This is a genomic window from Paucibacter sp. DJ2R-2, assembly GCF_025717675.1.
Lineage (GTDB): Bacteria > Pseudomonadota > Gammaproteobacteria > Burkholderiales > Burkholderiaceae_C > Paucibacter_A.
Map to the genome: position 1 here is coordinate 739,904 of NZ_JAJIRT010000001.1, position 57,671 is coordinate 797,574.

Here is a 57,671-nt window from a genome sequence, read left to right on the forward strand (position 1 = left end):
AGATCCCCCCATGACCGGCGTCCTGCCTGCAAACCCCTCTCCCCGCGACGAGCGCGAGCTGGCCGAGCTGCCCGCTTCGGAGCGCGTGCGCTACCGACTGGTCGGCGCAGGCTGCCGCCACCACGCCAATGACAATATCGCCGACTTCATCAAGGACGGTGAGCTCGACGAGATCCAGGCCGAAGTGCAGGCCAAGCTGCAAGAGGTGCTGCGCGCCCTGGTGATCGACACCGACAGCGACCACAACACCCAGGACACCGCCAAACGCGTGGCCAAGATGTTTGTGCGCGAGGTCTTCAAGGGCCGCTATGTGCCCATGCCGCCGGTCACCGAGTTCCCCAACTTCACCCGGCTCAACGAGCTGATGATTGTGGGCCCCATCACCGTGCGCAGCGCCTGCTCGCACCACCTCTGCCCCATCATGGGCCGGGTCTGGATCGGCCTGCTGCCCAACGAGCACTCCAACCTGATCGGCCTGTCCAAGTACACCCGCATCTGCGACTGGATCATGAGCCGCCCGCAAATCCAGGAAGAGGCCGTCACCATGCTGGCCAACGAATTGCAGGAACGCGTGCAACCCGACGGCCTGGCCATCGTCATGGAGGCCGACCACTTCTGCATGCATTGGCGCGGCGTCAAGGACACGGAAACCAAGATGACCAACAGCGTCATGCGCGGCGCTTTCCTCAAGGACCCGAATCTGCGCCGCGAGTTTCTCTCGCTGCTGAGCAAGAAGTAAGTCCAAGAACAGACCTCAGCCCCAACGGAGCCCACCCCATGCTAGTTCGCCTTCTCTACGCCAGCCGCGCCCACATTCCCATGGGCGAGGCTGAGCTCAGCACCATCCTGAAGCAGTCGCGCGAGCACAACCCGGCCGAGGGCATCACTGGCCTGCTCTGCTACAGCGATGGCATCTTCATGCAAGTGCTGGAGGGTGGCCGTGACGCGATCAACGCACGCTACAAGCGCATCGTCGGCGACACCCGCCACCACGATGTGATCCTGCTCAGCTATGAAGAAGTGGGCGAACGCGTGTTCGCTGGCTGGTCCATGGGCCAGGTCAATTTGCAGCGCCTCAACCCGGGCCTGGTACTCAAGTACTCCGAAACCGCCAAGCTCGACCCCTACAGCATGAGCGGCAACTCGCTCATGGCCCTGTTCCACGAACTGGTCAGCTCGGGCGCCATCGTCTGCAGCTGAGGCTGCATTTGGCACGGAGCCCTCGTTCGCTGAGATTTGAATACGAGCGCAGAGTGCGCGGAGGACCGCAGAGGTCGCGGAGAAGAAAGCAGGATTTCTAGTCTCAGCGTCCTCTGCGGTCCTCTGTGAGCTCTGCGTGCTGAAATCTCCTTGCAAACGGCAGTTCAGTGCCGTTTTCGGTCAGCACCTTCCCATTCGCCCTCAGAGTGAGCGCGCCTCCCGAAAACCGTAGAAGCTGGCCAGCACTCGGGTCGGGAACTGGATGATGGCTTCGTTGTAGGCGCCCACAGCTTGGTTGAAAACCTGGCGGGTGAAGGAGCGTTGCCGCTCGATCATCTTGAGCTCATCCACCTGGGCAAACAGCTCCGGGTGCTCACGTAAATCGGCATGGTGTTCGAGCATGGACATCAGCCGCGTCAGCGCCGCCGCATGCACCGCGCTGGCCACGCCCAAGCTGGCCACAGGATCACCGGCATAAGGCCGAGCACGCACGGCCTGCAGCGCCACCTGCACCTCCTGCTGCGCGGCATCCAGGGCATCAAAGGTCGCCTGCTCGCTGGGCAGCAAGGGTCGCAGCACGGCCAGCAGGTTGGCGCACACCGCGGCGCGCGCGCTCAGATGGGTATCCAGTTGGGCGAAAGCCGCGGCAATCGCGTTGCGCAAACTCATGACGCGGTTGTAGGCGCCGATGGCCCAGAACAACAGCACAGCCGCCAGACCCCAACCGGCCCAGCCCCAGTCCCAACCGCCTTCGCTCGGGCCCATGTTCAGGCCTCCACGCGGCCAGCCTGGAACTCCTCGAAGCCGCGCGCACGCAGCTCGCAGGCCGGGCAGCTGCCGCAGCCATAGCCCCAGGCGTGGCGCTGGCTGCGCTCACCCAGATAGCAGGTGTGGGTGTGCTCGATAACCAAGTCATTCAGGGCCCTGCCGCCGAGCTGCTCGGTCAAGGCCCAGGTCTGGGCCTTGGTGATGAACATCAGCGGGGTTTCCAGCGTCATCGGCGCATCCAGACCCAGGCTCAGCGCCACCTGCAAAGCCTTCAGCGTGTTGTCTCGGCAGTCGGGGTAGCCCGAGTAATCGGTCTCGCACATGCCGCCCACCAACACCGAGGCGCCGCGTCGGTAAGCCAGCGTAGCGGCGAAAGTCAGAAACAGCAGATTGCGGCCCGGCACAAAGGTGTTGGGCAGGCCATTGGCCTGCATCTCGATGGCGCGGTGCTCGGTCAGCGCCGTGCTGGAGATCTGGCCCAGCAGGCTCAAGTCCAGCACATGGTCCTCACCCAGCTTGGCCGCCCAGTATGGGAAGGCGGCGGCCAGTTCACGGCGCACGGTCTGGCGGCATTCCAGCTCGACGCGGTGGCGCTGGCCATAGTCGAAGCCCAGGGTTTCGACCTCGGCATAGCGTTCCAAGGCCCAAGCCAGGCAGGCGGTGGAATCCTGGCCGCCCGAGAACAGGACCAGGGCTTTGCGTTGGGTATTGGCTTGGGGAGAGGTGTTCATGCGTTCCAACTCTGACAGGGCCGCGCAGTCGCGGCAGACGATGCCCGCCAGTGTGCCAGGGTCGCCCGACCTGGGTTCGACGCCGCGGACTGCGCCAAGGCGCTAAGCTCGCATTTGCACGCACTCGAGGATTGCCGATCATGAAACACAAGCTCCCGAACTTCTGCCTCTGTCTTCTGCTGCCGGGCTTGGCCGTGGCGCAGCTGCCGAACGCCCCGATCAGCCAGGTGCTGGTCTACCCCGGCGGCGCCACGGTACAGCGCACGGCCACTGTGGCCACCGGTGCGCGCGAACTCGTGGTCCGCTGCCTGCCGGCTCGCTTCGAGGCCGACTCGCTGCAGGTGCAGGCCGATGCTGGCATCCAGATTGGCGAGATCAGCATTCAGACCTTGGATCGTGTCCGTGCCCCGGAGTGCAATAGCAGCCCGCTGGACCAACGCATCCGCGAGCTGGAGGATCAGCGCGCCGCACTGCAGGCCGAGAACGAAGCGCAAGACCTGGCCCTCGGCTTCCTCAAGAACTATGGCGGCAACGAGAGTGCCGGCAAGCCGACTGCGCCCATCGCCTCGACCGTGGACGCGCTTCGCCGCAGCGGCCAGGACGCGCTGCAACGCAAGCACCAGCTTTCCCGCCGCCTGCAAGACATCGACGAGAAGCTCACACCGCTGCAAGCCGAACGTGACCGCCTGATCCAAGCCAACCCGCAGCTGCGCAGCGTGCGCATCAACCTGGCCGCGACTCGCACTGGCGAGCTGCGCCTGAGCTACCGCCTGAATCAAGCAGGCTGGAGCCCCATCTACCGCGCCCACCTCGACACGCAGACCCAGCAGCTGCGCTTAGAGCGCCTGGCGCAAGTGGCCCAGACCAGTGGCGAGGACTGGAACGGCGTGGCACTGCGTCTGAGCACCAGCACGCCTCGCGGTCAGAGCGGTCTGCCTTCGCCCTACCCCTGGACCCTGGACATCCTGCCACCCATCTCCGCACGCGAAGTTCAGGTCACGGGGTCGCGCATGGCCGCGCCGGCAATGGCCGCAGCGGCGCCCGCGCCAGCCTTTAAGTCGGACGCCGGTGCCTTTGAGGCGATCGCCCTGCCCAACTTCGACATCAGCGCTCAGCAAGGCGAGTACAGCGCCGAGTTCGAAGTGCCCGGCCGCGTCAGCGTCAACAGCGACGGTCAGCGCGTCAGCTTCGCGCTCGGCAGCGAAAAGATGGCCGCCCAGGTCTTCGCCCGCGTGCAGCCACAGCAGGACCGCCAGGCCTATCTGCTGGCCGAGCTGAGCCGCCCCAGCGGCAGCTGGCCGGTCGGCGCGCTGCAACTCTTCCGCGACGGGGCCTTCATCGGCAACAGCCAGCTGCAACTGGGCAGCGAGGAGAAACTCGAGCTCTTCTTCGGCCGCGACGAGTTACTGCGCGTGGCAGTGGAGCCGCCGCTGAAGGACGGCGCCGAACGCGGTTTCATCGGCAGTCGCAACGAGCAAAACATCCGCCGCGCTTATGTGATCGAGAACCTGCATCGCCAGCCCGTCCTGCTGCAGCTGATCGAGCCCTCGCCGGTGGCCCAGCATGAGGACATCAAGGTGCAGACCCAGTTCAGCCCACAGCCCAGCCAGCTGCGTTGGAAACAACTGCCCGGCGTGATCGCCTGGCAACTGCCGCTCGCAGCCGGCCAGAGCCAGCGCTTCACGGCCGAATACCTGATCAGCGCACCCAAGGATGCGCGCGTCAGCGGCTTGCGTTGACGCGACTCAGAACCAGCCCCCCAGATCCGGCCGGATCTCGGGCGCATGGGCGGCGCCACGCCGCAGGGCCATATGCAGCGCCGCACGGGCCTGCCGAATGGCGGCGGTTTCTCCGGCTGGAGCTTCAAGCTGCGCCTGCATGAGCGCCTGCAGCGCATCGAATGGATGTCCCGCCGGCATCTCGGGTGGCCGGGCCTGCTGGGCGGCGGCCAGCGCCGCAGCGGCGTCGGGCGCACCCATCATCACCAGGGTCAGGGCCAGATCCAGCCGGGCCTGCCAGAGCGGCGGCACCTGGCGATCCGGGCTGGTTTCCAGCAAGGCCACACGGCGCTCCAGCAGGCGGCGGCTTCCTGCCAGATCGCCACGGGCGCGCAGCAGCGCGCCCTCGACCTGCGCGACGCGACTCTCCAACCACAGATCGCGCTCCAGATGCAGGTCGGCATCGCCGCGCAGGCGGCTGATGGCGTCGGCCGCCAGAACCAAGTCACCCAGCACCAGGCTGCTGCGCGCCAGGGCCAGCCAGGCTTCGGCCCGGCTCACGCCCATCTGCGCCCGGGTCGACTCAATCTCTTCCAGCAACTCAAAAGCCTCGCTGCGCAAGCTCGCCGCCGGCGCCGCGCCCGCCTGTGCGCGAGCCAGCAAGAGCGAGGCCTTGGCGGCCGTCCGGGCATTGAAGGGCGCGCCATTGCCCAGGGTGTTGAAAGCCTGGCGGGCCGCCAGGGCCTGGGCATACTCGGCGCGGTCGCTGTGATAACGGGCAATCTCCGGGTACATGAAAGCACGCATGGAGTTGCCGCGGCCATGCAGACGGTCCATCTCCTCGCCCAGCGCTTGGGCACGCGCCTGGGCACCCTCGTACTTCCCTGCGCGGATATCCATGGTCAGGATGTTGCGACGGATGGCCAAGGCATGACGTAAGTTTTCCTTGGGCGGGTTCTGCAGCGCCGGCTCGGTCAGGCGCAGCTGCTCCCTGGCCTCGCCGATGCGCCCCTCGCCGGCCAGGCGCACCGCCTCGACCATGTGATGGAAGGTTCGGTAGAAATGACCCTCGGGGTAGAGCAGGCGCACCAGCTCGCCTGCTTGATCCAAGGCCGCTTTCGCCTCGGCCAGGCGACCGGTTTTCATATAGCCATTGGCCAGCGCATAGTGGATCTCGCGCATGCGGTCGGACTTGGGGCCATGCAGGCGCGCCACGCGCTCGCGCAGCGGCTCCAGCTCGGCGACCACGAGGTCGTGCGGCCCGGTGGGCACGTAAATCTGCGCCAGCTTGATGTGCGCGTCCACCGTGCGCTCATCATCCTCACCGTAGAGCTGGGCGGTCAGAGCCACCCATTCGCGGGCCAGGGGCGCGGCCAGATCGTAGCGATCCAGCGAGGCGTAAGTCTGGGCCAGCACCGAGAGCAGACGCGCCTTGGTCGTGGGCTCGTCCTGGAACTTGCCGGCCAGCTCGCTGCGACTCTTTTCCAGCAAGGCCATCACCGTGGGTGCCTGGCCGCCGTGAACATCGGGGCTGGCACTGGCCAGCAACTCGGTCAGGTAAAGCGTCACCTGGTCGGATTCCCGGGCCGCCGCTTGCGCCCGGCGCCATTGGTCCAGGCTCACGCCCAGACCCAACAGCACCGCAAGAGCCAGGCCGCCAGACAAGGACGCCGCCAGGGCGTTGCGGCGCAGCCAAAGCCGAATCCGGTGGCGCCAATCCTCGCGGCGTGCGCTGACCGGCCGGTGGCGCAGCCAGCGCGACAGGTCCTCGATCAAGGCACCGACAGCCGGGTAGCGATCCTCGGGCAGCTTGCGCAAGGCCTTGGCGACGATGGCCTCCAAGTCGCCCCGGGCACGCTCGGCATCGAGCGGCCGGGCGCCGACCGGTGCATCCGCATCCGGGGCCTGGGCCAGCAAGGCCCCCAGGCGCGGCGCGTCCTGGTGCAGCAGCGCATATTCAATCGCCGTGCGGCTGCTGCCGGCGCTGTAGAAGGGCAAGCGCCCTGAGATCATCTCGAACAGCAGCACGCCGAGCGAAAACACATCGGCCGCCACGCCGACCGGCGCACCACTGAGCTGCTCGGGCGAGGCATAGGACAAGGTCAGGCCACGGCCGCTGACGCGGGTCAGATGGCCCGGGTCTTCTTCATCGAGCAAGCCAGCGATGCCGAAATCCAGCACCTTGACTTCACCCTCCTTGCTGACCATCACATTCGAGGGCTTGAGGTCGCGATGCACCACCAGCTGGGCATGGGCATGCTCGACCGCCTGCGCCACCCGAATCAGTAGCGCCACCCGCGAAGCCAGCGTGGGGCACTCGGCCCGCACATGCTCGCCCAGATTGTGGCCAGCCACATACTCCAGCACCAGATAGGGCACACCGTCCGCGATGCCGGCATCGAGCAGACGCGCAATGCCGGGGTGCTTGAGCCGGGCCAGCACCGCCCGCTCGCGCGCAAAGCGCTGCGACAACGGCGCCTGCTGCAGATCGCTGCGCAGCAGCTTGACCACGACCTCCTGCTCATACAAGCCATCGGCACGGCAGGCCAACCAGACCTGGCCCATGCCGCCCTCGCCGATCTTGCGCAGCAGCTGCCAGGCCCCCATGCGCTGGCCGCTGAGCGAGGGCGCTTCCATGATTTCATCCAGCGCTGGCACCGCGCTGACGGGCAGAGCCATGGAGGCGGCGGGGAACTGGGTCTCCGCCTGCTGCATCAAGCACTGCGCCAGCTCTGCGGCCAGGCCCTCATCGCGCGCCGACAAGGCGGCCAGCCAGGGGCCACGCGCGGCTTCAGGCAGGCCTTGAGCCTGGCGCAGCAGCTCGTTCAGCTCGGTCTGGCGGGCGCTTTCGCCCATGTTCAGCGGCGGACTTCGCCCTGCCCCAGCACCACCCATTTGAGCGAGCTCAGGCCTTCCAGGCCGACCGGGCCGCGGGCATGGAGCTTGTCGGTGGAGATGCCGATCTCGGCGCCCAGACCGTACTCGAAGCCGTCGGCAAAGCGTGTGCTGGCATTGACCATGACGCTGGCCGAATCGACTTCGCGCAGAAAGCGCATGGCATGGGCGTGATTGCTGGTCAGGATGGCGTCGGTGTGATGCGAGCCGTATCGGTTGATGTGTTCGATGGCCTCATCGAGGCTGTCCACCACCTTGATGCTGAGGATGGGCGCCAGATACTCCTCGCTCCAATCGGCCTCGGTCGCCGGCTTGATCACGGCGCCAGGGATGGGGCCCAGCAAGGCCAGGCTGCGCGAGCAGCCACGCATCTCCACGCCCTTCTCGGCCAGCAAGGCGCCGATATGGGGCAGGAAGTCCGCGGCGCTCTCGGCATGGACCAGCAGGGATTCGGTGGCATTGCAGGGGCTGTACTTCTGGGTCTTGGCGTTCATGACCACGGTCAGGGCCAGGTCGAAGTCCACCTCGGCATCGACATAGCAATGGCAGTTGCCATCGAGGTGTTTGATGACGGGCACCTTGGACTCGGCGCTGATGCGTTCGATCAAGCCCTTGCCTCCGCGCGGGATGATCACGTCGACATGCTCTGGCGCCGTGATCAACAGGCCCACCGCAGCGCGGTCGGTGCTGGCGATCAGCTGCACACCCTCGGCCGGCAGGCCGGCTTCGCGCAGCGCTGCCGCCACCAGCTCGACCAGGGCCAGATTGGAATGAATCGCCTCGGAACCGCCGCGCAGGATGCAGGCATTGCCGCTCTTGATGGCCAGGGAGGCGGCCTCGATAGTGACGTTGGGCCGGCTCTCGTAAATCATGCCGAACACACCCAGGGGCACGCGCATCTGGCCGACGCTGATGCCGCTGGGGCGGCGTTTGAGGCCGCTGATCTCGCCGACCGGGTCGGGCATGGCGGCAATCTGCTCGCAGCCCTGGGCCACGGTTTCGACCACATCGGGGCTCAGCTTCAGGCGGTCCAGCATGGGGCCATCGAGGCCGGCCGCGGCGGCTGCCTTCAAATCACGGGCGTTGGCGGCGGCCAAGGCCGGCCCAGCATGGCGCAGGCGCCGGGCCAGGCTCAGCAAGGCCTGGTTTTTGGCGGCAGTGGAGGCCGCAGCCATCAGGCGCGAAGCCTGACGGGCAGCCTGGCCCACGGTGTTCATATAGGCGGGCAGATCCTTGGCGGCCAAGGCGGCCAGAGGGGAAACGGTGGGTGTCGAGCTCATCCGCTCATTCTCCGCGATGTGTTCGCAAGCCCCACGAAGGCGGCCTTCGACAGCCCCCCATGCCATTGCTCACGGGTTGAGAAATCGCCAGACGCACAAGGGTTGCACCCGATTGCCTAGGGCTTGAGATCGCCGCTCGTTTGACGCCACCGTTCATCCCGCTGACCTGCAGATGGTCGCTCCGATCTGGAAGTTCATCGCGGCGCGCTGTCGCTTCAGCGGCGGAATTTCTACAGTGACCCCATCGACTTTCCACCCCGTGCCGGAGTCGGCACACAGCGCAGCAAAAGGCCCACACCATGAAGCACTTCAACACCGCACGCACCCTCACCGCCGCCAGCCTGCTGGCACTCGCCGCCTTCGGCGCGCAGGCCGCCGTGCCGAGCAACGAAGAGAATGGCCCGGTCCGCCAGGTCTGCCCTCAGATCGACAGCAAGATGCAGCAAGCCCTGGACCGCGGCGTTCAGAAGCTCAACAACGGCACCCTGGCCCGCGTCGAATTCACCGTCAAGGGCGACAAGATCAGCCAGGTGCGCCAGCAGAATGTCCCGACCGAGATGCGCCGCCAGGTGTACCAAGCCATGCGCGAACTCAAATGCCAGAGCAATGGCGAACAAGCGCTGGCCTTCAATCTCAATTTGCTGCCGAACTGAGCCACGGCAAATCCAAGACGCTGAGCTAATGAATTAGCCTGGCGCCTTGATCAAAACACTAGAACTGGACATGGGCGGTCGAACCGCCATCGACATACCAGTTGGCGCCGGCCACAAAGCTGGCCGCCGGGCTGGAGACAAAGCAGGCCACCCGGGCGATTTCGTCCGGGCGGGCCAGCCGCTGCAGCGGGTTGCGTTGCAGCACCCGCGCATAGAGCTCGGGCTCCTGCTCCTGGACACGACCCCAGAGGCCACCTGCCACCCAGGTGTCTCCCGGCGAGACCGTGTTGACACGCACCTCCGGCAGAACGCGTGCCGATAGCGATTTCATGTAGTGCGCCAGGGCCGCCTTGGCGGCGCCATACGCCGCGGAGTTCGGTGCCGCCAGCGACCCGGCCTTGGACCCGATATAGGTGAGGGCGCCATGCTTGGAACGACGCAGCAGCGGCAGGGCGGCTTCGGCACAGCGCACGGTCGCACGCAGATCCACGTCCAGCGCTTGCGACCAGTCGCTCGACAGGGCGCTGACATTGAGCACCAGGATGTCCAGCGTGCCCAATTCTTCCAGCCAGGCCTCAAAGGCCCCGGGCTGGCAGACATCGAGTGCTCGGGCCTGCAGCGTGCCGGGCAGACCGGCCGATTGCAGCTCGGCCAGACAGGCCTGCAAACGCTCCGGCTGGCGGGCACAGAAGGCCACCTCGCAGCCCTCGGCCGCGAGGGCACGCACGATGGCGGCGCCAATACCTGCCGATCCACCGGTCACCACGGCCCTCAAGCCTTTCAGTCCCAGATCCATGCGCACTCCCCAGCTTCAAATGCCGCGGCATGCGGCCTGCTGGCGCCATTCTGTGCCAGGTCGCAAGCCCGCCGGTACGCGCAGCGCACCAAGCCGCTTGCGCGGTTCGCAGCACTCAACTACATTTGTAGTACGACACCTGTAGTAGAGACCAAGTCCATGTCCGAAGACAAAAACGAACTGAGCCTGAGCGAGCTGCAGCTGAGCCTGATGCGCGTGCTCTGGCAGCGCGGCCAGGCCAGCACGGCCGAGGTGGCCGAAGCCTTGCGCGCCGAAGGCCGGCCCCTGGCCCACACCACCGTGGCCACCTTGCTGCAGCGCCTGGAAAAACGCGGCCTGCTGGCCTGCGATCGCGATGCCCGCGCTTTGGTCTACCGCCCCTGCGTGTCCGAACCCGAGGTGCAGAAGTCCATGGTCAGCGGCCTGCTGTCCAGCCTGTTCGCTGGCAAGGCCAGCGCCCTGCTCAGCCATCTGCTGAAAGCCGGCGACATCGCCGACGAGGACATGGCACAAATGCGCCGCCTACTGGCCAAGGGCAGCCCGGCCAAGAACAGCAAGGATGGCGGCCATGACTGAGCTCCTCAGCTTCAACGGCCCCCTGCTGCTGAGTATCCTCAGCAGCGGCCTGCTCAACTACCTGCTGCACAGCAGCCTGCTGCTGTCCGGTGCCTGGCTGATCGAGCGCAGCGCCCACCTGCGGCCGCGCCTGGCCGCGCATCGCGAAACGCTGTGGCGCCTGGCTTTTTTCGGCCCGGTGCTGACGGCCGGCCTGGCCACGCTGCTGAGTTGGAGTCCGGCGCCGACTCCGCCGGAGGCCGCGCCGTCTGCGCTTGCGAGCACACAGATCGAAGACCGAGCCCTCCTTGCTCCGCGCGAGGTGCCGTCTGCCACACCGGTACGTGAACTCGCGCCCACCGCAAACCCGGTGATTCACGTGCAGAAGCCGCCGCAAGCACCACGCCAGCGACTGCAACTGGCCCCCGAAGCCAGCGCCGCCGTGGCTGCCCTGGCGGCGGCCTGGGCGCTGTTGGCCGGGCTGGGCCTGCTGGCCACCGGCCTGGCCTGGTGGCGGCTGCGTGTGCAGGCTCGCCGTCTGCCGCGCCTGGACGATGCCGATCTGCACGGCTGCCTGCAGACGCTGGCCCGGTCCGCTGGCCTGCCGACCCCGCCTCTGCGGCTCAGCCGCGCTGAGTGGTCCAGCCCACTGATCGCACCGGGCGGCGCCATCTGCCTGCCCGCCTGGGCCCTGCAGCTGCCTCATGCCCAACGCGAGGCCGTGCTGGCCCATGAACTGGCGCATTTGCGTCGGCGCGACCCTGCCTGGCGCCTGGCCGCCCAGTTGCTGAACCAGCTGGCCTGGCTGCAGCCCCTGAACCGCCTGGCCCTGAGCCGGCTCGATGCCCTGGCCGAACAAGCCTGCGACGCCTGGGCCACCGCCCGACCCAGCGATGCCGCCCGGGAGCAGGCGCGCCGCGCCCTGGCGGAAAGCCTGTATCGCTGTGCCCAAGAGCTGCAGCAGGCAGCGCGCCCGGCGCGGCGCCTGCAGCTGCTGAGCCGGATGGCGGCCACCGGCCGCTCGCCCCTGCTGGCCCGCATCGAAGCATTGATGAAACCTGCCCCCACCCCGCAAGGAGACCCAATCATGAGCCCCAACCCTGAGCCCTCCACCGCCCTGCCCCCACCCGAACTCTGGCGCAAGCGCCTGCTGGTCGGCGGCCTGACGCTGTGCGTCCTGGCCCTGCCCTTGCTGGGTGTGGGCCACAGCCAGCCCCTGGACTTGAGCCGCCTGCAGCACCTGGGCGAGCAATTCGAACTGCATCTGGGCGTGGGCTCGGCGTCCAGCATCCGCATCCGCAACAGCAGCGCCTCGCAGAGTCTGGACATCCGCCTCAGCGGCCAGATGCGCTTCAACGCCGACCAGACCGAGCTCGAAAGCCTCAGCAAGGGCCGACTGGTGATCGACGAGCAGCGCAGCGGCTGGCACCGGCGCGCGATCTACGAACCCGGCGAGAACGGCGGGGCACCGCGCCTGAGCTACAGCCTGGACGGCAAGGAGCAGGCGCCGGACGCCGAAGGCCAGGCCTGGCTACGCGAACGCATGGCCCTGGCCGGCGAGAGCCTGGAAGGCAGCGACAAGCGCGTCCAGAACCTGCTGGCGCAAGGCGGGGTGGCACGCGTGCTGGCCGACATCCAGGCGCCGAACATCGAAGATCATCGCCGCCGCAGCCGCGTCCAGGCCCTGCTCAAGCAAGGCCCGCAGAGCGAGAGCACCTTGCAAGCCCTGATCCGTGTCAATGAAGGCATGGACTCGGATTTCGAACGTCGCCAGCTGCTGCAAAGCCTGATCGAGAAGCAGACCTTGAGCCCGGCCCTGCAAGCCCAGTTGCTGCAAAGCCTGCACAACTTGAGCTCGGACTTCGAGCGCCGCCAGGTGCTAGAGACCCTGTCCGCCACGCTCAGCGCGGAGCCTGCCACGCTGCAGGCCTGGCTGCAGGCGGTGGACGGCATGGACTCGGACTTTGAAAAGCGCAGCGCCATCGTCGACATCGTCGAGCGGCAGTCGCCCGCGAGCGGCCTGCCCACCTTGGCTGCAGCCCTGCAGGCCAGCCTCGGCCTGAGTTCCGACTTCGAGCACCGCAGCGCCCTGGAGGCCGTGGCCCAGAAGCTGCCGCGTCAGACTGCGCTGGACGCGCCGGCCGAGGCGGCGCTCAAAGCCTACAGCGAATCGGCCCGCCGCATCGGCAGCGACTTCGAACGCCGCATGGCCTTGAGCGCCCTGCTGGAAGCCGGCGTGCACCAGAAGGCCGCGCTGCTGGGCGTACTCGATGCGACACGCAGCATCGACTCCGATTTCGACCGGGCTGAATTGCTCAGCGCCTTGGCCGCGCACCTGCCGGCCGATGCCGAGCTGGTGGCCAGTTATCGCCAGGCAGCCCGAGGCCTGAGCGAGCATGAGCGCGGCAAGGTCGAGGCCGCACTCGACCCGGTGATGGACCGCCTGGCCAAGGCCGTGCCCGCCCCCGCCGCCCCGGCCGCACTGGCCACGCCCGCCAAAGCCGCCCCAGCTGCCGCCAGCACGCACCTCAAGCCGCCCAGCCCGCCGCGCCCACCGGCCGCCCCCTCGCTGCCCTGAAGCAGGCGCCTCAAACTTGGATGCGCTGCAACAGCGCCAGCCACAGCGGCGCCGTCAGCACAAAGACCAGGGTCGAGACCACCACGGCCGCGGTGGTCTCACCCTCCTGGCAGCGGTAACGCTGGGCAAAGATCAGGGCGTTGGAGCCGGTCGGCAGGGCCGCCATCATGACGATGACCCCCAGCGGCATGCCCGTCAGGCCCAGGCCCCAATGCGCGAACACCAGCACCAGAGCCGGCAGCAGGAGCAGCTTGGCGGCCACCAGGCCGAGCACCGCGCGCCAAGTCCGTGGCCAGCCCAGATAGGCCAGGGACATGCCGATCAGGGTCAGGCACAGCGGCACCACGGCCGTGCCCAACATCTGCAGCACTTCGTCCAGCACCGCAGGCAGGCGCAGACCGAGGGCATTCCAGCCCAGGCCGGCCAGCACCGGCAGCACCACCGGATGGATAACCGTGTTGCGCACCGTGTTGAGCAGCAGCGCGCCCAGACCCGTGGGCGATTGTTGGCTGCGTGCGCGCGCCAGATCCAGTTCCACCAGCAGGGTCAGCACGGTCAAGATGCTCAGCGCATGCAGGCTGACCACCGTGATGTGAATGGCCAGGCCGGCCTCGCCGAAGACACCGGCCGCCAGCGGCACGCCGACCTGCAAGGTGTTGCCGAAGGTGGCGGTGATGGCCTGCACGCTGGGCACGGCCGGGCCCTTCACGGCCGCACCGCGCCAGCGCTGGAAAGCATAGATCGCCACCAGCAAACCCAGCACCGGCAGGAAAAACGCCGCCAGGGTCAGCCAGGGCAGGCTGGCAAAGTCCACCCGCGCCGTGGTGCGGAACAGCAGGGCCGGCACGAAGATGTAGAAGGCGACATTCGACAGCACCCGGGCCGGGTCACCGCCGCTGCCGCCAGCGTCGGCATCGCCGAGCCAGCGCATGCGGCCGACAAACCAGCCAATGGCCACCGCGATCAAAATCGCCGCCAGCTTGTTGAAAACGATCCAGCTCATGGTGGCCGAGTATGCCGCCGCTGGCCGCGGCCCCGCCCGGGCCCTTCAATCCGCGAACTCTGTCAGTGTGTGGTCGGCAAGACCAGCTCGAACTCGAAGACGCTGCCGCGGCCCAGCTCGCTGTGCACGCGGATCTCGCCCCCCATCTCGCGCACCAGCTGCTGACTGATGGACAGACCCAGGCCCGTGCCACCGAGGCAACGCGCGTCTTCCGCGACCTGCTCGAAGGGCTGGAACAGGCGGTCCAGCATGCGCGCGGCGATGCCGATGCCGGTGTCGTGAACGGCAAAGCCGATGCGGACGCTGTGGTCCAGCTCCGAACGCAGGCGCACCTGCAGGCCGAAGCTGCCGGTGTCGGTGAACTTGACGGCGTTGGAGAGTAGATTCATCAGCACCTGGCGCAGGCGCTGGCCATCGACGAGCACGCGCGCGGGCAGCTGAGCGGCCACATCGACATCGAAGATCAGGCCTTTTTGCTCGGCACGCAGGCGCACGCTGTCTCCCACCATGTCCAGCAATGCGCGCAGATCCACCGAACTCGGTTGCAGGCGGACCTTGCCGGCCTCGATGCTGGCCATGTCCAGCACATCGGTGATCAGGCTCAGCAAATGCTCGCCGGCATCGCGGATCTGCCCCACCTTGGCCAGTTGCGCGGTGCTCAGGCTGTTGTCCATCTGCAGCAACTGGCCAAAGCCGAGGATGGCGTTCAGGGGCGTGCGGAACTCATGACTCATGGTGGCCAGAAAGCGGCTCTTGCTCTGGCTGGCGCTTTCGGCGCGCAGCTTGGCCTCGCTGAGCTCACGGGTGCGCTCGGTCACCACGTCTTCTAGATGATCGCGGTAATGGGTGAGTTCCTGTTCGGCGATGCGGCGCTGGGTGATGTCGCTGACCATGCCTTCGATGCGCAGACCCTGGCTGCCACCACCGGGCACCACATGGATGCTCAGCTCTACCCACAGCTGGCGGCCCTCATTGGTGGCAACCAGCATGGGCACCTGCTGCAGCAGACGGTGGCGCTGCAGAGCCATGGCGATGCGCTTGAACTCCTGCGCCTCGATTTGCACCAGGCTGCGCAAGCGCCGGCCGACACTCAAAGCCTTGGCCGGCGTACTGAAACCCAGCATCTGAGCCAGGGCGCGGTTGAGGCTGAGCAAGCGGCCGCGCGCATCGGCCTGGAAAATGCCTTCGGTGGCGTTTTCGAACAAGCTGCGGAAACGTTCTTCGCTCAGCTGCAAACCCTCGGACGAGGCCTGCAGGCGCGCACTCATGAGGTTGAACTGCTCGGTCAGCAAGCCGATCTCGTCGCTCCGCTCGACCTCGGTGCTGGCGCCAAGCTGACCCTCGGCCACCTGGCGAGCCATCTGACCCAGCCTTTGCACCGGGCGTTTGACCAGGCGGTAAACCAGCACAAAGCTGGCCGCCAGGACCGCCGCCAACATGGCCGCCAGCAGACTGGCGACAAAGCGACGCATCTGCGCCACCTGGGCATGTACACGCTCGCGGCTGAGCACCAAGGTGGCCTGGGCGACCACAGTGGGCGCCACATCGGGCGCGGCTTGATAGCTGACGTCGAACTGCCGCCGCAAGGGGTCAAGCGCCGCCTCGCTGCGCTGCCGACGCATGGGCTCGGAGTTGACGCCGACCGGGCGCAGCTCGATGGCATGAACTTCGGGGTCGGCCATCACCGCATCGAGCAGATGCTTGATGGCGATGTTGTCGAGGTTCCAGATCGGCCCGGCAAAACCCAGGGCGACCAGGCTGGCCATGCGTTCCTGGCGTTGTGCCAGGGCTTGGTTGAGTTCCTGCTCCTCGCGCGCGGTCCAGTACCAACCCAGACCCAGGGCCAGCAGCCCTGCAGCCAGCGCAATGCCCAAGACCAGCCGAGACTGGATGCCGAAGCTCACTCGCACAGGGGCCATGCATTCACTCCTGACCAAGGCCGGACCAAGGCACCAAACTGCACGCTCGCAAGCGCCAGGCTGAGCCTAACTCAACTGCTCTGCGCATCAGCATAGCGCCTTTGCCCTGGCGCGCAGGAGAGGGGCGGCCCCAGGGGCCGCACGCACAACTTGCAGGACCCTGCCTGATCAGGCGCTCTTCTTGGCCGCAGCCTTTTTGGCCGGAGCCTTCTTGGCAGCCACTTTCTTGGCCGCGACCTTCTTGGCGGGCGCGGCGGCCTCGCTGGCGGCCGGCTTGGCCGCAGCCCGGGCCGGCGCACCCGGCTTGGCGGCGCGCGGCTCGAATTCGAACATCACCTTGCCGGCCTTGGCATCAAAAGCCAGGAAGGCCTTGAACTTGCGCCGGGTCTTGTTGGAGACGAAGTTCTCGAGCAGCGCTGTCTTGCCCTCGCTGAGCAGCTTTTGCATCTGGCTGATCTCGATGGGCTGCTGCAGGATGATCTTGCCGCTCTTGAAATCGCAGGTGATGGCGGCGCCGACGGCATGCTCGCAGACGTAGTTGCTGCCATGCTCGAAGACCCGACCCTGGCACTTGGGGCAGGCGCCCAGCGAGGTCTGGGCGCTGAAGTCCACCGCCTCGCCATCGCCCTCGCCGTTCTTGCCGTCGTCGCCGAAGTCGAACTCGAGCTTCCAGTTCTGGATCTCTTCGTCGAAGACCAGGGCCAGCTCGGCCGTGAAGGGCCAGCCAGCCTTGGAGCGGAAGCCCTCCAGCGGGCCGATCTTCTTGTCGGCCAGGAACTGTTCCACCTCGTGCAACTCAAAGCTGCGGCCGCCGGGAATCTTGCCGATGGAGAAGCCGCAGCCCTCCGAGGCGCCATCCTTGCCGGTGCAGGTGAAGCGGCGGTAGTTCTCCTTGACCACGCCGCTGCACTTGGGGCAGGGCGTCTTCAGGGTGGCGTAGTCACCAGGGATGGTGTCGCGGTCGTATTCCTTGGCCTTTTGCACCACGCGCTCGGTCATGGCGGCGATCTTGGCCATGAACTCGTCGCGGTTCAGGCGACCCTTTTCCATCTCGGAGAGCTGGAACTCCCAGTCACCGGTCAGCTCGGGCTTGGTCAGGTCCTTGATGTCCAGGCCGCGCAGCAAGGTCATCAGCTGGAAAGCCTTGGCCGTGGGGATCAGCTCGCGGCCGTCGCGCAGCATGTATTTTTCGGTGAGCAGACCTTCGATGGTGGCGGCGCGGGTCGCTGGCGTGCCCAGGCCCTTTTCGGTCATGGCCGCGCGCAGCTCTTCGTCGTCGATCAGCTTACCGGCGCCTTCCATGGCCGAGAGCAGGGTCGCTTCGGTGTAGCGGGCCGGCGGCTTGGTGGCCAGGCTTTTCACATCGACCGACTCGGTCCGCACCACCTCGCCCGGGGCCACGGCCACCAGATTGGCATCGTCTTCCTGCGCTTCCTTGCCGTAGACGGCCAGCCAGCCCGGCTTGACCAGCACCTTGCCATTGGTCTGGAAGTTCAGCTCCTTGCCCGCCGCCTTGACGGTGCTGATGCGGGTGGTGACCAGGAACTCGGCCGGCGGGAAGAACACGGCCAGGAAGCGCTTGACCACCAAGTCATAGAGCTTGGCTTCGATGTCGGACAAGCTCTTGGGCGCTTGCAGGGTCGGGATGATGGCGAAGTGATCCGAGACCTTGCTGTTGTCGAAGACTTTCTTGGTCGGCTTGATATAGCCCTCGTTGAGCGCCTTGCGGGCGTGGCCGGCCAGCTCGCGCAGCGGGCCGGGCAGGTCCTCGCTGGCGATCATCTCGGCGGTCTGCTTGGCCACGGCCAGATAGTCCTCGGGCAGGAAGCGCGAGTCGGTCCGGGGGTAGGTCAGCACCTTGTGCTTTTCGTACAGGGCCTGGGCCAGGGACAGCGTGGTCTTGGCCGAAAAACCGAAGCGCGAGTTGGCCTCACGCTGCAAGGTGGTCAGGTCGTAAAGGCCGCCACAGCTGCTGGTGGTGGGCTTGCTCTCCTCGCGCACGTTGGCCGGCTGGCCCTGTGCGGCGGCGGCGATGGCGTCGGCATCGGCGCGGTTCCAGATGCGGTCGGCGCGCGCTTCGGCGTCCTCGCCCTTCTTCCAGCTCGGGTCGAACCACTTGCCTTCGTACTGGCCGGCCTGAGCATCGAAAGTGCCGCGCACTTCCCAGTAGTCACGCGCCACATGCTTGCGGATCTTTTCTTCGCGCTCGACGACGATAGACAAGGTCGGCGTCTGCACCCGGCCCACGGTGGTCAGGAAGAAGCCACCATCGCGAGAGTTGAAGGCGGTCATGGCACGCGTGCCATTGATGCCCACCAGCCAGTCGGCCTCGGAGCGGCAGCGCGCGGCATCGGCCAGCGGCATCATCTGTGCATCGCTCTTGAGCTTGTCGAAACCATCGCGGATGGCTTGCGGCGTCATCGACTGCAGCCACAGGCGCTCGACCGGCTTGGTGATGGCGGTCTTGGCCGTGCCGGCGTATTGCACGATCAGACGGAAGATCAGCTCACCCTCGCGGCCCGCGTCACAGGCGTTGATCAGGTGCGTCACATCCTTGCGGCGGATCAGCTTGACCAGGGCATTGAGGCGGCCCTTGACCTTGTCGATGGGGTTGAGGTCGAAATGCGGCGGGATCACGGGCAGATTGGCGAAGCTCCACTTGCCGCGCTTGACGTCGAATTCCTCCGGTGCCTTGATCTCTACCAAGTGGCCGACCGCCGAGCTGACCACGAAGTCCTCGCTCTCGAAGTATTCATCGTGCTTGTCGAACTTCCCCGCCTTGGGGGTCAAGGCGCGGACGATGTCCTGCGCCACGGACGGCTTCTCGGCAATGATCAGTGTCTTGCTCATGATGGTGATGAAGTTCTCTACTCGTGTATTTCAACGCCGGCCGAAGCATCTGGCTCCGGCCTGCCTACAATCCGGCCTCGCGCACGCCCATGCACGTACATGCACGCGCGCACACCCATGAATTCAATGTAACCACAACTTCCGATGACGCAAGCCGCCCGCAAAAAGACTGCTCCGGCCCCGGCCGTACTTGCCAAGCCCAGCGGCAAGGGTCGGCGCATCCAGGTCAGGAATTCGGGCGTCCATGGGCGCGGAGTCTATGCGCTGGCGCCGATCGCGGCCGGCGAAACCATCATCGAGTACACCGGCGAGCTCATCAGTTGGGACGAGGCCATGGAGCGCCACCCTCATGATCCCAAGCAGCCCAACCACACGTTTTACTTCCACATCGAGGACGGCCGCGTCATCGACGCCCTCTACGGCGGCAACAGCTCGCGCTGGATCAACCACTCCTGCGAGCCCAATTGCGAGACCGACGAAAGCAATGGCCGGGTTTTCATCAAGGCCCTGCAAGACCTGTCCCCCGGTGAAGAGTTGTTTTACGACTACGGTTTGACCATCGACGAGCGCTACACGCCGAAGCTGAAGAAAGAGTTCGCCTGCTACTGCGGCAGCCCCTTCTGCCGTGGCACCATGCTGGCGCCTAAACGCTGAGTTATGTCCCGCCGCCCATGAACCCCACTGACAGCCCGCACCAAGACTGGCAAGCCGAAGCCCTCTGGCAAGCCCTGACCCCCTTGCTGCCCGGCATCAGCATCGAAGTGCTGGCCCGCACGGCCTCGACAAACAGTGCATTGCTGGAGCGGGTGCGCCAGCAAACCCAACAAGGCAGCGAAGCGCGCTACGGCCGGCGCGCCCACGACATGCTGCCCTGCTTGCTGGTGGCCGAGCACCAGACCCATGGCCGCGGCCGCCAGGGCCGGGCCTGGCTGTCCAGCCCCGGCGCCTCGCTGACCTTCTCTCTGGGCCTGCCCATGGAGCTGAGCGACTGGTCGGGGCTGTCCCTGGCCATCGGTTGCGCCATCGCCGACGCGCTCGAGCCCGCCGCGGCCTTGGGCGGGCAAGCACTTCCGCGCCTGCAGCTGAAGTGGCCCAATGACCTCTGGCTCGATGGCCGCAAGCTCGGCGGCATCCTGATTGAAACCGTGCCGGCCGGCGCACAGCGCATGGCCATCATCGGCGTGGGCCTGAACATCCATCGCCTGGCCGCGGCCGAAGACAGCCACGGCAGCACGGCCTTCAACACCGGCTTTGCGGCGCTGGAAGAGCTGGACCCCAGCCTCGATGCGCCGGCCGTGCTGGCGCGCATCGCGCCGGCCATGGCGCGCTGTCTGGTCGATTTTCCGCAAGGCGGCTTTGCCGGCTGGCTGGCAGCCTACGCGCGGCGCGACCTGACCCTGGGCCAGGCCGTCAGCGCCGGCAGCCTCGAAGGGACTTCGCGCGGCGTGAGCGCCGACGGCTGCCTGCTGCTGGAGACCACACAAGGCCTGCAAAGCGTCAGCGCCGGCGAAGTCAGCCTGCGCCTGTCCGGCCCATCCTCCCCTTCACCCCTGACGACCTGAAGCCACACGCCTGCCCACACCATGCTGCGCGCCCTGCTTGCCCTCCTGCTGATCCTGAACGCCCTGTTCTTCTCCTGGACGCGCGGCTGGCTGGACGGCGTGGTCGGCGTCAAGGCCACGGGCGATCGCGAGCCGCAGCGCCTGGCGGCGCAACAGACGCCCGAACGCATCGAGTTGCTCAGCGCGCAGGCGGCCAAGTCCTTGCAGCAGCGCGCCTGCGTCGAACTGGGGCCGCTGGACGGCGATGCGGCCCTGCTGGCCGCACAGAACGTGTTGGCCGGCGCCGGCGTGCCGGTCAGCGAATGGCAGGCCCTGCACAATGAACAAGCCGGCATCTGGGCGGTGACCACGACGCGCTTTGCCAGCAAAGACCTGCAGACCCGCAAGGAAGAAGTGCTGAAGAAGGCGAAGATCAGCTACGAACCACTGAGCGGCGTACCGGCCGAGATGCCGGCCCTGCTGCTGAGCCGTCATGCCAGCGAGAAGGCCGCCGCCCTGCAGATGGAGCGCCTGTCGCAGCGCACCATCAAAGCCTTGCAGGTCCTTCAGTTGCAGGCACCGCTAAAGCGCCACAGCCTGGTCTTTGCCCAGGCTGACGGCGCGCGCCTGGCCCAGCTGCGCAGCCTGAAGAGCCCCGCCCTGGCGGCCGGCTTCAAGAACTGCAATGCGGCCGCCCTGGCTGCGGTCACCGCCGCTTCGGCGGCATCGGCCACCACGGTCGCTCCTGCGGCCAGCGGCGGACGCTGAGCTGAGCCAGGCCCTGCGGCCAAGCCCAATTCTCCGCTGACCTCGTCAGCGAGGGCGCTGCGGGCCCCCTCGCAGGGCCCAGGCGGCCAGTGCCAGCAGACCCAACCACCAGGCACTGAAGGCGCCACCGCCGCCGCCCGAATTGCTGCTCGGGGTCGGCGTGACGACGACCGGCGCGGCGGCCACGGCAAAGCTCTGGCTGACCGGTGCGGCCGCGGCGAAGCTGCTGTTGCCGGCCTGGCTGGCCGTCAGCGTGCAGGTGCCCACCGCCAAGAGCGACACGCTGTTGCCACTGACGCTGCAGACCGCCGTGCTGCCGGAGCTGTAGCTGACGGGCAAGCCGGAACTGGCCGTGGCTGCCAAAGCCGGCGCGGCGGTGCCCAAGACCTGGTTGGCGATGGCGGGGAAGCTGAGGGTCTGCGGTGCCAGAGCCACATTGAAGCTGCGCGCCACCTCGGCGGCGGCCTGGTAGCTGCTATTGCCAGCCTGCTTGGCAAGCACCGTGCACACGCCTGAACTGAGCAAACTCAAGGCCGTGCCGCTGACCGAGCAGACGGTGGGCGTGCTGCTCTCGAAGCTGACCGCCAAACCCGAGCTGGCCGTGGCACTGAGGGCCGGCGCCGCCGTGCCCATCTGCTGGTCGGCCAGCGCCGGGAAGCTCAGGGTCTGGGCTGCAGGCCCAACCGTGAAGCTGCGGCTGAGCGAGGGCGCGGCCGCAAACACCGCATTGCCGGGCTGGCTGGCCTGCACGGTACAGCTGCCGCCGGCCAGCAAGCTCAAGCTGCTGCCACTGACCGAGCACACCGCCGGCGTGCTGCTGCTGAAACTGACCGTCAGGCCGGAGCTGGCCGTCGCCAGCAGCGAGACAGAGGGCTGACCGAACACCAGGCCGGTCGGTGCCGTGAAGCTGATCGTCTGCGCCGCGCTGCCGACCGCCGTGACACTGATGCTGCGCGTCAGGCTGTGGACCGTGCCGAGATCATCGATCAGCTGCACGCTCACGCTGAAGCTGCCGGCGCCGCTGGGGGTCAAGGTCACCGTCTGCGTGCTGGCGCCCGAGCTGAAGCCGCTGACGATGCCGCCGCCGGCGCTCAAGCTCCAGGCGGCGCTGGCGATGCTGCGACCGCTGCCCAGCGTGCTGCCGCTGACGCTCAGGCTTAGGGCTTGGCCGGCCAGCGGTGCGGCCGGATTGCTGCTGATCTGCAGCGCTGCACCGTTGGCGGCGCGCGCCGCGGCCAAGGCCGCGCCGGCGTCCAGCATGCCGGCACCGCAAGTGCTGGTCGTGCAATAACACTCATCCTGGGCGGTGGCGGTAGGTGCCGTGCACTGCGGTATTCCGGCCGTGCCGCCGCTGCTGACAAAGGGCCGGGCCGTGCTGCGCAAGGCGCTCAGCACCTCGGCCGGCGTCATGCTCGGCCGCACCGACAGCATCAGGGCCACCGTGCCGGCCACCACCGGGGTCGAGAAGCTCGTGCCCACCGAGGCACCGTTGTTGGTGTAGGACGCATCACCGACCACCGGCGTGGTGATGCCGCTGTTGGTGGTGCTGAACATAGGGTAAAGGCAGGCACCGCTGAGATTGACGCAGTTGCCACCCGGCGCAGCAATGCTGACCTCGGGGCCGATGCTGGAGAAGCCCACCTTGCTGCCGACATGGCGCAGGCCGGTGACCGTGATCACGCCGGGGCAGTTGCCGGGCAGACCGACGGCCAGGCCCTCGCTGTTGCCGGCCGCGACCACGATGCTGGCGCCGCGCGCCGTGACTTGGGTGATGGCGTCGCGATAGAGCCCGCCCGTGCCCGTGCTGCCGCAGCTGCCGCTGCCGCCCAGGCTCATGTTCAAGACCTTGGCGACATTGGGATTGGCGGGCAGGCCAGGCACCGAGATGCCGGCCGACCATTTCATGGCGGCGATGATGTCGGAGTCATAGCCCCCGCATTTGCCCAGCACCCGCACCGGCAGGATCTTCACGCCCCAGGCCACGCCGGCCATGCCCACATTGTTGTTGGCCGTGGCGGCGATCAGGCCGGCCACGCGCGTGCCATGCCAGGAGCTGTTGCCGATGTCCGTGGCGTCACAGGCGCTGCCCAGGGTGCCGCCGTTGATGTCGGCCTGGCTGACCCAGTCGCCCGGGTCGGAGGCGTCGGCATCGGCGCCGTCGCCGTCATTGGCCGTCGCTGTGGCCTGGCTGGACGAGGAGCTCAGGCCCACCATGTCGTAGCCGCCGACGATTTGCCCGGCCAGCTCGGGGTGGTCTTTGCGAATGCCGGTGTCGAGTACGGCGACGATGATGCTGCTGTGGCCGGTGTTGATGTCCCAGGCGGCCGGCGCATTGATGCTGGACACCACCTCGCCAGGCACCGAGCTCGGCGTTTTCAGATACCACTGGCCGACGCTGGGGCCGCTGGGCAGGGCGGTGCTGTAGAACGGGTCGTTGGGCACGCGGGTGTGGCGGCGGCGCTGATCCACCACCGCCAGCTCGACTTCCGAATCCAGCGCCAGTTGCTGGGCCAACGCCGCCGAACTGATGCCGCTGGCAACAATGACATGGGTGCGCTCATCGAGGCTGCGCAGGGCGCGCAAACCCTGGCGGGTGCGCGAATTGAGGCCGCTGCGCAGGCCCAGACCGGTGGCCCGGGTCTGCGCCACATCCTGGGCCGCTGCGCGGCTCATGGAGACCGACAGGGCCTTGGCGCGCACGCTGGCGGCGGCCGGCTTGAAGCGCACGATCACGCGCGCCTGGGCTTCATTGCTGGTGGCCGTCAAGGTCGCCGCCAGGCTTTGTGCCGGCGCGCTGGGCGCCCAGATGCCGGCCATCAAAATCAGGCTCAGGCCGAGCGTTGAGAGTTTCATCAAGGGCTAGCTCCAAGGCCGGTGAAGTCAAATGAAGAAGGCGGGCAGCCGCCAGTTTAGGGCGGGCGGCGCGGGGCAATCGTAAAGAATAGATCCCTGCAGCCCCGCTTGTCGACACATGGGAAAGCGGCAGTTCACGCGCCGATTAGACGCAAAAAAAGGGCCTTGCTGTTGGCAAGGCCCTTTCCGCTGAGCAATAGGGGCCGCAGTGAAGCTGCAGCCCTTCGCGCTCGCTTGATTACTTGGCGATCACGCGCACCATCTCGAGCACCTTGTTCGAGTAGCCCCACTCGTTGTCGTACCAGGCAACCAGTTTGACGAAGGTGCTGTCCAGGGCGATGCCGGCGTCGGCGTCGAAGATGGAGGTGCGGGCATCACCGCGGAAGTCGGTCGCCACGACCTTCTCTTCGGTGTAACCCAGCACGCCCTTCAATGCGCCTTCCGACTGAGCCTTGAATTCGGCGCAGATGTCCTTGTAGGACGCTTCGCTATTCAGCTCCACAGTCAGGTCCACCACCGACACGTCGGAGGTCGGCACGCGGAAGCTCATGCCGGTCAGCTTCTTGTTCAGCTCGGGGATCACCACGCCCACGGCCTTGGCAGCGCCCGTGCTCGAAGGAATGATGTTTTCCAAGATGCCGCGACCGCCGCGCCAGTCTTTGTTGGACGGGCCGTCGACGGTCTTCTGCGTCGCGGTGGCCGCGTGCACAGTGGTCATCAGGCCGCGCTTGATGCCCCACTTGTCGTTCAGCACCTTGGCCAGGGGAGCCAGGCAGTTGGTAGTGCAAGAAGCGTTGGAGATGATGGCTTGGCCAGCGTAGGTGTTGTGGTTCACACCGAACACGAACATTGGGGTGTCGTCCTTGGACGGTGCCGAGAACACCACCTTCTTGGCGCCAGCGGCCAGATGCTTCTCGCCCGAGGCCTTGTCCAGGAACAGGCCCGTGGCTTCAACAACGATGTCGGCGCCGACTTCGTTCCACTTCAGGTTGGCGGGGTCACGCTCTTGGGTCAGGCGGATGGCACGGCCGTTGACAACCAGGGTGTTGCCGTCCACCGAGACTTCACCGTCGAACTTGCCGTGCACGCTGTCGTACTTGAGCATGTAGGCGAGGTAATCGGGCTCGAGCAAGTCGTTGATGCCGACCACTTCGATTTCCTTGAAGTTGGCGATGGCAGCGCGGAACACCATGCGGCCGATGCGGCCGAAGCCGTTGATACCGATCTTGATCGTCATGAGAAATAACTCCTGGTCAGGTGGGAGAGGATAGAAACAAAACGGGAACGGGATTGCGGCAGCCGCCGGAGATCAAACTCCCTGAAGGCGCTTGCCTAGCCAGCACTCAGGGTATGCAAATGCGCCCAACATCGCCAGATTCATGTGCCAAGCCTCAACCCGCCGCAGCCGCCGGCTTCAGATTCAAGTTGCCGCAAGGCACTTGAATCTGCACCGTCTGACCGAACAGCTCATTGGCCTGCTTGTCGTTGGCAAAAGCAATCTGCCGTTCCGACAGCCACTTCAAGAAGCTGATGCGGTTCGGGTCTTTCTTGTCGGAGCGGACCTCATTGGGCAGGCTCGGTCCATAAATCGTGTAATCAACTTTGAACGGGCAGCTCATGGTTGCGAAATCGAATTCAGCCTGCAATTGCCGGACGCCGGCCGTCAGGCCGAGGAACTCAGCCAGACCAAAGACATCGCGCTTCAAGGCATAGCGTCGCTCGCCCGCAGGACTGAAACTGAACTGCTGATGCATGGATTGCGGCGGCTCGGCGCCGCTGCGGCAGGGCATGCGGTACTTGGCCAGGCGCTCGCGCACCAAGGATTCGAAACTCTTTGAGGCTGTGGAATGGATCAGCGTCACCTCGGGGGGCTGCTGACCATCACCGGAGAAACTGGCCACGGCCACGACATGCTCGACATCGCGATCACCGATGCCAGGCCGGGGAGATTCGATGGGCTCGCGCGGCATGACGATGCAGAACTCCTGCTTGCGATCAGCCTCCACCGGCAGTGGTTCACGGTCGGTGTTCTTGAAGCTGAATTCCTGCACAGCCTTGATCGGTCCTTCGCTTGCCGAGAGGCAGGGCAAGCGATAGCCCTCGAGATAGCGGAAGGTCCGTTCCTGCATCTCTGGCGCGGCCGTGCTCACCAAAACCTCAACGCGCGGAGGCGCATCGGGTTTGCTGAAATGCAACTGCACCCGCATAAAACCTTCAGCGCGGTCGGTCTCCAGCTGGCGCGGATAGACCGGCAGCTTCTCCTGGCGTACCAGGCACTTCAGCGACTGCGCTGCGGACAGCGGTGTCACGTCTTTGGACTGTGCATGCGCAGCGATCCCAGGCCCGCCAAGCAGGCCCAAGATCACCACCATGCGCCCAAACCCCAAATTCTTCGATGGGTGGTTCAAGCGCTCCTCCTGTGTTGTGGTGGTGAAGAAAGGCCGTGAGATTAACCGAATCTCAGCGCTTCTTGCCCTTGAGCTTGGCCACACCCAGCGCCACCTTGACCGTGTCGGCCACGTTCTCGGCGGTGAAGCCGAAGTGCTTGAACAGCACCGGGGCCGGGGCCGATTCGCCATAGGTATCGATGCCGACGACGGCGGCGCAGCCGTACTTCCACCAACCGTCGGTCACGCCCATTTCCACGGCGATGCGCGGCAGGCCGTCCGGCAGCACGGACTTCTTGTAGGCCAGGTCTTGGCGGTCGAAGACATTGGTCGAGGGCATGGAGACCACGCGCACGCCGATGCCGTCCAGGGCCAGGATTTCCTGGGCGCGCATGGCCAGCTGCACTTCCGAGCCGGTGGCGATGATGACGGCACGAGCCTTCTTGCTCTTGATGCCGACAGTGGCCGGCTCTGCCAGCACATAGCCGCCCTTGGCGATGTCATCGACCGCGGTCTTGGGCGCGTAGGGCAGGTTCTGGCGCGACAGTGCCAGCACGCTGGGGCGCTGGGCGTTGCCGATGGCCATGGTCCAGGCAACCACGGTTTCGGTGGTGTCGGCCGGGCGCCAGACGTCCAGGCCCGGGATCAGGCGCAGCGAGGCGACATGCTCGATCGACTGGTGGGTCGGGCCGTCTTCCCCCAGGCCGATGGAGTCGTGGGTGAAGACATGGATGACGCGCTGCTTCATCAGCGCGGCCATGCGGATGGCGTTGCGGCTGTAGTCGCTGAAGGTCAGGAAGGTGCCACCGTAGGGGATGTAGCCGCCGTGCAGGGCCACGCCGTTCATGATGGCGGCCATGCCGAACTCGCGCACGCCGTAGTTGATGTGGCGGCCGCCATTGCTGCTGCCATCGGCCTCGACGCGGAAGGCCGGGGTCGACTTGGTGTTGGTCAGGTTGGAGCCGGTCAGGTCGGCCGAGCCGCCCAGCAGCTCAGGCAAGGCGGCGGTGAAGGCTTCCAGCGCCAGCTGGCTGGCCTTGCGGCTGGCCACGGTCTCGGCCTTGCCGTGCGCCGCGACGACGGCGTCGACGGCGGTCTGGGCGAAGTTGGCGGGCAGCACGCCGGCCATGCGGCGCTGGAACTCAGCGGCCAGCTCAGGATGGGCGGTGGCGTAGGCGTCGAAACGCTCGTCCCAGCTGCTTTCCAGTGCGGCGCCTGCGGCTTTGGCATCCCAGTCGGCGTACACCTCTTGCGGGATCACGAAGGGCTCATGCGCCCAACCCAGCTGCTCGCGGGTCAGCTTGATTTCGTCGTTACCGAGCGGCTCGCCGTGGGCCTTGGCGGTGTTGGCGCGGTTCGGCGAGCCCTTGCCGATGTGAGTCTTGGCGATCACCAGGGTCGGCTTGACGCTGCTCTTCTTGGCTTCGGCGATGGCGGCGTCGACGGCGTCGACATCATGGCCATCCACCGGGCCGACCACGTTCCAGCCATAGGCTTCGAAACGCTGGGCGGTGTTGTCGGCGAACCAGGGGGCGACCTGGCCGTCGATCGAGATGCCGTTGTCGTCGTAGATGGCGATCAGCTTGTTCAGCTTCCAGGCGCCGGCCAGCGAGGCGGCTTCGTGGCTGATGCCTTCCATCAGGCAGCCGTCACCCAGGAACACATAGGTGTGGTGGTCGACGATCTGGTGCTCGTCGATATTGAATTCCTTGGCCAGCATCTTCTCGGCCAGGGCCAGACCGACGGCATTGGTGATACCTTGGCCCAGCGGGCCGGTGGTCGTTTCCACGCCCGGGGTGATGCCCACTTCCGGATGGCCCGGGGTCTTGCTGTGCAGCTGGCGGAAGGCCTTGAGCTCTTCGATCGGCAGCGCGTAGCCCGACAGATGCAGCAGGGCGTAGATCAGCATCGAACCGTGGCCGTTGGACAGCACGAAGCGGTCGCGGTTGGCCCATTGCGGGTTGGTCGGGTTGTGACGCAGATGGCGGCTCCACAGGGCCACGGCGATGTCAGCCATGCCCATGGGGGCGCCCGGGTGGCCCGAGTTGGCTTGCTGCACGGCGTCCATGGCCAGTGCGCGAATGGCGTTGGCCATCAAGGTGGGGTTGCGAGCAGCGGTAGTTGCCATGTGCGTGCGGAAGTGAAGTTGCGGGGTAATCCCGGATTTTACTTGGACGCTGCGCTTCGGCCGCCACGGACTGGCTTGCGGCCCCGACAAAGACCTGAGCCGGGCTTGATCCAACGCAAATCCAAGGCCCCGGAATCTGCCAGCCTAGCGCCTGCGCGGCCCCTCGCCCAGCCGCAGCAGGAGCCCCCATGAAGCCGAACAGCCCGCTGACCCTTCAGGTGATTCGCGAGGAGCACCGTGCCCTGGCCGCCATGCTGCGCTCGGTGCCTTTGCTGCTGGCCGAGCTGCGCCGGCGCCAGGCCCGGCCAGACTTTGCCGCCTTGCGCGCCATGCTTTTCTACCTGGACGAGTTCCCCGAGCGCCTTCACCACCCCAAGGAGAGCGAGCTGCTCTTCCCCAAGCTACGCGCCAGGGCGCCCGAGATCCGCAGCGTGCTGGACCGGCTGGACGAAGACCACCAGCGCGGCGAGCGCGCCATCCGCGATCTGGAGCATGCCTTGCTTGGCTTCGAGCTCATGGGCGAGAGCCGGCGCGCCGCCTTCGAGCAGATGGCCGAACGCTATGTCCATGGCTATCTGCAACACATGCAAATCGAAGAGGTGCAGGTCCTACCGCTGGCGCAGCAGATGTTTGCACCGGACGACTGGGCCGAGCTCGACGAGGCCTTTGCGCGCAACCGCGACCCGCTGGCCGGCCATGCCGTCGACGAGCCCTACCGGGCGCTGTTCCAGACCGTGCTGAATGCCCTGCCGGCGCCGCTCGGCCTGGGCCCGGCCTTGTAAGCCTGCCGTAGTGCGCGCATTGCGCACAATTGGGCGATAAACAACGGCCTGTTCCGCCGCAAGCCACCGGGTTCAAAGGCCGATAAACGCAGCAGGCATCTCAAAGCGATGGTGCTGTTGATCCATTGGAAGGACCCAAGATGCGAAAGAATGACGCACGTTCATCACTCACCCACATCAGCCGCATCGCCTTGGCGATCGGCGCGCTGTGCACCAGCGGCCTGAGCCAGGCGGTGGACTTCAGCTACTCCGGCTTCGGCAATATCACGGCCGGCAAGGTCATCAGTGCCGGCGGCATTGACATCGGCTACCCGGACGGCACGCAGTGGAACTGCCCCTGCTTGATCGCCGATTTCTCACACGGCTCGGTCTACGAGCAGAAATGGTCGCTGGCGCCCGAGTCGCGAGTCGGCATTCAAGGCAACTGGACCTTCACGCCCGATCTGTCCTTCACCGCCCAGGGCGTCGCACGCCATGCGGCACAGAAGGCCAAGGCCGACCTGGAGTGGGCCTATCTGTCCTACAACCTGACGCCGCAGCTGACCGTGCAGCTGGGCCGCAAGCGCCTGCCGCTGTTCTTCTACTCCGACTACCAGGACGTCAGCTATGCCTACAGCTGGGTGCGTGTGCCTCCTGATGTCTATGGCTGGGCGGTCGTCAACTACAACGGCGCCAACCTGACCTACCGCGGCGATGTCGCAGGCTGGGCGGTCAAGTCCACCGTCTACGCCGGCAGCGAGCACACCAAGAAGAACCCGATCGCCAAGCTGGAAACCGCCTCGCCCTCGGACATCAACTGGGACAGCATGTGGGGTGTGGACCTGGAGATCAACCGCGACTGGTTCACCGCCCGCCTGGCTCTGAACAAGTCCAAGCAGCAGCAATTCCGTGATGGCGTGCAGACCTCGCCCAACCCGGCGAACGGCACACATTCACCGCAGACCTTTGCGGCCCTGTCCTTCGTCATCGACAAGGACAACTGGCTGCTGCGCAGCGAGTTGTCCTACATCGACCGCTCGCCGGCCCGCGGCAGCTACCGCGGCCGCATGTTCGGCGCTGGCTACCGCATCGACAAGTTCACACCCATGATCACGGTCAGCCAGCTGAAGGCCTACAACTCGGCCTTCACCACCTTGGCCGAGAAAGACGCCATGACCAGCCTGAGCTTGCGCTACGACTTGACCGACACCAGTTCGATCAAGGCGCAGTACGACCGCAGCCGCTGGGACCTGCTGGACGGCACCGATGTCCGGCGCAAGCTGGTGACCGTGTCCTATGACTTTGTCTTCTGATCGGGGGCAAGCCATGATGAACACACAACAAGCAACTCAGCGCTTCGCTCGCACTCTGTTGGCCGGACTTGCAGCCCTGGCCTTGGCCGGCGCCGCACAAGCAGACATCGCCGTCATCGTCCACCCGAGCAATGCCACGGCACTCGATGACGAGCAGATCAGCAAGATCTTCCTGGGTCAGACCAAGACTTTCTCCGGCGGCGGCGAAGCCGTGCCGGTGGACCAGAAGGAAGGCGCCACACGCGAGGACTTCGGCAACAAGGTGTTGAAGAAGAATCCGTCCCAGCTCAAGGCCTTGTGGGCGCGCCAGATCTTCACCGGCGGTGCCAAGCCGCCGCGCGAGATGGGCGGTGACGACGAGGTGCTCAAGTTCGTCGCCAGCACGCCCGGCGCCATCGGCTATGTCGATGCCGGCAAGGCCAACTCCAGCGTCAAGGTCGTCAAACGCTGACTCCGCGCGCAGCCGGCCCTTGTGCCGGTTGCGCGGCCGGCGCCCTCCATGGGCGCCTCGCCTGAATTACGCATATTTCACGTTTTTATCATTTTAAAACGTGCAGACGCCCGACTTCAGGCGCAAGCTCTCACCACGTACTGCCCCAAACCCCAGCCCGGCGCCTGCCGAGGGGCCGCGGGGCTGAGAGGGGCAGCCATGAATGACGAGGTCGCAAGCCCGCCCACCATCCTGCTGGTGGACGACGAGCCGTCCATCCTGAGCGCCCTGCGGCGTTTGTTGCGTCCGCAGGGCTACAAAATCCTGATGGCCGAAGGCGGCGCCGCCGGCCTGGCCTTGATGGCCCTGGAGCCCGTGGACCTGGTGGTCTCCGACATGCGCATGCCCGAGATGGACGGCGTGCAGTTTCTGGAGCAGGTGCGTGAAGGCTGGCCGGGGACGGTTCGCATCCTGCTGACCGGCTACGCGGACATCAGCTCCACCATCGCGGCCATCAACCGCGGCGCCATCCACCGCTACATCTCCAAGCCCTGGGACGACAACGACATCCTGCTGGCCATCGGTGACGGCCTGCAAAGGCACAAGCTGGAACAAGAAAACCAGCGTCTGGCCCAGCTGACCCAGGTCCAGAACGAGCAGCTGCAAGACATGAATATGCAGCTGCAGGACAGCAATGCCCAGTTGCACAGCGTCAATGATCAGCTCCAAGACGCCAACGGCCAGCTGGCCTCGGTGAACCAGGAGCTGCAAGACAGCAATGGCCAGCTCGGCAAAGCCAACGAGCAGTTGGCCGGCGTCAATGAAGAGCTCGAGAAGCGCGTGCAGGAGCGCACGCAAGAGCTCCAGCAGGCGCACGACGAGCTCAGCCGCTCCCATGCCGAGATGGCCCTGGCCCACGAGAAGCTGCAACAAGCCCATCTGCAGCTGGAAGAAAACTTCGCCCTTTCCATCAGCGTGTTTGCCGGCTTGCTGGAGCTGCGAGACGGCAGCGTCAGCGGCCACGGCCGACGCGTCGCCACCCTGGCCGGCCGCATCGCCGAAGCCATGAACTTGGGCCCGGCCGAAGTGCTGGACATCCACAACGCCGGCCTGCTGCACGAAGTGGGCAAGATCGGCCTGCCCGATGAACTGCTGCGCAAGACCGTGTCGCTGATGAGCGGCAGCGAGTTTGAGCTCTACAAACGCCACCCGCTGCAGGCCCAGGCGGCCTTGATGCCCTTGGCCCGCCTGCACCAAAGTGCCTTGCTGATCCGCTCACAGCATGAACGCATCGACGGCAAGGGCTATCCCGACGGCCTGACCGGCATCGAAGTGCCGCTAGGCTCTCAGATCATCAACATCGCCAGCACCTTCGAATCCTTGATCGCCGGCCGCCTGGCCGAGAAGGTCTTCTCCACCGATGACGCCTGCAAGGCCATTCATGAAAACGGCGAGCAGCATTACGACCCGGAAGTGCTGGCCGCCTTCGATGCGGTGCAAGCCGCGCTGGCCCTGGAGAGCGCGGCCGACCAGGAACTGAGCGCATCCGAGCTGCGCGGCGGCATGGTGCTGGCCCGCGACCTGCTCAGCCCACATGGCAGCTTGCTGCTGCCGGCCGGCCATGTCTTCAGCAGCGCCTTGATCAAGCAGGTGCAGCTGATGGACCAGCGCGAGCGCCTGAGCCTGAGCTTCTTCATCAAGAAGCCGCAGGATCCGCGCCAGGCGGCCAAGAAAGCGCAACATGCTTGAATTCGACACCCCACCGCGTGCGCCGGGCGGCCTGGCCCTGGCCTTGCAAGCCGCCATGGGTGGCGCCACCGAGCTGCCGCCGCCGCCCAACATCCTGGACCCCAGCTGCAGCGCAGCCTTGCAGGCGGTGAGCGCGCCCTTGCTGGTGCACGACGGCGTCCACATCGTCTATGCCAACGCTGCCCTGCAACGCCTGCTCGGCTACAGCCTGGCCGAACTCTGCCTGGTGCCGCACTACGCCTGGGCCAGCGAAGCCAGCATGGAACCGGTCCGGGCCTATGGCGCACGCTGCCTGGAGCTGCAGGAAGACCTGCCGGCGCTCGAATGCGAGGCGCTGACGGCCAATGGTTCGGTGCGTCATCTCGAAATCAGCGCCAGCCGCATAGCCGGCCCGCATGGCCCCTTGGCCCTGATCACCTGCACCGACCTCAGCGATATGCGCCATGTGCAGAACAGCCTGTTCGAAGTCGGCCGGGTCATGCACCAGATCCTGGACAACAACCCGGTGGCAACCTTTGTGCTCGACGCGACGCACCAGGTCACCCACTGGAATGCCGCCTGCGTGCAGCTGACCGGCATCGAGGCCGCAACCATGGTCGGCAGCCAGACACCATGGCGCGCCTTTGTGCAGGAGCCGCGCGCGCTGCTGGTCGACCTGATCGTTGACGGTCGCATCGCCGACGAAGGCCCACGCCTGTACGGCGACACCATCCGTCCTTCGCCCCTGATTCCCGGCGCCTTCGAAATGGAGGACTTCTTCCCGCAGTTCGGCGAACACGGCCGCTGGATCTTCTGCACCGCGGCGCCGCTCTACGACACCCAAGGCAAGATCGTCGGCGCCATCGAAACCATGATGGACGTGAGCCGCCGCCATGCCGCCGAGGACGAACTCAAACGCCACCGGCAGGAGCTGGAAACCCTGGTGGCCGCCCGCAGCGCCGAGCTGCTGCGCAGTCACAAGGAGCTCGATGCCTTTCTGGAGAACGCCTCGGTCGGTATTCTCTGCACCAGCAAACGCCAGATCCTGCGCAGCAACCGCAAGTTCGCGCAGATGTTCGAGATGGAAGGCATGAGCAATGCCGAGATGGCCCAGGCGCATTTCCTGGGCAATGCCGAGGCCTATCGCGAGCTGCGCGCCATCGCCGTGCCGACCCTGAGCGCCGGCCAGTCGCTGACCCACGAGATGGAACTGCGCACCCACAGCGGCCAGCCCCTGTGGATCCAGATGATCGCCTACGCTGGCAGCCCCGAGGACCCGGAGACCGGCGTCTGGTGGCTGCTGCAGGATCGCAGCGAGGTCATGCGCGCACAGCGCGAGCTGGTCAACAACTACCGCCAGATCCAGCAAGCCAATGCCCGGTTGGAAGACGCGCAGAACCAGCTGCTGCAGTCGGAAAAGATGGCCTCGATCGGCCAGTTGGCGGCCGGCGTCGCCCACGAGATCAACAACCCGGTCGGCTTTGTCGCCTCCAATCTGGGCACCTTGCGCCGCTATGTGGAGTCCTTGCTGCAGCTCAACGGCCTGTTCGAATGCGTGGACCTGCAAGCCCTGCCGGCCGACTTGCGCGAGCAGATCGCACGCTTGCGCCAGGACGCCGACTTCGAGTTCATTCACGAAGACCTGCCTCAGCTCTTGCGCGAAAGCGACGAAGGCCTGGTGCGGGTCAAGAAGATCGTGCAGGACCTCAAGGATTTCTCGCGCGTCGACCACGCCGACTGGCAGGAGGCCGACCTCAACCAAGGCCTGGAGTCCACCCTCAATGTGGTATGGCACGAGATCAAATACAAGGTCGAGGTCGAGCGCAACTATGGCCCGCTGCCGCCGGTACGCTGCCTGGCAGCCCAACTCAACCAGGTCTTCCTGAACCTGATCGTCAATGCCGCCCACGCCATGCCCGAGCGCGGCCGCCTCAAGCTCAGCAGCACGACCACCGAGGGCTGGGTCTGCGTCAGCGTGAGCGACAACGGCAGCGGCATGAGCCCCGAGGTGCTGCGCCGCATCTTCGACCCCTTCTACACCACCAAGCCGGTGGGCCAGGGCACGGGCCTGGGCCTGTCGCTGTCCTTCTCCATCGTCAAGAAGCATGGCGGGCGCATCGAAGTGGAATCCGAGCTGGGCGTGGGCAGCTGCTTCAAGGTGTGGATACCGGTGCAGGGGCCGAGTGAGGAGGGTGGGGGGCGCTGAGGTGAGCGGGGCAAGATGAATCAATGCCCGAGCTGGCCGCTGCGCGGCCAGGTCCGACACACAAGGAACCCGCTCGATCAGTGGGTGCCCGAGCTGCCTGCTGCGCGGCCAGGTCCGGCACACCAGGAACCCGCTTGATCAGTTGATGCCCGAGCTGTCCGCTTCGCGGCCAGATCCGGCACACAAGGAACCCGCTTAGTCAGTTGGTGCCCGAGCTGTCCGCTTCGCGGCCAGATCCGGCACACAAGGGCATAAGATTCCCTCATGCGAGCCATCATCCTCGCGGCCGGGCGCGGTGAGCGCATGCGGCCGCTGACCGACACCACCCCCAAACCGCTGCTCCTGGTCCAGGGCAAACCGCTGATCGTCTGGCATATCGAAGCCTTGGCGGCAGGCGGCGTGCGGGACATCGTCATCAACACGGCCTGGCTCAGCGAGCAGTTCCCGGCCACCTTGGGCGACGGCAGCCGCTATGGCGTGCGCCTGCATTTCAGCGATGAATCGCGCGAGCCGGGCGGCGCGCTCGAGACGGCCGGGGGCATCCGCAAGGCCCTGCCCTTGCTGCGCGACGGTGGAGCGGAGAGCTTCTGGGTCGCCTCGGCCGATGTCTTCGTGCCGGGCTTTCGATTCGACGCCGAGGCAGCGGCACGCTTCGCGGCCGACCCGCAACTCGATGGTCGCCTCTGGATGGTGGCCAACAGCCCCCACCACCCGAGCGGTGACTTCGCCATCGACGCGCAAGGTCTGGCCCTGAGCGAGCGCCACGGCGCCGCGCCGGAGCAGCCGCGCCTGACCTGGTCCTGCCTGGGGCTGTTCAAGGCGCGCCTGTTTGACGCCCTGCCCCTGGGCCAGGCCGTTCGCCTGCGCCATTGCCTGGAAGACGCCATCGGCCGCCGTGCCCTGGCGGCCGAGGCCTACCATGGCGCCTGGACCGATGTCGGCACGCCCGAACGCCTGGCCCGGCTGAACCAGGCTCCCTGAACACCCCCTGAGCGCGGCCCCTTGATTCGCGGTGGATGCGGACTTGCCCGCATCACGCAAGCTCGGGCCTCGGTCAGAATCAGCGTGCAACTTCCGCTGAGACGCCCGTGTCCACCATGCCAACAACCGGTTCGCCGGGCCGCAACACCGCCTTGATGTTTCTGAGGTTCAGCGCCGCCGCCCTGCTGCTGGCCTTGCTCTTGCTGTTGGTGCAGGCGCCACCAACTTGGTCGGCACTGGCCGTGCTCGCCGCTCTGCTGGGCCTGCTGCCCTCACTGCGCCGCCCCCAGCACAGCGACCGCGAGCGGCAGCTGCTGGAAGCGATCGAGGCCATGCCAGCCGGCTTCGACCTCTGGGACGCCGATGACCGTCTGCTGATGTGCAACCGGCGCGTGCGCGAGGACTACCCCCAGGTGGCCGAGCATCTGGTCGAAGGCGGGCGCTTCGAAGATGTGGTGCGCCAATCCCTGCGGGCCGGCTATGTCACCGAGGCACGCGGGCGTGAAGAGGCCTGGCTGGCCGAGCGACTGGCCGGCCGCGGCCAGCAGTCGGGCCCGCGCCTGCAGCAGTTCGGCGAACGCTGGCTGCACCTCTACGAGCAGCGCACCGCCTCAGGTCTGCTGGTCTGCATACGCCTCGATGTGACCGAGCTGGTCAAGACCCAGCAGGCCCTGGCTGAGGCCCAAGCCGCCGCGCACAGCGAACGCCAGCTGCTCGAACGGGCCATTGACGCCATGCCGGCCGGCATTGAGATCTACGACGAGCAAGACCGCCTGCTCTTGGCCAACCGCCGCGTGATCGGCTGGATGCCGCACCTCGATTACGAAGCCATGCGCGGCCAGAGCTTTGCTCACATGCTGGCGCTGAGCCGCGCGGCCGGCGCCCTGCCCCTGGAAGCCCTGGGCGACGAAGACGCTTGGATCGCCGCGCGCCTGGCCGGGCGCGGCCGCAGCGAGCAGGCCCAGCTGCAGCAGCTGGCCAGCGGCATCTGGCTGCGCGTCACCGAGACACGGACGCCCGAGGGCTATCTGGTCGCCGTGCGCCAGGACGTCAGCGACTTGCTGCTCAAGGAACGCGAACTGCAGGCCAGCCAGGCCCAGTTGCAAGCCATCATCATGACGGCCGGCGTGGCCATCGTCACCATCGACGCCCAGGGTCATATGCTCAGCTGCAACCCGGCCGTGGAGCGCCTGTTCGGCTATCGCGCCGAGGAGATGCTGGGCCAGAACATCTCCCTGTTGATGGACGAGCCCGACCGCGGCTCCCACGACCATTACCTGCGCCGGCGCGAAGGCGCAGAGGGTGCGCGGGAGCTGACCCTGGTGGGCCGGACACGCGAGTTCAATGCCCTGCACAAGAGCGGCCGGGCGCTGACCGTGCAGGTCTCGGTGTCCGAGGTCAAGGGCCCGCAGGGCAAGCTCTATGTCGGCGTGATCACCGACCTGACCGAGCGCAAGCAATTCGAGATCGATCTACAGCATGCCAACGAGCAGCTGCTGCGCCTGTCCACCACCGACGCGCTGACCGAGCTGGCCAACCGCCGCCTGCTGATGCAAAAGCTTGAGGAAGAATGGCGGCGCGGGCTGCGCCTGGGCACGCCGCTGAGCCTGCTGCTGATCGACGTCGACCACTTCAAGCTCTACAACGACCACTACGGCCACCAGGCCGGCGATGCCTGCCTGATCCGCGTGGCCGAGGCCTTGCGCACCAGCGCTGGCCGACCCACCGATGTGGTGGCGCGTTATGGCGGCGAGGAGTTCGTGCTGCTGCTGGCGCAGACCGATGCGGCCGGCGCCCTGGCCGTGGCCGAGCGCTGCCGCCAGGAGATTGCTCGGGCCGCGATTGAGCACGAGGTCTCGCCGCTGGGCCCCGAGCTGACCATCAGCATCGGCGTGATCAGCGCCGTGCCCCTGCGCGGTGGCTCAGCCTCACAGTGGTTGGCACAAGCCGATCTGGCGCTCTACCAAGCCAAGGCACAGGGCCGCAACCGCGCCGTGGCTGCGCCCATGTTCAGCCCGGTCTGAGCGCCGAGCTGACGCGCAGCACGCCCTCGTCCTGCAGCCAGTCGGCGGCCGCGCGCTCGCGCAGCTGCTGGGCCGTACCGCTGCTGGCCTGCAGCACGCCCATCCAGCCATCGCGGCCACCGCGCTTGACGGCATAGAGCATGGCATCGGCCACGTCGACGGTGCGGTTCCAGTCCAGCGCCCGCGGATGCTGCTGCGAGATCGGGAAGCAGGCGAAGCCGATAGAGCAGGTCTTGTGCAGGACCAGACCGTCCGCATCGAGCACAAACGGTTGCTCGGCCACCAGGGCGCGCATGCGCTCGGCCAGCTCCGGCGCATGGCTGCGTGGGCTGCCGCGGGCGACGATCAGGAACTCCTCGCCGCCCCAGCGCACCAGGTAATCGGTGTCGCGGAAAACCTGGCGCAGGCGGTCGCGCATCTGCTTGAGCATGCGGTCGCCGGCGGCGTGGCCGAAGCGGTCGTTGATGTCCTTGAAGTGGTCGATGTCGATCAGGAAAAAGATCAGGTCGGCATCCTCGGGCAAGGGGCCACCCTGGCGGCTCTGGGCTTCATGGCGGCGCAAGGTCAGGGCGACATCGGCCTCGATGTGCTGGGCCAGAAAGCGCCGGTTGCGCAGGCCGGTCAGCGGGTCGGACAAGCTCAGGTCCTCCAGCGCCAGCGACTTCTCCTCCAGCGCTCGCGACTTTTCCTGCAGCGCGGCCGACAAGTCCTCGAGCTCGGCCGTGCGCTCGCGCACGCGCTGCTCCAGCCCCAGCTGGCGGCGCTCCAGATAGCCGGTGCGCCAACGCACCAGGCCATAGAGCAGGCCGGCGCCGCCCAGCGCCAGCGCCAGGCGCAACCACCAGGTCTGCCACCAGGCGGGATGGACTTGGATCGGAATGGCCAGCTCATGCGGGCTCCACACCCCGCTGCGATTGCTGGCCCGCACCCGCAGCAGGTAATGGCCAGGGCTGAGGTTGCTGTAACTGGCCAGGCGCTGGGTGGCGCTGGTGTAGATCCAGCTGCCGTCATAACCTTCCAACTGGTAGGCATAGCGAACGCGCCCCGGGTCGCTGTAGTCCAGGGCCGCGAACTCCAGGCCAAAGCTGCGCTGCTGCGGCAGCAGCTGCAGGCCCTGCGGCGCCAGCATGCCGGCATTGACTCGCTCGCCATTGATGCGCAGCTCGCTGGCCACCACCGGCGGCTGATAGGCCCAGGCCTCAAACCGCTCCGGGTCCACCACCATCAGGCCACGGGCAGCTCCAAACAGAAAACGGCCGTCCTGCAAACGCGCATAGGAACGGAACCAGCTTGTGCCGGCATCAGCACCGTCGGCCGGGGTCAGCTCGTAGAGATGGTCGCGGTTGGGGTCATAGACATAGTTTTGGCTCCAGACACGGCCCCGTTCGTCATCGAGCAGATTGGCACCGAAGGCTCGGCCGGCAATGCCCTTGCGCTCGCTGATGGCGTCAAAGCTGGCCTGGTGGCCGTCCCAGCTGGTCATCTGATGCAGGCCGGTGGCGGTGTCCACCCAAAGGCGCTGACGGCGGTCGATCAAGAGGCCGGTGACGATGCCATTGCGCAGGCCCTGGCCGGCCACCGTGGGCACGATCTGGAACTCGCGCGCGCCGGCCGGGCGCAGGAACAGGCCGGCCTCGCCGCCCACCCAGAGCGCGCCGTCCTCGGCCTCGACGATGGCATTGAGTTCGCCCCTGAGCGCCGCTCCGCCGGCCAGGTGATGGCGCAGCGCCGGCCCCTGGCCGCCCAGCAGCTGGTACAGACCGTCCTGGGTGCCGACCCAGAGGTCGCCGTTGCGGGCCAGCACCGTGCGACGCAAGCGCCCATGGGCCACATCCAGGCTCTGCAAAAGGCGCCCCTGCGCGTCGACACGCAGCAGCTGCGAGTCCACGCCCACCCAGACCGTGCCGTCCCGAGCCCGTGCCAGAGTGGAGACCCGAACAGGCTCATCCGCCCGGCGCTTGAGCGCGCTGCGCAGATCGATCTGGCGGTGCAAGCGCAGCTGGGCATCGAGCACCCCCAAACCCTGAGCCGTGGTGCCGACCCAGACCTCGCCCCCGTCCAGCTCCAGCAAGGCGCGGGCGCTCGGGTCTTCGAAGACAGCATCGCCATGCTCGTCGAGCTTGCGCACGCCGATGCTGAGCTGGTCGGCATCGTGGCGCTGCAGGCCGCCACCAAAGCCACCGACCCACATCCAACCGCCCCGGTCGAGCAGCAGGCAGCGCACCTCGTTGCCACCGAGGCTGCTGGGGTTGCGAGGGTTGTGGCGCAGGATTTGCTGCAGGCGACCATCAGCGGCGCGCAGCTCCACACCACCGGCTCGGCCCACCCAAATCAGGCCCGGGCTTGCCTGGGTCAGGGCATAGACCGCGCCGCGCGGGCCGTTCTGCTCCAGCACGCTGACGCGTCGGCTGCCGGGGTCCACCAGGGCCAGATCGCCTTGCTGCGTGCCGACCCAGATCTGCCCGTCCTCGGCCTGGGCCAGTCGCAGCACGATGGGCTGGGCCGGTCTGGCACTGCCCGCGCGGGCCCGTGTTGGCAGAGGCACGGGCTCGAACTGCTCGCTGCCGGCCGCCTTGCGCGCCAGGCCACCGAGACCACCGACCCAGAGCGTGCCCTCGCGGTCCAGCAGCAGGGCTTGCACGCTGTTGTCGGGCAGACTGCCGGCCCGCCCGGGCTCGTGGCGGTAATGAACAAAGCTTTGGCGCGCCGGGTCGAAACGGCTCAGGCCATGGAGCGCCGTGCCCAGCCAGAGCTGCCCGTCGGGCGCCTCGGCCAGGGCCAGCACGGTGCCCTCGGGCACGCTGCGGTCGGGCTGCGCCGGCTGGTGGCTGTAAAGCTGGGTGCGTTCGCTGGCAGGGTCGTGAACCGCCAAGCCGCCGGAATCGCTGCCTATCCACAAGCGCCCATCGCGCCCCACCAGCAGCACCCGCACAAAGCCGAGGCTGCGGCGTCCGCCCTCGGCGGCGGTGTCCAGGTGCAGCTGGCGAAAGCTGTAGCCGTCGAAACGCAAGAGTCCGGCGGCCGAGCCCACCCACAAAAAGCCCTGACGGTCCTGCGCCAGGGCCGACAGCACATTGTTGGGAATGACGCCGTTCTGGCCGACGGCTTCGAAGCGCAGCGCCAGCTCGGCAGGCGCACGGCTGGCGGCGGCCGGCGCGGCATGCGCCAAGCCGGCCAGCAACCAGGCCAGGCCGAGCAGAAAGCAAAAGGGGCTGAAAAGGCGTGGGCGGCTTTGCATCAGGCCCGATGGTAGGCCAAGGCCGCGGGTGGCCGGGCGCGGAACAGCGCGACCCGGCCGGCGCTGATCAACGCGCCAGGGGCTGGGTGATGGCGTCGATGCGCGCCAGCACCTCGGGCGTGAGCTTGGGCGTCAGCGCCAGGGCGCCCAGGTTGTCCTGAAGCTGCAGCAACTTGCTGGCGCCGAGGATGACGGTGCTGACCTGCGGGTTGCGGTTCGCCCAGGCGATGGCCAGCTGGGCCACATTGCCGCCCAGGTCGGCCGCCACCTTCTCCAGCTCGGCCACCGCCGCGTTCTTGGCCGCGTCCTGCAGCTGCTCGCGCATCCAGGCCATGTTTTCCAGGGCACCGCGGCTGCCTTCGGGGATGCCGGCCTTGTACTTGCCGGTCAGCAGGCCCGAGGCCAGCGGGCTCCAGGTGGTCAGGCCCAGACCGATGTCCTCGTACAAGCGGGCATATTCCTGCTCGACGCGCTGGCGGTGGAAGAGGTTGTATTGCGGCTGCTCCATCACCGGCTTGTGCAGATGGTGGCGCTCGGCGATCTCCCAGGCGGCGCGGATGTCGGCGGCCGACCATTCGCTGGTGCCCCAATACAAGGCCTTGCCCTGGGTGATCATGTCGCTCATGGCCCGAACGGTTTCCTCGATCGGCGTGTGCGGGTCGGGGCGATGGCAGTAGATCAGGTCGATGAAATCCAGCTGCAGGCGCTGCAGGGAGCCGTCGATGGCCTGCATCAGGTACTTGCGGTTCAGCGTGTCCTTGCGGTTGATGGTGTTGTTGCCCTCGCCTCCCAGGCCCCAGTAAAACTTGGTCGAGACCACGTACTGCAGGCGCGGCCAGTTCAAGGCCTTGAAGGCTTGGCCCATCACCACCTCGCTCTGGCCCAGGGCATACACCTCAGCGTTGTCGAAGAAGTTGATGCCGGCATCAAAGGCGGCCGCCAGCATCTCGGTGGCAGCCTTGGTGTCCACCTGCTTGTGGTACGTGACCCAGGAACCCAGAGACAGCTCGGAAACTTGCAGGCCGCTGCGGCCCAATCGACGGTATTGCATGGTGGTGTTCGCCTGTTTGTGTTCAATGCGGCCAAAAGTGCAGGGTAACCGAGAGCGCCACAGGCTTGCGCTTCGCTCGGCGATGCCCCCACAAGGCCGGGCCTGCCGACCAGGCGCCCGCCTGTGAGGCCCGGCCAGAGCCGCCCGCGAGTCGCCTAGGCGACAGCTCGTGTCGCACAGATGTCACCGTGCATACGCACACTGCGCCGCTTGCCCCATCTACCCTGGCCTTGAAGCCGGCGCACTTCCATGAGCTCTCCCAGCAAACTGCACAACTTCTTCCACTCCGCGGCGACCCCGGCGGACGACACGGCCGATGCCGGCCGGCGCAGCTTTGTGCGCGGCTCGGTCGCACTGGCGGCTGGCGCAGCCGGCCTGGGTGCGCTGGGCCTGAGCGGCTGCGGTGGCAGCGATATGGTCGTGATTCCGGTCAGCTTCAGCCACGGCGTGGCCAGCGGCGACCCGCAGGCCGAGCGCGTGATCCTGTGGACCCGTGTTCGCGCCAAGGACAGCGCCGATCTGCGTGACCTGGCCGTGCGCTGGGAAGTGGCCAGCGACGCCGACTTCAAGACCATCGTCGCCTCGGGCGATGCCCAGGCCGCTGCGGCCCGCGACTACACGGTCAAGGTTGACGCCACCGGCCTGCAAGCCGGCCAGAAGTATTTCTACCGTTTCAGCTGCGAGAGCCAGTACTCGCCGGTCGGTCGCACCAAGACCCTGCCCACCGGAACCACGGTCAGCCAGGTCAAGCTGGCGGTGTTCTCCTGCGCCAACTACCCGGCTGGCTACTTCAATGTCTATGCCGAGGCCGCCAAGCGCGAAGACATCGATGTGGCCGTCCATCTGGGCGACTACATCTACGAATACGGCCGCGGCGGCTACGCCAGCGAGAAGGCCGCGGCCCTGGGCCGTGAAGTCGAACCCGCAGGCGAAATCGTCGCCTTGAACGACTACCGTCGCCGCTACGCGCAATACCGCGCCGACGCCGACCTGCAGCGCCTGCACGCCAATGTGCCCATGATCGCCATCTGGGACGACCATGAGGTCTGCAACGACTCTTGGACCGATGGCGCCGAAAACCACCAGCCCGCCACCGAGGGCGACTACGCCAAGCGCAAGGCCGCGGCCATCCAGGCCTATCACGAGTGGATGCCGATCCGCAGCCAGCAAAGCGCCGAGCTGATCTACCGCAGCTTCGCCTTCGGCAATCTGCTGTCCCTGCACATGCTGGACACGCGCTTGATCGGCCGCGAAGAACCGCTGGATTACGCCAAGTACACCAGCGCCAGCGGCTTCAATGCCAGCGCCTTCGGCGCAGATCTGGCCAAGCCCAACCGCCAGCTGCTGGGCGCCACCCAGACCGGCTGGCTGCAGCAGCAGCTGAGCACCTCCAGCGCCACCTGGCAGGTGCTGGGCCAGCAGGTGCTGATGGGCCGCATGAACATTCCCGCGCCCATCCTGTTTGAAGCCAACAACCCCGGCAGCGGCGTCAGCGTCTCGGCCTACGGCGCCATCGTCGCCAAGGCTCAAAGCAACCCAGCAAGCCTGAGTGCGCAGGAGCGCGCCATCCTGGCCCAGCCCAGCATCCCCTACAACCTCGATGCCTGGGACGGCTATGCCGCCGCGCGCGAGACCGTGCTCGCCACCGCGCGCCAGCTCAACAAGAACCTGGTCGTGCTGGCCGGTGACACCCACAACGCCTGGGCCAGCGATTTGCAGGACATGGCCGGCAATCAGGTCGGTGTCGAGTTCGCCACCAGCTCGGTCACCTCGCCCGGCTTCGAGGTCTATCTGCCCAAGGAGAACCCGGCACAGCTGGCCGGCGCCCTGACCCAGCTGATCGGCCCGCTGGAATATGCCGACACCTCGCGCCGCGGCTTCATGGTCCTGACCGTCACGGCTCAAGAGTGCCGCTCGGACTGGGTCTATGTCAGCACCATCACCAGCCGCGAGTACACGGCCAGCGTGGGCAAGTCGCTCAAGGTCTTGCCAGGCCAAGGCCAGCGCAAGTTGACGGCGGTCTGAGCACGGCGGCCCACTCGCAGCAGCACCCGGCTTGCTGTGAACCCACAAAGCCACGCCGTGATTCACGGCGCATGGCGGGTTTCGGCACAGAACCGTCGTTCGCTGAGATTTGAATACGAACGCAGAGTGCGCGGAGGTTCGCAGAGATCGCAGAGAGAGAAGAAGAGCGAGGATTGTGTTCTCAGCGTCCTCTGCGGTCCTCTGCGAACTCTGCGTGCTGAAGCTTCTCCACGAACGACGGCTCAGTGCCGCTTGCTGCCGAATGCCAAGCATGGCTCGCTATAGTCCCAGCTTGACCGCTTTCGCCAGGCTCTGACGCCATGCCTTCCACCTCTCCCGACTCCGCCCCCACAGCGAGCCAAGCACCACTGCGCCTGGCCATCATCGGCGCCGGCCCGGCCGGCCTGAGCCTGGCCTTGCTGGCGGCCCAGCGCCTGCCTCATGCGCAGATCACGCTGTTTGATGCGCGGCCGCTGGACAAAGATGTGTCGGGCGACCCGCGCACCCTGGCACTGGCCCTGGGCAGCGTGCAGCTGCTGCAGCGCCTGCAGGCCTGGGATGCCGACGCGGCACAGGCAATTCTGGAAGTCAGCGTCAGCCAGGCGCCGCCCACACTGAACCACCCCTTGTTCGGCGCCAGCCAAGAGCCCGAGGTGCGGCTGAGCGCAGCCGAGCAAGGCGTCAGCCAGCTCGGCGCCGTGCTCAGCTACGGCCAGTTGGTGGCGCCGATGCAAGCACGCTGGCAGGCCCGCGTGCAGGCCGAACCTGCCCGCCTGTTCAGCCGCTTCGGCACGCCTGTGCAAGGCCTCAAGCCGCTGGCGCCCGGCGTCGAGGTCGATGCCGGCGTGGCAGAGAGTTTCGACCTGGCCGTGGTGGCCGAAGGCGGCGTGTTCGCCGAGCAGGCGCGCAAGGCCGTCTCGCACGACTACGCACAGAACGCCTGGGTCGGCAGCGTCACGCTGGCCGAAGACAGCCCGCAGGGCTTGGCCTTCGAGCGCTTCACACGCAACGGACCGCTGGCCCTGCTGCCCCTGCGTGCGCGCGAGGGCCAGCGCCGCGCAGCCTTGGTCTGGTGCATGCCCCAGGCCGACGATGACATCGCCTCACTCAGCGACGCCCAGCGCCTGGCGGTGATCCAGAGCCTGCTGCCGGCGCGCGTCGGCACGCTGCAGGGCATCAGCCCGCTCAAATGCTTTGCCCTGGGGCTCAATGCCGAGCGCAGCCTGGTCGAGGGTCAGGTCGTGCGCATCGGCAATGCCGCCCAGACCCTGCACCCGGTGGCCGGTCAGGGCCTGAACCTGGGCCTGCGCGATGCCTATGCCTTGGTTGAGGCCCTGGTCCAGGGCCAGGTGCGATCGAGCCACCCCGATGTAGCCGCGCTCTGGGTCAGCCAGGCCTTGCGCCGGGTCGAGTGGCAGCGCGCACCCGACCGCTGGAGCATGATCGCCGCCACCGATTTCCTGGCCCGAACCTTTGCCTGGCGCTGGCCCGGCCTGCCGGCCGCGCGCGGCTTGGCTCTGGCGGCGCTGCAGATGGCGCCGCCGCTGAAGCGGGCCGTGGCGCGGCAGATGATGTTTGGGCGGCGCTGAGCGCAGCACTTGAACCGGAACCACCCGATGAGCCACACCATCACCCATGCCCGTCGCCCGCTATGGATGGGCATGGTGTTCGGCGCCCTGCTCTCAGGCACAGCCAGCGTCGGTGCGGCCGAGGCGGCCCCAACGGCCAATGCCGCGCCTGTCGTGCAAGCTGCGCCCCTGGTCGCGGCCCAGGCCCATCGTCAGTTTTTCGAGCAGCTGCGCAGCCTCTGCGGCCAGGCCTTCGAAGGGCGCGTGGTGCAGGACCAGCCCAAGAGCGGCAGCGGCTTTGAAGGCCGTTTGCTGATGCATGTGCGGCGCTGCAGTGAGCGCGAGATCCAGATCCCCTTCCATGTCGGCGACAACCATTCACGCACCTGGATCATCAGCCAGACCGGCTCAGGCCTGAGCCTCAAGCACGACCACCGCAAGGCCGACGGTCGCAGCGATGCCTCGACCATGTACGGCGGCCACACCCGCGACGCAGGCTGGCCGCAGCTGCAGTCCTTCCCGGCTGACCCCTACAGCCAAGAGCTGTTCTTGCGCCAGGGCATGGCCGCCTCGGTCGGCAACACCTGGCAGTTACTGATCAACACCGATCTCAAGAGCTTCAGCTACCGCCTGCTGCGCGAGAGCCGCGAGTTCCGGGTCGACTTCGACCTCGGCAAGCCGGTGACAGCCCCTACCGCGCCCTGGGGCTACAGCGACTGATTTGTGTCATTGGCATCCCGTCCTGTAAGAGCTTGCAGGCGGGTTAACGCGCAAATGCCATGGAAACCCTCAGCCGGGAGGCAAAGGGGCCTGCCGATACTTTGCGGCAGGCGCACAAGCTGTTGGAGTGTGCGCATCGGCGGCCCCGCCCAAAAGGCGTGGCCACTCCCTTTGTTTGCTCCTCAGCTTGTGAGAACACAGACCATGCAGAAGACCACCCGCCCCCACGTTTTCGCCCTCAAGGCCTCGGCCGCCCTGGCGCTGGCCCTGAGCCTGCTGCCTGCCGGCGCCGTCACGGTGAACAGCACCTACATCCAGAACTCGGCCAACGAGATTCGCGGCCAGCTGGGCGGCTACGCCCGACCCACGGTGTACGTGAACCAACGCGCCTGCGGCGAGCCCTCGCCCAACGCCATGGCCTGCGGCCCCTACACCATCAGCGTCGGCACCTCCTTCCTGCAAGGCCAGGAAAACAGCTACGGCAACTACGTGGCCAAGTTCATCCTGGCCCATGAGTGGGGCCACTCGATCCAGTTCACCCGCGGCATCTACAAGCGGGCGCCCTACCAGGAGTTGCAAGCCGATTGCGTCGGCGGCACCTTTGCCAAGTACGCACAGACCACGCTGCGCTATCCCAGCTTCATCGAGTCGGCCGTGCGCTCGGCCCGCGCTGCCGCGGACTATGCAGAGCACGGCACGCCCTCGCAGCGCGACTACTACTCGCGCTACGGCTATGCCAACGGCCTGGGCGCCTGCTTGAACAATATCTGATGAAAACGGCCATGACCGCCACACGCTGGGGCATGGCCGTCGCCCTGCTGGCCACCGGACTGTTCGCCTGGTGGCAGTGGGACGAGGCCGCCACCGAACAGCAACGCCTGACTGCCGAGCAGGCGAAAGAGGCCGCCGCGGCGCTGGCTGCTTCGCAGGCGGGCGATCCGGCCTACGGCTTGCGCGATCTGTTCGGCGCCGTCGACCGGCCGCTGCCGCGCGGCCCGGCGGCCAGCGGCGCGCCAGCCAGCAGCAGCAATCCCTGGCAGCTGGCACAGGCCTCCACGGCCATGGCCGAGGCCGGCGGCAGCGCGCCCCCCGACCTGAGCCCCGAGGACAAAGCCGTGAACGAACAGCTGCGCCGCCTCGGCTACCAGATCGACGAGCGCTACTACCGCATGCCGCTGGGCCAGCTGCGCCAAGCTGCCGCCGCCAAGGATGTGCAGGCCCTGACCCATCTGGCCGAGCGCTATCTGTTTGCCCTCGACGGCAAGCCGCAAGAGGCCGAGCATGAGCCCGGATTCCCCTACCGCGAGGCGGCACGCACAGCCCTGACCGAGGCCTTCCTGCGCGGCAATCTGCATGCGGCGGCCATGATCTCCGAGACCTTCCTGCTGGAGAAGCGGCCGCTCGACGCGGCCACCTGGAACCTGATCGCACGCCGCTCGGGCGACCAGCTCAGCGCCGACTGGTTCCTCAAGACCCAGGACTATCTGCAACTCGGCGATGCCGGCCGCCAGCAAGCGGCCGAGAAGGCCGAGGCGCTCTGGGCGCAGCTAGAAAGCCGCAAGAAGAACGGCGCTTGAGCCGTCCTTACCAAGAACCCGTATTCGGCATGGATGCCCAAGGCTCGGCCGGCGCCAGCGCCGCGCCGTCCTGCAGCAGCTCCACCGAGATGCCGTCGGGCGAGCGCACAAAAGCCATGCGGCCGTCGCGCGGCGGGCGCAGCACGGTCACGCCGTGGTCGGCCAGGCGCTGGCAGGCGGCGTAGATGTCGGACACGGCAAAGGCCAGGTGGCCGAAATTGCGGCCGCCGCTGTAGACCTCGCCCTGGCCGTTCGCGTCGGGCCAGTTGTAGGTCAGCTCGACCTGAGGCTGGTACTTGCCCACTTCATCGCCAGGCGCGGCCAGGTACAGCAGGGTGAAACGGCCGGCTTCGTGCTCGCTGCGGCGCATCTCGACCAGGCCCAGCGCATCGCGGTAGAACTTCAGCGAAGCGTCGAGGTCGGTGACGCGGACCATGGTGTGCAGGTATTTCATCGTTCTTGCCTTCTCTTGGGGGCGGCGGGCCGGGTTCAGCACGCCATCGCCGGCAGCATATCGGCATCACCGAATCCTCGCCCGAGCACGGGAAAACTACGCAACAATGGCCCTGCTCCGTGCACCACTGCCGAGGCTTTGAGGCCCTTCTGCTCATGCGCTCCAACCCCGACGCTTCGTTTGCCCCTTCCGCAGCGCTTGAGCTTGAGGCCGCCAAGCCGGGTGCGCCCTTGGCAAGCGAGTCGAGCAGTTCGGCCCAGGAGGTCCGCCAGTTGCAGGCGGCCGTGGCCGATGCGGAAACGGTGCTGCACAAGATCAGCCGCTCGACACTGCTTGGCACCTGTGCTTTGGTGATGTTGGCCAGCCTGGCGCTGCTGCTACTGGGCCTGCCCCAATACCTGAGCGGCCAGGCCCCCCTCGCGCACAGCGCCTTTCCTCTGGCGACGACCGTGGTGTTCGCCGTTTTGCTGATACGCCTGCGCCTGCGGGTGAAGGGCAGCCAATATGACGCCTTTCTGGTGGTCGGCTTGATCAATCTGGCGCTGGGCATGGCCTCCCTGGGCAACGGGCTTCTGCCCTTGCTGCTGGCCGGCACAGCGATCTTGCTGACCTTTGTGGTTCTGCCGCTTGTGCACGCCCGAATCTGGTCGCTTGCGCCCATGCTGCTGGTCCTCGCCACCTTCTGGCGAGGTCAGGTGGACTTCGCCGTCATGCTGCGCCTGCTGATCACCTGTGTCGCGGTGGCGCTGACCATGGACTACCTGATGCGCAGCTTTGCCCTGGTTCAGCGCACCTTCACCCAGGCCTCCAGCTCGCTGCAGCGCTTGACTCAAGTGCTTGAGCAAGACAATGCGCGCCTGCAAGAACGCACCCGCCAGGCACAGGAGGCCAGCCAAGCCAAGTCCAGCTTTGTGGCCAATATGAGCCACGAAATACGCACACCCATGAACGCCATCCTGGGCATGCTGGCCCTGCTTCGGCGCACCGAGCTGAGTGCCAAGCAGGCCGACTATGCGGCCAAGAGCGAAGGCGCAGCGCGTGCCTTGCTCGGCCTGCTCAACGATGTGCTGGACTTCTCCAAGGTCGAGGCCGGCAAGATGAGCCTGGAGCCACGGCCTTTCTGCTTCGAGCCGCTGCTGCGCGAACTGGGCGTCATCCTGAGCGCCAACCGGGGCAGCAAGCCCCTGCGCCTGCTCTACGACATCGCCCCCGATCTGCCGGCCTGCTTGCTCGGCGATGCCATGCGCCTGCAGCAGGTCTTGATCAACCTGGGCGGCAATGCCATCAAGTTCACCGCGCAGGGAGATGTGCGACTGAGCATCCGCGTGCTGGAGCGCAGCGTCGACGCGGTGCAGCTGGACATTCGGATGAGTGACACCGGCATCGGCATTGCCCCCGAAAACCAGAATCGCATCTTCGAGGGCTTCACGCAGGCCGAAAACTCAACCACGCGCATCTTCGGCGGCTCCGGCCTGGGCTTGGCCATCAGCCAGCGCCTGCTGACGCTGATGGACGCGCCCCTGCAGATCGACAGCCAGGTCGGCCAGGGCAGCTGCTTCTTCTTCCAACTGCGCCTGCCCCTGGCCGAGCCCCCGGCCGCAGGACTTGAACCCGCCGTCAGCGAAGCGCCAGGCTTGCCGCAAGGCCTGGGCCTGATCATCGTCAGCCCGCATGCCGGCACGCGCGAGGTGCTGGCTGCTTACGCTGCGGCGCTGGGCCTGCAAGCCCGGCTGGCAAGCAAGGCAGAACAAACCTTGCAACAGCTGCGCCAAGAGCCGCAAACCCCGTCTGAGCCCTGCCTGCTCCTGCTTGACTGGCAGGTGCCCGAGGCGCAGCAAGTCGAGCAAGACCTGAGCCTCTGCCGGACCATGCGCGCACTGAATCCAGGCAGCCAGCTGGCTGTGCTGGCCTTGCTGGGGCAAGCCGATGCCTTGCCGGCGCCCCCTGATGAGCTGACTGACACACTGCTGGCACCCTTCACCTGCCAACAGCTGCTTGAGACCATTCAGGCCCTGTCTACCGCAGCACCCGAGACCCAAGCCCGCGGCGCACACCCGGCGGACCCGGCCGAAGCATCCACGGCAGCCGTGAACAGACCGCTGCATGGCCTGCGCATCTTGCTGGCCGAAGACAATGTCTTGAACCAACAGGTGGCTGTGGAACTTTTGAGTGACGCGGGCGCCGCGGTGCGCGTGGCCCACAACGGCCTGGAGGCGGTGCAGCTGCTGCGCGCCGAGCCCGATGGCTTTGACCTGCTGCTCAGCGATGTACAGATGCCGGTGATGGACGGCTATGCCGCCACCCGCGTCATCCGCGGTGAGCTGGGCCTGAGTCGGCTGCCGATTGTGGCCATGACGGCCGGCACCTTGCTCCGCGACCGCGAAGCCTGCCTGGCCGCCGGCATGGACGAGCATGTGGGCAAGCCCTTTGACGTCGAGCACTTGCTGCCTTTGCTCTTGCGCTTGTGCGCCAAGGCCGGCGAAGAAGAAGCCCCGAGCGAAGCTTCACTGCCCGAGCGTGTGTTTCCGACCCTGAGCCTGCCCGAAGCGCTGTGCACACGCGCCTTGGCCCAGGGCATCCTGGCGCAGGCCAGCATCGACCGCTTTCTGGGCCGCGCGCCGCTGTATGCCAAGACCGTGAATGCCTTCACCGCCAAGGCCGCGCGCTTTCCCGAGCAACTGGACGGCTTCTTGGCCGCCGGGCAGCTGGAGGACGCCACCCAAGCGCTGCACGCCATGAAGGGCATGGCGGCCATGGTCGGCGCCGAGCGACTGGCCGGCCAGGCCGGGGAAGGCGAGGCGCTGCTGCGCGAAGGGCGCACGCCGAGCGAGGCCTGGCGCCAGGAATTCCGGCGCGAGCTGCAAGACAACAGCACCCATCTGCTTGCATTGGCCGCCGAGATCAGCCGCCTCGGCGAGCAAGCCCATCAAGTGGCTTGATGGCCTGATCGGTCGGGCGACAGAGGCTGCCGCGCCGCTCGGCCCTGAGGGGGCTCAATCCCGAACAGCGCGCGCAGGCCGAGCAGACCTCGCAGCAGCAGATAGGCCGCCGCACAGCAGGCAAAGCTCAAGCCAATCAGCAGCAAGCCCTCGGGCAGCGGCGCGAGCTGCAAGGGCGCCAGCGCCTGGGTCAGCAGCACGATCACCGTCTGGTGCAGGATGTAGAGGCAGAACACGGCGGCGCCAAGGCGCCGGCGCCAGGCCGAATCGGCATTGAGGTGCAGGTAGGCAAAGCCGCAGGCCGCCGCCGTGGCCCACCACTGCATCAGGCCCCAGACGCCACGCATCAGCACCCGCAGGGTCTCGGGCGGTGTGGCGCCGTCGTAGGCGTCGAAGTACACCAGCAACAAGGCCCAGGCCGCCACCGCGCCGACCAGGGCCGGCCAGCGCAGCGCACTCAGGCGCGCCCAGAAGACCGAGCCGGAGTGAGAGGCCAGCATGCCCAGCAGGAAGAGGCTCAGGTATTGGGCGTGGTTGTACCAATCCCAGGTCAGGTTGTGGGTGGACGGAAACAAGCCCGCCAGCTGCCGCGCCAGCATCAGCGGCACGGCCAAGCCCAGCAACAAGCCCCAGGGGCCCAGAGCAGCCAGGCCTTGGCCGCACTGCGCCAAGACGGAGGGAGCCTGGCGCAGCAGCAGCCAGCCGATCAGGCCGTAGACCCAGAGGTAGGGCAGGAACCAGAGGTGGTTCCAGGTGGGCAGGTCCAGGCATTGCCAGCGGCCCTCTTCCATGCGGCAAAAGCCCTCGTAGCCCTGCAAATACTGCTGCATGAACTCGAAGTAACTGCCCGAGTAGGCCAGCTTCTGCACCACCTCAAAATAGCTCTGCGGCGGCACGATGACGAGCATGCCAAACACCAAGGGCAAGAGCAGACGCGCACTGCGACGGCGCAGCAAGCGGGCCGGCGTGTGGCCCTGCGCCTGCGCGCGCCCCCAGGCCTGGGCCAGGGCCGCACCGCCGATGAAGAACAGCAGGCCCAGGCGCCAGGGCGAGCTCATCAGCATCAGCGGCTCCAGCGCCGTGCTGGCGGTCGGGCTTTTGACATGCCAGCCCCAGCTCACGTAGTACATGCCCACGTGGTAGGGCACGAGCAGGCCGAAGGCGAGGATGCGCAGCCAGTCGAGGAAAAAGAGGCGGGGGTTATGTGAAGTTTGTTTCATGCCGCCAGCATCGCCGCCCGCCCCACCCCGGCCAAGCAATCTGGGGCGAACCGAGTCAGGCCCGTGGCGAAGTGGAAAGCCCCGTCACCATTCACCATTCACCATTCACCATTCACCATTCACCATTCACCTGTTCACCTGTTCACGCCTTCACCCATTCACTTCTCCCCCACCCACCCACCTTTGCCACAATCCCCCCGTCAACCCGGAGACTTTCACCCATGAAACTGCGTCGCCTCGCCATCGCCCTGTGCTGCAGCCTGAGCTTCACCGCTGCGGCCGTAGCCCAGATCAAGATCGGCCAGACCGCGGGCTTCAGCGGCCCAGTGGCGGCCGGGGTCAAGGAGACCACCGAGGGCGCCAAGCTCTACCTGAACGCCATCAACGCCGCCGGCGGCATCAATGGCCAGGCGATCGAGCTGATCTCGCTGGACGACAAGTTCGAACCCACGCTGGCCGCCGAGAACGCCAAGAAGCTGATCGATCAAGGCGTGCTGGCCCTGTTCCTGAATCGCGGCACGCCACACAGCCAGGCCATCCTGCCCCTGCTGGCCGAGCACAAGCTGGCCCTGGTCGCGCCCTCGACCGGCGCCATGCTGCTGCACAAACCGGTCAACCCCTACGTCTTCAATGTGCGCGCCACCTACCAGCGTGAGGCCGAGCGCTCAATCCAGCATCTGGTCGGCATGGGCATCAGCCGCATCGCCCTGGTCCAGGTGGACGACAGCTTCGGCACCGATGCGGCCACAGGCGCGCTCAAGGGCTTGCAGACCGCCAAGTTGCAGCCCTTGGCGCATTTGAAGTTCCCGCGCGAAAAGCCGGACATGACGGCCTTGATGGCCCAGCTGGTCAAAGCCGATGCCCAGGCCCTGCTCTTCATCGGCGCCGGTGCGGCTGTGGCCGACGGCGTCAAGGCCTTGCGCGCCGCGGGCTCCGGGGCGCAAGTCGTAACCCTGTCCAACAATGCCTCTTCGGGCTTCGTCAAGCAGTTGGACACACACGGCCGCGGCATCATCGTCAGCCAGGTGTTCCCGTCCGAGCGCTCGCTGAACACGCCCATGATCCGCGAGGCTCAGGAGCTGGCCAAGGCGGCCGGACTGAAGGAACTCACGCCCTCCAATGTCGAGGGCTTCGCCGCCGCCAAGGTGCTGGTGGCCGGCCTGCGCAGGGCCGGCAAAGACCTCAATCGCGCCGGCCTGCTGCGCGCGCTCGACAGCCTCGGCAAGATCGATCTCGGCGGCCTAGAACTGCGCTTCAGCAGCAGCGATCACACGGGCATGGACTATGCCGATCTGGCCATCATCGGCCCCGACGGCAAATTCTGGCGCTAAGCGCTTGAGAGTTTTCTACTGCGCGACTGCCATGCGTCGTTGGTCCGGTGCTCGGAATCCTCACGTACAGGAAGTACGTTCCGGTTCCTCTGCTCCGTCCGCCTAGCCTGGCAGCCGCTCGCTACGAAAACTCTCAAGCACCCAACATCGCCAAACGAGACCGGCGCTCCACCAAGAGCCGCCCTTCACCGCCGCGCCAACCACACCCCGGCCACCGCCACCCCCATGCCGGCTAGCGCCAAGCCATGGAGGGTTTCGCCAAACAAGGCCCAGGCGAACACGGCCGTGGTGGGCGGCACCAGGTAGAAGAGGCTGGCCACATGGACGGCGCTGCCCTGGCGGATCAGCACATTGAGCAGGCTGACCGCGCCCAGCGAGAGCACCAGCACCAACCAGCCCAGGGCAAAGAAGAACTGCCCGCTCCAGTGCACCTGCAGGCTCTCGCCGCCGGCCCAAGCCGCCAGCAAGGTCAAGAACAAGCAAGGCAGGAACTGGATCAGTGAGCCGGTGCGCAGGTCAAAGGCCGGGCAGAAACGTTTTTGATAGAGCGTGCCCGCCGTGATGCCCAGCAGGGCCACAAACGCCGGCAAGAGCATGGCCAGCAAGGCGGCGCCGCCGAGACCCGCCGCCACCTTGTGCGCCAGCACCAGGCTCACGCCAATCAGGCCCAAGAGCAAACCCAGCCACTGCGCCGGCCGCACCCGCTCGCCGAGAAACAGGCCGGCACCCAGCGCCGTCAAGAGCGGCTGCAGGCCCACCAGCAAAGCCGTGATCCCCGCCGGCAAGCCATGGCCTATGGCCATGAACACGCCGCCCAGGTAGACGCCATGGACCAGCAGGCCCGATACCGCGATATGCCCCCAAGCCCGGCTGCCACGCGCCGGCCAGGGCGCCCGCGTCCACAGCACGATGGCGCCCATCAGCAGCAGCACCAAGGCATAGCGCAGACTCAGAAACGTCAGCGGCTGCGCATCAGGCAGGCCGTACTTGGCGCCAATGAAACCGGTGCTCCAAAGGGCGACGAAGAGCCAGGGGTAAAGCTGGGGAAAGAAGCGAGTGGCAACAGGCATGAGGCAGTATCGCTGTCATAGGCGGAGCCGACGCGAAGCGGGCGGGCGGGCATCAAGACGCAGATCACCTCACCGCGTCCCGCATCCATGTTCTTCACACATCAACCCGCTGCTCATACCGGGACGCTGGCTTGTGCAGTTATGGGCGGCAAGCGGCGCAACATGGCGGAGGCTGGCGACCCACAGGAGGCTCTTTTGGCTGGCAGCTGACAGCAAGTAATAAGGTCCGTCGGACTTGAACAAGGTCGGTCGAGCATGGTTGGCGACGCGCCCCTTGCCTTGGGGTCGTTGTCGGCATCATTGGGTGGCAGTTCGTTCGCGCTCGCCGAAATCGCAGCGGAGCCGCCGGTCTCGATCCATTGCAGGCCCATTCGTCGCGGGCGGCAACAAAGTGCCCACAGCCGAAGTTCGCCGGCCAGCAGCAATGTGCACTTTTTGAACGGCGGCCGCGGATTGCTCAGCAGCTTTCAATCTGAGTGCGCCAGACCTGCCTCTTGCTGCCATGCCTTGGACAACAGTTCAGTTTGGGTAATTTGCACACTCGGGTTTCGCACTGAATTTTGCAAACGACCCGATATGAACATCACCGCAAAAGTCGGCCCTCACTAGAATGCCGAGCACTACAAGACAAGGGCCTCAGGGATGGGTTCACCGATATCTCCATCAGGGGCCGAACAAGTGCGAGCGCGTGCGAGGTCCGTGCTAGCCACCTTGGCACGCGGGCTTTCCCGCTTCAAAGGGCCCATTGTTGCCATTGCCGGTGTGGGTGCCGTGCTCAGTGGTTTCATGGGCTGGTAGTGGCAATAATGCGTTATATAAACCTACCAGCCACCATCACATGACCTCACCTATCCAGGGCGACACTGCGCCATCAAATGCGCCAGCGGATGGCGCAGACCAGGCGCCAGCAGAAGCGCCGACGCTACTGGCGCCGTCGACTGGAGTGCGTCCCGCACAAGGTGAAGCGTCAGGCCCAAGCCCAACAGTGCGCGTCGAGGGCCTCGCGGAAACGCTTCATGATGTACGACACGAACTCCACCTCCTCTCGCACGCGACCAAATACAACTGGATCAACGCGCGCCTCATCCTGCTGCGTAACGCGCTGATTGCCCTCAGTGTGCTGGCAGTTGTCGTAGTGACAGCCGTCGCGTGTGTCCGAGAAGCGTACCGCCAAACTCTCACCATTGCGGCCTTTGATGTTCCGGAAAATTTAGCTGAGCGCGGCATCACCGGACAGGTGGTTGCCAAAGCCTTGTTCGATGAACTCCTCAAGCGCCGTGAATTGGTGACCACGTTGGAATCCGGTGAGCTCAAAGGGGCATGGGCGGAGCACCGCGCTGATGTTGCGATACCAGAAGCCAAGTTCACACTGCAATCGGTTTTCAGATACCTGCGTTACATGACAGGTAATGAAATTGCGATTGACGGCGAGATCATTCTTGATGGAGACGATGCGACCCTGAAGGTGCGCGTCGCGGGCAAGTCACCGACGATAGTCAAAGGCAAGCTCGCGGCGTGGGAGTCGCTGGTCGGTGAGTTAGCCGTCGGCGTGCTCGATGTCACGCAACCTGCGGTGCTGGCGGCTTACCTGGGCCTGCAGGCGAAGACGCCCGATGATCTGACAGCCCTCTCAAAACACCTGCGAAAAATGGAGGAGGCGAACCCCAAGCCGAGCGGTGCCGTGATGTCGGTTGCCTATGACGCCTACGGCAATGCACTCTATCGCGCGGGCAAGTTCGAAGATGCGCTGTTGGCTTTTGCTGAGGCCATGGCGCTGGACAGCAGCAACGGCGTGGCCGTGGTCAACTCGGCGGGCGCGCAGTATCGATTGCGCAATTTCGTCGAATCCGCAATGCTCGACAAACGCGCGCAGACAATGAAGCTGCCGGTTGAAGTGAAGATTCGTGCCCTGGGGCGCAGGGTGTCTGCCGCAACCAACACCGGTGACTGTGATGGTTCGGCCAAGGCCTTGCGAGAGGCCAAGGCTTCGCCGCTGTACGACGCCCGGCGTTTTGTGACGGTTGAGGCTATCCACCTTGCACAGTGCGAATTTGAAGAGGCGCGCGCCGTGGCACTTGTGTCCAGGTATTACACCTTGCATCCGGCGGACGTGAGTTACGCCAACACGCTCCTCATACTGCAATCGATGTTGCGCCCGGAGGGCCGCTACCGCGAAGAAGGCTTCAAAGTCGCCCGCGATGCCATTGCTGCGGGCGTGGACGATTCCTACATTTACGTTAACTTCTCAAACAAATTGGCCGAGACTGGCCGCTTCGACGAGGCGTTTGAAGTTCGCAAGCGTCTGGAGAATTTGATTCTTGATCCCGTCATCCTGGAAGTGAATCGCGACTACTTCGCGGCTAAGAAGCACTACCACCTGGGTGAATACGTCCAAGCGGATGCGATTTTCAA

41 protein-coding genes (1 of these 41 cut by a window edge) are annotated in these 57,671 nt (G+C 66.5%); 24 read left to right on the forward strand and 17 right to left on the reverse strand.

Annotated features, from left to right (window positions below; translation table 11 throughout):
• Positions 1 to 10 precede the first annotated feature (10 nt).
• Both folE and LNV28_RS03290 read left to right on the forward strand, forming a co-directional pair.
• A complete protein-coding gene (gene folE / locus LNV28_RS03285) occupies positions 11 to 739 on the forward strand; it encodes a GTP cyclohydrolase I (protein WP_263516521.1) in 729 nt (242 codons plus the stop codon).
• 38 nt (positions 740 to 777) lie between these two features.
• Positions 778 to 1,200, forward strand: a complete 423-nt coding sequence (locus LNV28_RS03290) for a BLUF domain-containing protein (RefSeq protein ID WP_263516520.1) — start codon at positions 778 to 780, stop codon at positions 1,198 to 1,200.
• Positions 1,201 to 1,401: 201 nt separating this feature from the next.
• Here LNV28_RS03290 and LNV28_RS03295 read toward each other — a convergent pair whose 3' ends face one another.
• Together LNV28_RS03295 and queC are read right to left on the reverse strand one after the other, a co-directional pair.
• The gene (locus LNV28_RS03295; RefSeq protein WP_263516519.1) at positions 1,402 to 1,965 is read right to left on the reverse strand and encodes a LemA family protein; all 564 of its coding nucleotides are present in this window, start codon (positions 1,963 to 1,965) and stop codon (positions 1,402 to 1,404) included.
• A 2-nt stretch (positions 1,966 to 1,967) separates the two neighbouring features.
• A complete protein-coding gene (gene queC / locus LNV28_RS03300; RefSeq protein ID WP_263516518.1) occupies positions 1,968 to 2,699 on the reverse strand; it encodes a 7-cyano-7-deazaguanine synthase QueC in 732 nt (243 codons plus the stop codon).
• A gap of 140 nt (positions 2,700 to 2,839) precedes the next feature.
• On the opposite strand from queC, the gene LNV28_RS03305 reads away from it, so the two are divergent.
• On the forward strand, positions 2,840 to 4,438 hold the full coding sequence (locus tag LNV28_RS03305) for a DUF4139 domain-containing protein (protein WP_263516517.1): 1,599 nt from the start codon (positions 2,840 to 2,842) through the stop codon (positions 4,436 to 4,438).
• Positions 4,439 to 4,444: 6 nt separating this feature from the next.
• On the opposite strand, the gene LNV28_RS03310 is transcribed toward LNV28_RS03305, so the two are convergent.
• Together LNV28_RS03310 and LNV28_RS03315 are read right to left on the reverse strand one after the other, a co-directional pair.
• Positions 4,445 to 7,273: a serine/threonine-protein kinase gene (locus LNV28_RS03310; protein ID WP_263516516.1), complete on the reverse strand. Its 2,829-nt coding sequence runs from the start codon at positions 7,271 to 7,273 to the stop codon at positions 4,445 to 4,447.
• Between the two features lie 2 nt (positions 7,274 to 7,275).
• Positions 7,276 to 8,529 (reverse strand): glutamate-5-semialdehyde dehydrogenase, encoded by a 1,254-nt coding sequence (locus LNV28_RS03315; RefSeq protein WP_411969918.1) that lies wholly within the window; start codon positions 8,527 to 8,529, stop codon positions 7,276 to 7,278.
• Between the two features lie 362 nt (positions 8,530 to 8,891).
• Here LNV28_RS03315 and LNV28_RS03320 point away from each other — a divergent pair, with 362 nt between their 5' ends.
• Entirely contained in the window at positions 8,892 to 9,245 is a 354-nt protein-coding gene (locus LNV28_RS03320; RefSeq protein ID WP_263516515.1) for a hypothetical protein, read from the forward strand.
• A 58-nt stretch (positions 9,246 to 9,303) separates the two neighbouring features.
• On the opposite strand, the gene LNV28_RS03325 is transcribed toward LNV28_RS03320, so the two are convergent.
• Complete coding sequence (locus tag LNV28_RS03325; protein WP_263516514.1) at positions 9,304 to 10,041, reverse strand: SDR family NAD(P)-dependent oxidoreductase; 738 nt, start codon at positions 10,039 to 10,041, stop codon at positions 9,304 to 9,306.
• A 159-nt stretch (positions 10,042 to 10,200) separates the two neighbouring features.
• Here LNV28_RS03325 and LNV28_RS03330 point away from each other — a divergent pair, with 159 nt between their 5' ends.
• A complete protein-coding gene (locus LNV28_RS03330) occupies positions 10,201 to 10,617 on the forward strand; it encodes a BlaI/MecI/CopY family transcriptional regulator (protein WP_263516513.1) in 417 nt (138 codons plus the stop codon).
• Positions 10,610 to 13,174 carry a M56 family metallopeptidase gene (locus LNV28_RS03335; protein WP_263516512.1) on the forward strand — a complete coding sequence of 855 codons (2,565 nt, stop codon included), beginning with the start codon at positions 10,610 to 10,612 and terminating at the stop codon, positions 13,172 to 13,174. Before LNV28_RS03330 ends, LNV28_RS03335 begins: the two co-directional genes overlap by 8 nt.
• A gap of 10 nt (positions 13,175 to 13,184) precedes the next feature.
• Here the strand turns inward: LNV28_RS03335 and LNV28_RS03340 are convergent, their stop codons facing one another.
• The 3 genes from LNV28_RS03340 to LNV28_RS03350 form a co-directional block, all read right to left on the reverse strand.
• Positions 13,185 to 14,177, reverse strand: coding sequence for an AEC family transporter (locus tag LNV28_RS03340; RefSeq protein WP_263516511.1), 993 nt, complete (start codon positions 14,175 to 14,177; stop codon positions 13,185 to 13,187).
• Between the two features lie 62 nt (positions 14,178 to 14,239).
• The gene (locus LNV28_RS03345; protein WP_263516510.1) at positions 14,240 to 16,096 is read right to left on the reverse strand and encodes an ATP-binding protein; all 1,857 of its coding nucleotides are present in this window, start codon (positions 16,094 to 16,096) and stop codon (positions 14,240 to 14,242) included.
• A gap of 168 nt (positions 16,097 to 16,264) precedes the next feature.
• A complete protein-coding gene (locus tag LNV28_RS03350; RefSeq protein ID WP_263516509.1) occupies positions 16,265 to 18,946 on the reverse strand; it encodes a DNA topoisomerase III in 2,682 nt (893 codons plus the stop codon).
• A 144-nt stretch (positions 18,947 to 19,090) separates the two neighbouring features.
• On the opposite strand from LNV28_RS03350, the gene LNV28_RS03355 reads away from it, so the two are divergent.
• From LNV28_RS03355 to LNV28_RS03365, 3 genes are read left to right on the forward strand one after another with little or no spacing between them, the layout of a single operon-like run.
• Complete coding sequence (locus LNV28_RS03355; RefSeq protein ID WP_263516508.1) at positions 19,091 to 19,600, forward strand: SET domain-containing protein; 510 nt, start codon at positions 19,091 to 19,093, stop codon at positions 19,598 to 19,600.
• Between the two features lie 17 nt (positions 19,601 to 19,617).
• Positions 19,618 to 20,508 carry a biotin--[acetyl-CoA-carboxylase] ligase gene (locus LNV28_RS03360; protein WP_263516507.1) on the forward strand — a complete coding sequence of 297 codons (891 nt, stop codon included), beginning with the start codon at positions 19,618 to 19,620 and terminating at the stop codon, positions 20,506 to 20,508.
• A 21-nt stretch (positions 20,509 to 20,529) separates the two neighbouring features.
• The gene (locus LNV28_RS03365) at positions 20,530 to 21,255 is read left to right on the forward strand and encodes a hypothetical protein (protein ID WP_263516506.1); all 726 of its coding nucleotides are present in this window, start codon (positions 20,530 to 20,532) and stop codon (positions 21,253 to 21,255) included.
• A 45-nt stretch (positions 21,256 to 21,300) separates the two neighbouring features.
• Here LNV28_RS03365 and LNV28_RS03370 read toward each other — a convergent pair whose 3' ends face one another.
• From LNV28_RS03370 to tkt, 4 genes are all read right to left on the reverse strand, one after another.
• Positions 21,301 to 24,108: a S8 family serine peptidase gene (locus tag LNV28_RS03370; RefSeq protein WP_263516505.1), complete on the reverse strand. Its 2,808-nt coding sequence runs from the start codon at positions 24,106 to 24,108 to the stop codon at positions 21,301 to 21,303.
• 238 nt (positions 24,109 to 24,346) lie between these two features.
• Entirely contained in the window at positions 24,347 to 25,345 is a 999-nt protein-coding gene (gene gap, locus LNV28_RS03375) for a type I glyceraldehyde-3-phosphate dehydrogenase (RefSeq protein WP_263516504.1), read from the reverse strand.
• A 154-nt stretch (positions 25,346 to 25,499) separates the two neighbouring features.
• Positions 25,500 to 26,516: a hypothetical protein gene (locus LNV28_RS03380; RefSeq protein WP_263516503.1), complete on the reverse strand. Its 1,017-nt coding sequence runs from the start codon at positions 26,514 to 26,516 to the stop codon at positions 25,500 to 25,502.
• Between the two features lie 52 nt (positions 26,517 to 26,568).
• Entirely contained in the window at positions 26,569 to 28,623 is a 2,055-nt protein-coding gene (gene tkt / locus LNV28_RS03385; RefSeq protein WP_263516502.1) for a transketolase, read from the reverse strand.
• Between the two features lie 188 nt (positions 28,624 to 28,811).
• Between tkt and LNV28_RS03390 the strand changes: the two genes are divergently transcribed.
• From LNV28_RS03390 to LNV28_RS03420, 7 genes are all read left to right on the forward strand, one after another.
• Positions 28,812 to 29,405: a hemerythrin domain-containing protein gene (locus LNV28_RS03390; protein WP_263516501.1), complete on the forward strand. Its 594-nt coding sequence runs from the start codon at positions 28,812 to 28,814 to the stop codon at positions 29,403 to 29,405.
• 140 nt (positions 29,406 to 29,545) lie between these two features.
• Positions 29,546 to 30,697, forward strand: a complete 1,152-nt coding sequence (locus LNV28_RS03395) for a TonB-dependent receptor (RefSeq protein ID WP_263516500.1) — start codon at positions 29,546 to 29,548, stop codon at positions 30,695 to 30,697.
• 13 nt (positions 30,698 to 30,710) lie between these two features.
• Positions 30,711 to 31,148: a type 2 periplasmic-binding domain-containing protein gene (locus LNV28_RS03400; protein WP_263516499.1), complete on the forward strand. Its 438-nt coding sequence runs from the start codon at positions 30,711 to 30,713 to the stop codon at positions 31,146 to 31,148.
• Positions 31,149 to 31,346: 198 nt separating this feature from the next.
• Positions 31,347 to 32,876: an HD domain-containing phosphohydrolase gene (locus LNV28_RS03405; RefSeq protein ID WP_263516498.1), complete on the forward strand. Its 1,530-nt coding sequence runs from the start codon at positions 31,347 to 31,349 to the stop codon at positions 32,874 to 32,876.
• Positions 32,869 to 35,061 carry an ATP-binding protein gene (locus LNV28_RS03410; RefSeq protein ID WP_263516497.1) on the forward strand — a complete coding sequence of 731 codons (2,193 nt, stop codon included), beginning with the start codon at positions 32,869 to 32,871 and terminating at the stop codon, positions 35,059 to 35,061. Before LNV28_RS03405 ends, LNV28_RS03410 begins: the two co-directional genes overlap by 8 nt.
• Positions 35,062 to 35,325: 264 nt before the next feature.
• Entirely contained in the window at positions 35,326 to 36,042 is a 717-nt protein-coding gene (locus LNV28_RS03415) for a nucleotidyltransferase family protein (protein WP_263516496.1), read from the forward strand.
• Positions 36,043 to 36,158: 116 nt separating this feature from the next.
• The gene (locus tag LNV28_RS03420) at positions 36,159 to 38,066 is read left to right on the forward strand and encodes a sensor domain-containing diguanylate cyclase (protein WP_263516495.1); all 1,908 of its coding nucleotides are present in this window, start codon (positions 36,159 to 36,161) and stop codon (positions 38,064 to 38,066) included.
• Here LNV28_RS03420 and LNV28_RS03425 read toward each other — a convergent pair.
• Positions 38,053 to 41,304, reverse strand: a complete 3,252-nt coding sequence (locus LNV28_RS03425; protein ID WP_263516494.1) for a ligand-binding sensor domain-containing diguanylate cyclase — start codon at positions 41,302 to 41,304, stop codon at positions 38,053 to 38,055. The two genes, LNV28_RS03420 and LNV28_RS03425, sit on opposite strands and share 14 nt — an antisense overlap.
• A gap of 67 nt (positions 41,305 to 41,371) precedes the next feature.
• Positions 41,372 to 42,355, reverse strand: coding sequence for a potassium channel beta subunit family protein (locus tag LNV28_RS03430; RefSeq protein WP_263516493.1), 984 nt, complete (start codon positions 42,353 to 42,355; stop codon positions 41,372 to 41,374).
• A 249-nt stretch (positions 42,356 to 42,604) separates the two neighbouring features.
• Between LNV28_RS03430 and LNV28_RS03435 the strand changes: the two genes are divergently transcribed.
• The 5 genes from LNV28_RS03435 to LNV28_RS03455 all read left to right on the forward strand — a co-directional run bounded on the left by LNV28_RS03435 (position 42,605) and on the right by LNV28_RS03455 (position 48,245).
• A complete protein-coding gene (locus tag LNV28_RS03435) occupies positions 42,605 to 44,380 on the forward strand; it encodes an alkaline phosphatase D family protein (protein ID WP_263516492.1) in 1,776 nt (591 codons plus the stop codon).
• 320 nt (positions 44,381 to 44,700) lie between these two features.
• Positions 44,701 to 45,969 carry an FAD-dependent monooxygenase gene (locus tag LNV28_RS03440; protein WP_263516491.1) on the forward strand — a complete coding sequence of 423 codons (1,269 nt, stop codon included), beginning with the start codon at positions 44,701 to 44,703 and terminating at the stop codon, positions 45,967 to 45,969.
• Positions 45,970 to 45,996: 27 nt separating this feature from the next.
• A complete protein-coding gene (locus LNV28_RS03445; protein WP_263516490.1) occupies positions 45,997 to 46,668 on the forward strand; it encodes a hypothetical protein in 672 nt (223 codons plus the stop codon).
• A 204-nt stretch (positions 46,669 to 46,872) separates the two neighbouring features.
• On the forward strand, positions 46,873 to 47,439 hold the full coding sequence (locus LNV28_RS03450; protein WP_263516489.1) for a neutral zinc metallopeptidase: 567 nt from the start codon (positions 46,873 to 46,875) through the stop codon (positions 47,437 to 47,439).
• An 11-nt stretch (positions 47,440 to 47,450) separates the two neighbouring features.
• A complete protein-coding gene (locus LNV28_RS03455) occupies positions 47,451 to 48,245 on the forward strand; it encodes a hypothetical protein (protein ID WP_263516488.1) in 795 nt (264 codons plus the stop codon).
• Between the two features lie 7 nt (positions 48,246 to 48,252).
• Here the strand turns inward: LNV28_RS03455 and LNV28_RS03460 are convergent, their stop codons facing one another.
• The gene (locus tag LNV28_RS03460; protein ID WP_263516487.1) at positions 48,253 to 48,699 is read right to left on the reverse strand and encodes a lactoylglutathione lyase; all 447 of its coding nucleotides are present in this window, start codon (positions 48,697 to 48,699) and stop codon (positions 48,253 to 48,255) included.
• Positions 48,700 to 48,854: 155 nt separating this feature from the next.
• Between LNV28_RS03460 and LNV28_RS03465 the strand changes: the two genes are divergently transcribed.
• The gene (locus LNV28_RS03465) at positions 48,855 to 51,638 is read left to right on the forward strand and encodes a hybrid sensor histidine kinase/response regulator (protein WP_263516486.1); all 2,784 of its coding nucleotides are present in this window, start codon (positions 48,855 to 48,857) and stop codon (positions 51,636 to 51,638) included.
• Here LNV28_RS03465 and LNV28_RS03470 read toward each other — a convergent pair.
• The gene (locus LNV28_RS03470) at positions 51,626 to 52,858 is read right to left on the reverse strand and encodes an acyltransferase family protein (RefSeq protein ID WP_263516485.1); all 1,233 of its coding nucleotides are present in this window, start codon (positions 52,856 to 52,858) and stop codon (positions 51,626 to 51,628) included. The genes LNV28_RS03465 and LNV28_RS03470 overlap by 13 nt on opposite strands.
• 221 nt (positions 52,859 to 53,079) lie before the next feature.
• On the opposite strand from LNV28_RS03470, the gene LNV28_RS03475 reads away from it, so the two are divergent.
• The gene (locus LNV28_RS03475) at positions 53,080 to 54,189 is read left to right on the forward strand and encodes an ABC transporter substrate-binding protein (RefSeq protein ID WP_263516484.1); all 1,110 of its coding nucleotides are present in this window, start codon (positions 53,080 to 53,082) and stop codon (positions 54,187 to 54,189) included.
• Between the two features lie 185 nt (positions 54,190 to 54,374).
• On the opposite strand, the gene LNV28_RS03480 is transcribed toward LNV28_RS03475, so the two are convergent.
• Positions 54,375 to 55,259 (reverse strand): DMT family transporter, encoded by an 885-nt coding sequence (locus tag LNV28_RS03480; RefSeq protein ID WP_263516483.1) that lies wholly within the window; start codon positions 55,257 to 55,259, stop codon positions 54,375 to 54,377.
• An 838-nt stretch (positions 55,260 to 56,097) separates the two neighbouring features.
• Between LNV28_RS03480 and LNV28_RS03485 the strand changes: the two genes are divergently transcribed.
• Positions 56,098 to 57,671 carry the 5' portion of a tetratricopeptide repeat protein gene (locus LNV28_RS03485; RefSeq protein WP_263516482.1) on the forward strand. 400 nt of this gene lie beyond the right edge of the window, so 1,574 of the gene's 1,974 nt are visible here — the first part of the coding sequence; the start codon lies at positions 56,098 to 56,100; its stop codon lies off the right edge, out of view.

Excerpts from the sequence above, each read along its gene's own strand:
- folE (WP_263516521.1), top strand. The coding sequence starts at position 11 with ATGACCGGCGTCCTGCCTGCAAACCCCTCTCCCCGCGACGAGCGCGAG.
- LNV28_RS03290 (WP_263516520.1), top strand. The coding sequence starts at position 778 with ATGCTAGTTCGCCTTCTCTACGCCAGCCGCGCCCACATTCCCATGGGC.
- LNV28_RS03295 (WP_263516519.1), bottom strand. The coding sequence starts at position 1,965 with ATGGGCCCGAGCGAAGGCGGTTGGGACTGGGGCTGGGCCGGTTGGGGT.
- queC (WP_263516518.1), bottom strand. The coding sequence starts at position 2,699 with ATGAACACCTCTCCCCAAGCCAATACCCAACGCAAAGCCCTGGTCCTG.
- LNV28_RS03305 (WP_263516517.1), top strand. The coding sequence starts at position 2,840 with ATGAAACACAAGCTCCCGAACTTCTGCCTCTGTCTTCTGCTGCCGGGC.
- LNV28_RS03310 (WP_263516516.1), bottom strand. The coding sequence starts at position 7,273 with ATGGGCGAAAGCGCCCGCCAGACCGAGCTGAACGAGCTGCTGCGCCAG.
- LNV28_RS03315 (WP_411969918.1), bottom strand. The coding sequence starts at position 8,529 with ATGAACACCGTGGGCCAGGCTGCCCGTCAGGCTTCGCGCCTGATGGCT.
- LNV28_RS03320 (WP_263516515.1), top strand. The coding sequence starts at position 8,892 with ATGAAGCACTTCAACACCGCACGCACCCTCACCGCCGCCAGCCTGCTG.
- LNV28_RS03325 (WP_263516514.1), bottom strand. The coding sequence starts at position 10,041 with ATGGATCTGGGACTGAAAGGCTTGAGGGCCGTGGTGACCGGTGGATCG.
- LNV28_RS03330 (WP_263516513.1), top strand. The coding sequence starts at position 10,201 with ATGTCCGAAGACAAAAACGAACTGAGCCTGAGCGAGCTGCAGCTGAGC.
- LNV28_RS03335 (WP_263516512.1), top strand. The coding sequence starts at position 10,610 with ATGACTGAGCTCCTCAGCTTCAACGGCCCCCTGCTGCTGAGTATCCTC.
- LNV28_RS03340 (WP_263516511.1), bottom strand. The coding sequence starts at position 14,177 with ATGAGCTGGATCGTTTTCAACAAGCTGGCGGCGATTTTGATCGCGGTG.
- LNV28_RS03345 (WP_263516510.1), bottom strand. The coding sequence starts at position 16,096 with ATGGCCCCTGTGCGAGTGAGCTTCGGCATCCAGTCTCGGCTGGTCTTG.
- LNV28_RS03350 (WP_263516509.1), bottom strand. The coding sequence starts at position 18,946 with ATGAGCAAGACACTGATCATTGCCGAGAAGCCGTCCGTGGCGCAGGAC.
- LNV28_RS03355 (WP_263516508.1), top strand. The coding sequence starts at position 19,091 with ATGACGCAAGCCGCCCGCAAAAAGACTGCTCCGGCCCCGGCCGTACTT.
- LNV28_RS03360 (WP_263516507.1), top strand. The coding sequence starts at position 19,618 with ATGAACCCCACTGACAGCCCGCACCAAGACTGGCAAGCCGAAGCCCTC.
- LNV28_RS03365 (WP_263516506.1), top strand. The coding sequence starts at position 20,530 with ATGCTGCGCGCCCTGCTTGCCCTCCTGCTGATCCTGAACGCCCTGTTC.
- LNV28_RS03370 (WP_263516505.1), bottom strand. The coding sequence starts at position 24,108 with ATGAAACTCTCAACGCTCGGCCTGAGCCTGATTTTGATGGCCGGCATC.
- gap (WP_263516504.1), bottom strand. The coding sequence starts at position 25,345 with ATGACGATCAAGATCGGTATCAACGGCTTCGGCCGCATCGGCCGCATG.
- tkt (WP_263516502.1), bottom strand. The coding sequence starts at position 28,623 with ATGGCAACTACCGCTGCTCGCAACCCCACCTTGATGGCCAACGCCATT.
- LNV28_RS03390 (WP_263516501.1), top strand. The coding sequence starts at position 28,812 with ATGAAGCCGAACAGCCCGCTGACCCTTCAGGTGATTCGCGAGGAGCAC.
- LNV28_RS03395 (WP_263516500.1), top strand. The coding sequence starts at position 29,546 with ATGCGAAAGAATGACGCACGTTCATCACTCACCCACATCAGCCGCATC.
- LNV28_RS03400 (WP_263516499.1), top strand. The coding sequence starts at position 30,711 with ATGATGAACACACAACAAGCAACTCAGCGCTTCGCTCGCACTCTGTTG.
- LNV28_RS03405 (WP_263516498.1), top strand. The coding sequence starts at position 31,347 with ATGAATGACGAGGTCGCAAGCCCGCCCACCATCCTGCTGGTGGACGAC.
- LNV28_RS03410 (WP_263516497.1), top strand. The coding sequence starts at position 32,869 with ATGCTTGAATTCGACACCCCACCGCGTGCGCCGGGCGGCCTGGCCCTG.
- LNV28_RS03415 (WP_263516496.1), top strand. The coding sequence starts at position 35,326 with ATGCGAGCCATCATCCTCGCGGCCGGGCGCGGTGAGCGCATGCGGCCG.
- LNV28_RS03420 (WP_263516495.1), top strand. The coding sequence starts at position 36,159 with ATGCCAACAACCGGTTCGCCGGGCCGCAACACCGCCTTGATGTTTCTG.
- LNV28_RS03425 (WP_263516494.1), bottom strand. The coding sequence starts at position 41,304 with ATGCAAAGCCGCCCACGCCTTTTCAGCCCCTTTTGCTTTCTGCTCGGC.
- LNV28_RS03430 (WP_263516493.1), bottom strand. The coding sequence starts at position 42,355 with ATGCAATACCGTCGATTGGGCCGCAGCGGCCTGCAAGTTTCCGAGCTG.
- LNV28_RS03435 (WP_263516492.1), top strand. The coding sequence starts at position 42,605 with ATGAGCTCTCCCAGCAAACTGCACAACTTCTTCCACTCCGCGGCGACC.
- LNV28_RS03440 (WP_263516491.1), top strand. The coding sequence starts at position 44,701 with ATGCCTTCCACCTCTCCCGACTCCGCCCCCACAGCGAGCCAAGCACCA.
- LNV28_RS03445 (WP_263516490.1), top strand. The coding sequence starts at position 45,997 with ATGAGCCACACCATCACCCATGCCCGTCGCCCGCTATGGATGGGCATG.
- LNV28_RS03450 (WP_263516489.1), top strand. The coding sequence starts at position 46,873 with ATGCAGAAGACCACCCGCCCCCACGTTTTCGCCCTCAAGGCCTCGGCC.
- LNV28_RS03455 (WP_263516488.1), top strand. The coding sequence starts at position 47,451 with ATGACCGCCACACGCTGGGGCATGGCCGTCGCCCTGCTGGCCACCGGA.
- LNV28_RS03460 (WP_263516487.1), bottom strand. The coding sequence starts at position 48,699 with ATGAAATACCTGCACACCATGGTCCGCGTCACCGACCTCGACGCTTCG.
- LNV28_RS03465 (WP_263516486.1), top strand. The coding sequence starts at position 48,855 with ATGCGCTCCAACCCCGACGCTTCGTTTGCCCCTTCCGCAGCGCTTGAG.
- LNV28_RS03470 (WP_263516485.1), bottom strand. The coding sequence starts at position 52,858 with ATGAAACAAACTTCACATAACCCCCGCCTCTTTTTCCTCGACTGGCTG.
- LNV28_RS03475 (WP_263516484.1), top strand. The coding sequence starts at position 53,080 with ATGAAACTGCGTCGCCTCGCCATCGCCCTGTGCTGCAGCCTGAGCTTC.
- LNV28_RS03480 (WP_263516483.1), bottom strand. The coding sequence starts at position 55,259 with ATGCCTGTTGCCACTCGCTTCTTTCCCCAGCTTTACCCCTGGCTCTTC.